This window comes from Melioribacter sp. (genome assembly GCF_049325435.1).
Lineage (GTDB): Bacteria > Bacteroidota > Ignavibacteria > Ignavibacteriales > Melioribacteraceae > Melioribacter > Melioribacter roseus.
Genome location: NZ_JBMOLD010000019.1, coordinates 1 through 57,671, shown reverse-complemented (window position 1 = coordinate 57,671; position 57,671 = coordinate 1). Strand labels below are relative to the sequence as shown.

General features: G+C 41.6%; 48 protein-coding genes, 1 pseudogene and 1 riboswitch (1 of these 50 running past the window's edge). Of the genes and pseudogenes, 13 read left to right on the top strand and 36 right to left on the bottom strand.

Features of this window, described 5'->3' with window-relative positions; genetic code table 11:
- The 3 genes in view from ACOYVE_RS14090 to ACOYVE_RS14080 are tightly spaced (at most 25 nt apart) and all read right to left on the bottom strand, a layout consistent with a single transcriptional unit that may run on beyond the window.
- A protein-coding gene (locus ACOYVE_RS14090; protein ID WP_014855137.1) for a succinate dehydrogenase/fumarate reductase iron-sulfur subunit crosses the window boundary here: on the bottom strand, positions 1 to 241 show its 5' end (the start). The gene continues 530 nt to the left of window position 1, outside the view; the window shows 241 of its 771 coding nt (coding positions 1–241); it begins with the start codon at positions 239 to 241; its stop codon lies off the left edge, out of view.
- 25 nt (positions 242 to 266) lie between these two features.
- Positions 267 to 2,177, bottom strand: a complete 1,911-nt coding sequence (locus tag ACOYVE_RS14085) for a fumarate reductase/succinate dehydrogenase flavoprotein subunit (RefSeq protein WP_041355746.1) — start codon at positions 2,175 to 2,177, stop codon at positions 267 to 269.
- Positions 2,177 to 2,845 carry a succinate dehydrogenase cytochrome b subunit gene (locus ACOYVE_RS14080; RefSeq protein WP_422882474.1) on the bottom strand — a complete coding sequence of 223 codons (669 nt, stop codon included), beginning with the start codon at positions 2,843 to 2,845 and terminating at the stop codon, positions 2,177 to 2,179. Before ACOYVE_RS14080 ends, ACOYVE_RS14085 begins: the two co-directional genes overlap by 1 nt.
- A gap of 193 nt (positions 2,846 to 3,038) precedes the next feature.
- Positions 3,039 to 3,225, top strand: a riboswitch (cobalamin riboswitch).
- 122 nt (positions 3,226 to 3,347) lie between these two features.
- Between ACOYVE_RS14080 and ACOYVE_RS14075 the strand changes: the two genes are divergently transcribed.
- On the top strand, positions 3,348 to 5,258 hold the full coding sequence (locus tag ACOYVE_RS14075) for a TonB-dependent receptor plug domain-containing protein (protein ID WP_014855140.1): 1,911 nt from the start codon (positions 3,348 to 3,350) through the stop codon (positions 5,256 to 5,258).
- A 21-nt stretch (positions 5,259 to 5,279) separates the two neighbouring features.
- On the opposite strand, the gene ACOYVE_RS14070 is transcribed toward ACOYVE_RS14075, so the two are convergent.
- From ACOYVE_RS14070 to ACOYVE_RS14055, 4 genes are all read right to left on the bottom strand, one after another.
- Positions 5,280 to 5,885 (bottom strand): pseudouridine synthase, encoded by a 606-nt coding sequence (locus tag ACOYVE_RS14070; RefSeq protein WP_422882472.1) that lies wholly within the window; start codon positions 5,883 to 5,885, stop codon positions 5,280 to 5,282.
- Entirely contained in the window at positions 5,872 to 6,804 is a 933-nt protein-coding gene (locus tag ACOYVE_RS14065) for a sensor histidine kinase (RefSeq protein ID WP_014855142.1), read from the bottom strand. Before ACOYVE_RS14065 ends, ACOYVE_RS14070 begins: the two co-directional genes overlap by 14 nt.
- Positions 6,805 to 6,912: 108 nt before the next feature.
- Positions 6,913 to 7,563 (bottom strand): peroxiredoxin, encoded by a 651-nt coding sequence (locus ACOYVE_RS14060; RefSeq protein WP_014855143.1) that lies wholly within the window; start codon positions 7,561 to 7,563, stop codon positions 6,913 to 6,915.
- Between the two features lie 12 nt (positions 7,564 to 7,575).
- Positions 7,576 to 8,046: a Dps family protein gene (locus tag ACOYVE_RS14055; RefSeq protein WP_014855144.1), complete on the bottom strand. Its 471-nt coding sequence runs from the start codon at positions 8,044 to 8,046 to the stop codon at positions 7,576 to 7,578.
- Positions 8,047 to 8,241: 195 nt separating this feature from the next.
- Between ACOYVE_RS14055 and ACOYVE_RS14050 the strand changes: the two genes are divergently transcribed.
- Positions 8,242 to 9,726 (top strand): sigma-54-dependent Fis family transcriptional regulator, encoded by a 1,485-nt coding sequence (locus ACOYVE_RS14050; RefSeq protein ID WP_014855145.1) that lies wholly within the window; start codon positions 8,242 to 8,244, stop codon positions 9,724 to 9,726.
- Here ACOYVE_RS14050 and ACOYVE_RS14045 read toward each other — a convergent pair.
- The 9 genes from ACOYVE_RS14045 to ACOYVE_RS14005 form a co-directional block, all read right to left on the bottom strand.
- On the bottom strand, positions 9,723 to 10,193 hold the full coding sequence (locus ACOYVE_RS14045; RefSeq protein WP_014855146.1) for a YciI family protein: 471 nt from the start codon (positions 10,191 to 10,193) through the stop codon (positions 9,723 to 9,725). The genes ACOYVE_RS14050 and ACOYVE_RS14045 overlap by 4 nt on opposite strands.
- A complete protein-coding gene (locus tag ACOYVE_RS14040) occupies positions 10,190 to 11,239 on the bottom strand; it encodes a UDP-glucose--hexose-1-phosphate uridylyltransferase (protein ID WP_014855147.1) in 1,050 nt (349 codons plus the stop codon). Before ACOYVE_RS14040 ends, ACOYVE_RS14045 begins: the two co-directional genes overlap by 4 nt.
- Positions 11,236 to 12,387 carry a galactokinase gene (locus tag ACOYVE_RS14035; protein ID WP_014855148.1) on the bottom strand — a complete coding sequence of 384 codons (1,152 nt, stop codon included), beginning with the start codon at positions 12,385 to 12,387 and terminating at the stop codon, positions 11,236 to 11,238. The genes ACOYVE_RS14040 and ACOYVE_RS14035 overlap by 4 nt, the downstream gene beginning before the upstream one ends.
- A 2-nt stretch (positions 12,388 to 12,389) precedes the next feature.
- Positions 12,390 to 12,590: a hypothetical protein gene (locus ACOYVE_RS14030; RefSeq protein WP_014855149.1), complete on the bottom strand. Its 201-nt coding sequence runs from the start codon at positions 12,588 to 12,590 to the stop codon at positions 12,390 to 12,392.
- Positions 12,591 to 12,608: 18 nt separating this feature from the next.
- Positions 12,609 to 14,270, bottom strand: a complete 1,662-nt coding sequence (locus tag ACOYVE_RS14025; RefSeq protein ID WP_014855150.1) for a sodium:solute symporter family protein — start codon at positions 14,268 to 14,270, stop codon at positions 12,609 to 12,611.
- 135 nt (positions 14,271 to 14,405) lie between these two features.
- On the bottom strand, positions 14,406 to 15,413 hold the full coding sequence (locus ACOYVE_RS14020; RefSeq protein ID WP_014855151.1) for a LacI family DNA-binding transcriptional regulator: 1,008 nt from the start codon (positions 15,411 to 15,413) through the stop codon (positions 14,406 to 14,408).
- 111 nt (positions 15,414 to 15,524) lie between these two features.
- Complete coding sequence (locus tag ACOYVE_RS14015) at positions 15,525 to 16,646, bottom strand: C-GCAxxG-C-C family (seleno)protein (RefSeq protein ID WP_422882468.1); 1,122 nt, start codon at positions 16,644 to 16,646, stop codon at positions 15,525 to 15,527.
- A 12-nt stretch (positions 16,647 to 16,658) separates the two neighbouring features.
- Positions 16,659 to 17,090: a tetratricopeptide repeat protein gene (locus tag ACOYVE_RS14010; RefSeq protein ID WP_041355748.1), complete on the bottom strand. Its 432-nt coding sequence runs from the start codon at positions 17,088 to 17,090 to the stop codon at positions 16,659 to 16,661.
- A 171-nt stretch (positions 17,091 to 17,261) separates the two neighbouring features.
- Entirely contained in the window at positions 17,262 to 18,560 is a 1,299-nt protein-coding gene (locus ACOYVE_RS14005; RefSeq protein ID WP_422882467.1) for a sigma-54 interaction domain-containing protein, read from the bottom strand.
- Between the two features lie 192 nt (positions 18,561 to 18,752).
- On the opposite strand from ACOYVE_RS14005, the gene ACOYVE_RS14000 reads away from it, so the two are divergent.
- Positions 18,753 to 21,155, top strand: coding sequence for a TonB-dependent receptor domain-containing protein (locus tag ACOYVE_RS14000; protein ID WP_422882466.1), 2,403 nt, complete (start codon positions 18,753 to 18,755; stop codon positions 21,153 to 21,155).
- Between the two features lie 37 nt (positions 21,156 to 21,192).
- Here the strand turns inward: ACOYVE_RS14000 and ACOYVE_RS13995 are convergent, their stop codons facing one another.
- Both ACOYVE_RS13995 and ppc read right to left on the bottom strand, forming a co-directional pair.
- Positions 21,193 to 22,728 carry a bifunctional GNAT family N-acetyltransferase/carbon-nitrogen hydrolase family protein gene (locus ACOYVE_RS13995; RefSeq protein ID WP_014855156.1) on the bottom strand — a complete coding sequence of 512 codons (1,536 nt, stop codon included), beginning with the start codon at positions 22,726 to 22,728 and terminating at the stop codon, positions 21,193 to 21,195.
- Positions 22,729 to 22,738: 10 nt separating this feature from the next.
- Positions 22,739 to 25,486 carry a phosphoenolpyruvate carboxylase gene (ppc, locus tag ACOYVE_RS13990; protein WP_157867289.1) on the bottom strand — a complete coding sequence of 916 codons (2,748 nt, stop codon included), beginning with the start codon at positions 25,484 to 25,486 and terminating at the stop codon, positions 22,739 to 22,741.
- Between the two features lie 72 nt (positions 25,487 to 25,558).
- Between ppc and ACOYVE_RS13985 the strand changes: the two genes are divergently transcribed.
- The 3 genes from ACOYVE_RS13985 (at position 25,559) to ACOYVE_RS13975 (ending at position 30,411) form a co-directional block, all read left to right on the top strand.
- On the top strand, positions 25,559 to 26,254 hold the full coding sequence (locus ACOYVE_RS13985; RefSeq protein WP_014855158.1) for a rhomboid family intramembrane serine protease: 696 nt from the start codon (positions 25,559 to 25,561) through the stop codon (positions 26,252 to 26,254).
- A 14-nt stretch (positions 26,255 to 26,268) separates the two neighbouring features.
- The gene (locus ACOYVE_RS13980; protein WP_014855159.1) at positions 26,269 to 27,096 is read left to right on the top strand and encodes an SDH family Clp fold serine proteinase; all 828 of its coding nucleotides are present in this window, start codon (positions 26,269 to 26,271) and stop codon (positions 27,094 to 27,096) included.
- A gap of 63 nt (positions 27,097 to 27,159) precedes the next feature.
- Entirely contained in the window at positions 27,160 to 30,411 is a 3,252-nt protein-coding gene (locus tag ACOYVE_RS13975) for a S41 family peptidase (RefSeq protein WP_422882463.1), read from the top strand.
- A gap of 15 nt (positions 30,412 to 30,426) precedes the next feature.
- On the opposite strand, the gene ACOYVE_RS13970 is transcribed toward ACOYVE_RS13975, so the two are convergent.
- From ACOYVE_RS13970 to ACOYVE_RS13950, 5 genes and pseudogenes are all read right to left on the bottom strand, one after another.
- Positions 30,427 to 33,528 carry an efflux RND transporter permease subunit gene (locus ACOYVE_RS13970; RefSeq protein ID WP_422882462.1) on the bottom strand — a complete coding sequence of 1,034 codons (3,102 nt, stop codon included), beginning with the start codon at positions 33,526 to 33,528 and terminating at the stop codon, positions 30,427 to 30,429.
- Positions 33,529 to 33,537: 9 nt separating this feature from the next.
- On the bottom strand, positions 33,538 to 34,644 hold the full coding sequence (locus ACOYVE_RS13965) for an efflux RND transporter periplasmic adaptor subunit (protein ID WP_422882460.1): 1,107 nt from the start codon (positions 34,642 to 34,644) through the stop codon (positions 33,538 to 33,540).
- Positions 34,645 to 34,661: 17 nt separating this feature from the next.
- A pseudogene (locus ACOYVE_RS13960) lies at positions 34,662 to 35,975 on the bottom strand (TolC family protein).
- 165 nt (positions 35,976 to 36,140) lie between these two features.
- Positions 36,141 to 38,432, bottom strand: coding sequence for a TonB-dependent receptor (locus tag ACOYVE_RS13955; protein WP_422882458.1), 2,292 nt, complete (start codon positions 38,430 to 38,432; stop codon positions 36,141 to 36,143).
- A gap of 13 nt (positions 38,433 to 38,445) precedes the next feature.
- Complete coding sequence (locus ACOYVE_RS13950; protein WP_422882456.1) at positions 38,446 to 39,030, bottom strand: TetR/AcrR family transcriptional regulator; 585 nt, start codon at positions 39,028 to 39,030, stop codon at positions 38,446 to 38,448.
- Between the two features lie 145 nt (positions 39,031 to 39,175).
- On the opposite strand from ACOYVE_RS13950, the gene ACOYVE_RS13945 reads away from it, so the two are divergent.
- The gene (locus tag ACOYVE_RS13945) at positions 39,176 to 39,778 is read left to right on the top strand and encodes a TetR/AcrR family transcriptional regulator (RefSeq protein WP_422882455.1); all 603 of its coding nucleotides are present in this window, start codon (positions 39,176 to 39,178) and stop codon (positions 39,776 to 39,778) included.
- Here ACOYVE_RS13945 and ACOYVE_RS13940 read toward each other — a convergent pair.
- Genes ACOYVE_RS13940 through ACOYVE_RS13920 form a run of 5 tightly spaced genes read right to left on the bottom strand, consistent with a single transcriptional unit; the run spans position 39,775 to position 44,242 of the window.
- Positions 39,775 to 40,080, bottom strand: coding sequence for a thioredoxin family protein (locus ACOYVE_RS13940; protein WP_422882454.1), 306 nt, complete (start codon positions 40,078 to 40,080; stop codon positions 39,775 to 39,777). The genes ACOYVE_RS13945 and ACOYVE_RS13940 overlap by 4 nt on opposite strands.
- An 18-nt stretch (positions 40,081 to 40,098) precedes the next feature.
- Complete coding sequence (locus ACOYVE_RS13935) at positions 40,099 to 40,608, bottom strand: hypothetical protein (protein WP_422882452.1); 510 nt, start codon at positions 40,606 to 40,608, stop codon at positions 40,099 to 40,101.
- Between the two features lie 5 nt (positions 40,609 to 40,613).
- Complete coding sequence (locus ACOYVE_RS13930; protein ID WP_422882553.1) at positions 40,614 to 41,027, bottom strand: hypothetical protein; 414 nt, start codon at positions 41,025 to 41,027, stop codon at positions 40,614 to 40,616.
- 51 nt (positions 41,028 to 41,078) lie between these two features.
- Positions 41,079 to 43,244: a S9 family peptidase gene (locus ACOYVE_RS13925; protein WP_422882451.1), complete on the bottom strand. Its 2,166-nt coding sequence runs from the start codon at positions 43,242 to 43,244 to the stop codon at positions 41,079 to 41,081.
- A gap of 26 nt (positions 43,245 to 43,270) precedes the next feature.
- Positions 43,271 to 44,242 carry an aldo/keto reductase gene (locus tag ACOYVE_RS13920; RefSeq protein ID WP_422882449.1) on the bottom strand — a complete coding sequence of 324 codons (972 nt, stop codon included), beginning with the start codon at positions 44,240 to 44,242 and terminating at the stop codon, positions 43,271 to 43,273.
- Positions 44,243 to 44,345: 103 nt separating this feature from the next.
- Here ACOYVE_RS13920 and ACOYVE_RS13915 point away from each other — a divergent pair, with 103 nt between their 5' ends.
- The 6 genes from ACOYVE_RS13915 to ACOYVE_RS13890 are packed head-to-tail and all read left to right on the top strand — an operon-like array spanning position 44,346 to position 48,827.
- On the top strand, positions 44,346 to 44,534 hold the full coding sequence (locus tag ACOYVE_RS13915; RefSeq protein WP_422882448.1) for a hypothetical protein: 189 nt from the start codon (positions 44,346 to 44,348) through the stop codon (positions 44,532 to 44,534).
- Positions 44,506 to 44,985 carry a hypothetical protein gene (locus ACOYVE_RS13910; protein ID WP_422882446.1) on the top strand — a complete coding sequence of 160 codons (480 nt, stop codon included), beginning with the start codon at positions 44,506 to 44,508 and terminating at the stop codon, positions 44,983 to 44,985. The genes ACOYVE_RS13915 and ACOYVE_RS13910 overlap by 29 nt, the downstream gene beginning before the upstream one ends.
- A gap of 10 nt (positions 44,986 to 44,995) precedes the next feature.
- Positions 44,996 to 45,427: a DUF5362 domain-containing protein gene (locus tag ACOYVE_RS13905; protein WP_422882445.1), complete on the top strand. Its 432-nt coding sequence runs from the start codon at positions 44,996 to 44,998 to the stop codon at positions 45,425 to 45,427.
- A gap of 53 nt (positions 45,428 to 45,480) precedes the next feature.
- A complete protein-coding gene (locus ACOYVE_RS13900) occupies positions 45,481 to 46,104 on the top strand; it encodes a cation transporter (RefSeq protein WP_014855175.1) in 624 nt (207 codons plus the stop codon).
- Between the two features lie 34 nt (positions 46,105 to 46,138).
- Positions 46,139 to 46,651 carry a hypothetical protein gene (locus ACOYVE_RS13895; RefSeq protein ID WP_422882443.1) on the top strand — a complete coding sequence of 171 codons (513 nt, stop codon included), beginning with the start codon at positions 46,139 to 46,141 and terminating at the stop codon, positions 46,649 to 46,651.
- A gap of 10 nt (positions 46,652 to 46,661) precedes the next feature.
- Entirely contained in the window at positions 46,662 to 48,827 is a 2,166-nt protein-coding gene (locus ACOYVE_RS13890; RefSeq protein WP_422882442.1) for a TonB-dependent receptor, read from the top strand.
- 3 nt (positions 48,828 to 48,830) lie between these two features.
- On the opposite strand, the gene ACOYVE_RS13885 is transcribed toward ACOYVE_RS13890, so the two are convergent.
- The 8 genes from ACOYVE_RS13885 to ACOYVE_RS13850 form a co-directional block, all read right to left on the bottom strand.
- Positions 48,831 to 49,223: a NifB/NifX family molybdenum-iron cluster-binding protein gene (locus tag ACOYVE_RS13885; RefSeq protein ID WP_014855178.1), complete on the bottom strand. Its 393-nt coding sequence runs from the start codon at positions 49,221 to 49,223 to the stop codon at positions 48,831 to 48,833.
- Between the two features lies 1 nt (position 49,224).
- Positions 49,225 to 49,527: a DUF134 domain-containing protein gene (locus ACOYVE_RS13880; protein ID WP_422882440.1), complete on the bottom strand. Its 303-nt coding sequence runs from the start codon at positions 49,525 to 49,527 to the stop codon at positions 49,225 to 49,227.
- 114 nt (positions 49,528 to 49,641) lie between these two features.
- Positions 49,642 to 49,896 (bottom strand): DUF4342 domain-containing protein, encoded by a 255-nt coding sequence (locus ACOYVE_RS13875; protein WP_041355750.1) that lies wholly within the window; start codon positions 49,894 to 49,896, stop codon positions 49,642 to 49,644.
- Positions 49,897 to 49,950: 54 nt separating this feature from the next.
- The gene (locus ACOYVE_RS13870; protein WP_014855181.1) at positions 49,951 to 51,405 is read right to left on the bottom strand and encodes a sigma-54-dependent transcriptional regulator; all 1,455 of its coding nucleotides are present in this window, start codon (positions 51,403 to 51,405) and stop codon (positions 49,951 to 49,953) included.
- 12 nt (positions 51,406 to 51,417) lie between these two features.
- Positions 51,418 to 52,899, bottom strand: a complete 1,482-nt coding sequence (locus ACOYVE_RS13865; protein WP_014855182.1) for an ATP-binding protein — start codon at positions 52,897 to 52,899, stop codon at positions 51,418 to 51,420.
- A gap of 9 nt (positions 52,900 to 52,908) precedes the next feature.
- Positions 52,909 to 54,216, bottom strand: coding sequence for an extracellular solute-binding protein (locus ACOYVE_RS13860; RefSeq protein WP_014855183.1), 1,308 nt, complete (start codon positions 54,214 to 54,216; stop codon positions 52,909 to 52,911).
- A gap of 59 nt (positions 54,217 to 54,275) precedes the next feature.
- The gene (locus ACOYVE_RS13855) at positions 54,276 to 55,334 is read right to left on the bottom strand and encodes a glycoside hydrolase family 5 protein (RefSeq protein ID WP_014855184.1); all 1,059 of its coding nucleotides are present in this window, start codon (positions 55,332 to 55,334) and stop codon (positions 54,276 to 54,278) included.
- A 14-nt stretch (positions 55,335 to 55,348) separates the two neighbouring features.
- Positions 55,349 to 57,358, bottom strand: a complete 2,010-nt coding sequence (locus tag ACOYVE_RS13850) for a sialate O-acetylesterase (protein ID WP_422882437.1) — start codon at positions 57,356 to 57,358, stop codon at positions 55,349 to 55,351.
- Positions 57,359 to 57,671: the final 313 nt, after the last annotated feature.

Sequence of the window (57,671 nt, the reverse complement as noted above, 5' to 3'; positions counted from 1 at the left end):
GTCCGTGAGGGTGACCGTTAATTACCAATCCGCATGTGCCGCAAATACCTTCGCGACAGTCGCTTTCGAAAGCGATCGGGTCGAGATTCTTGCTTTCAAGCTCATTGTTCAATTCGTCGAGCATTTCGAGAAAAGAAGTATCCGGCGAAACGGATATTTTATACTCCTGAAAGCTTCCGGCGGCATCGGGCGCCGGTTGTCTCCAGATTTTCAAAGTAAGATTTAATTTTTTTTCTTCCATTTTAATACCCTTAAACTTTTCAGTATTATTTATAACTTCTTGTAGCTAACTGAATATTTTCGAATTCGAGCGGTTCTTTTACAAGTTCCCAATCTCCCAATTCCTTGAAAACCCAGGCAGCTACATAAGCATATTCCTCGTCGTTTCTGAGCGCTTCGCCTTCTTCGGTTTGATATTCTTCCCTGAAGTGAGCTCCGCAAGATTCATTTCGATTCAATGCGTCGCGAGCCATCAATTCGCCGAGTTCGAGATAATCTGCCACTCTGCCCGCTCTTTCCAGGCATTGATTGACATCTTCGTTTTTACCGACAACATTGACATTTTTCCAGAATTCTTCTCTCAGCGTTTTGATTTCTTCGATTGCTTCTTTTAGACCTTTTTCGTTTCTCGACATTCCAACTTTATTCCACATAATTCTGCCGAGTTCTTTATGAATACTGTCGACAGTTCTCTTGCCTTTTATCGAAAGCAGCTGATTGATCATATTCTTAATGTTTTCTTCCGTTTTGTCGAATTCCGGATGAGAAGTTTTTACCAATTCGGGTTTTTCGGAAGCGAGATAATTTCCGATAGTATACGGCAGAACGAAATAGCCGTCGGCGAGTCCCTGCATCAATGCGCTTGCACCGAGCCGGTTGGCGCCGTGGTCTGAAAAATTGGCTTCGCCCGCAACAAACAATCCCGGAATCGTGCTCATCAGATTGTAATCGACCCAGAGTCCTCCCATTGTATAGTGAGGCGCAGGATAAATCTTCATCGGAACTTCGTACGGGTTTTCGCCCGTTATGGTTTGATAGATTTCGAACAGATTGCCGTAACGTTCTTCGATTACTTTTTTACCGAGTCGTTTAATAGCGTCCCTGAAATCGAGATAAACCGCTTCCTGACCCTGAGCGCCTCTTCCTTCGTCGACTACTTCTTTTGCGGAACGCGACGAAATATCGCGCGGACTGAGATTTCCGTATGAAGGATATTTTCGTTCGAGGTAGTAATCGCGTTCTTCTTCGGGAATGTCGTTCGGATGTCTTTTATCTCCTTTTATTTTGGAGACCCATATCCTGCCGTCGTTACGCAAGCTTTCGCTCATCAGCGTCAGTTTCGACTGACCTTCGCCGTGAACGGGCAGACATGTGGGGTGAATCTGAGTGAAACACGGATTTGCAAACGCGGCGCCTTTTTTATGAGCGCGCCAGATTGCCGTCGCATTGCTGTTCATTGCGTTTGTGGACAAAAAGAATACATTAGAATAGCCGCCGGTAGCCAAAACAACCGCATGAGCCGAGTACTTTTCGATTTCGCCGGTAATCAAATTTCTTACAACTATGCCTCTCGCCACTCCATCGACTACGACCAGATCGAGCATTTCTCTGCGCGAATAGAGTTTAACTTTACCCAGGTTGATTTGGCGGTTCATTGCGGAATAAGCGCCGAGCAGCAATTGCTGTCCGGTTTGTCCTTTGGCGTAAAAAGTTCTTGAAACCAGAGCGCCGCCGAATGACCTGTTTGCGAGAGCGCCTCCGTATTCGCGCGCAAACGGAACTCCCTGCGCAACGCATTGGTCGATAATGTTGCCGCTGACTTCCGCAAGCCGGTATACATTCGCTTCCCGAGAACGAAAGTCGCCGCCTTTGATCGTATCGTAAAAGAGGCGGAATACCGAGTCGCCGTCGTTTTGATAATTCTTTGCGGCGTTAATTCCGCCTTGAGCGGCAATACTGTGCGCTCTTCTGGCGCTGTCGTGAAATGTAAACGCTTTAACATTGTATCCCAATTCGCCCAGAGTAGCGGCAGCCGACGCGCCTGCCAATCCTGTTCCAACAACAATAATGTCAAATTTACGTTTATTGGCAGGGCTTACCAATTTCATGTTGAATATATGATTAGTCCATTTTTCTTCGATAGGACCAGCCGGAACTTTTGAATCTAATTTTACCATCAGTTACCTCCGTAAAAAAATAAAAAGTAGATAGGAATCGAGGCAAAGCCGATAACCATTATATAAGTATAAATATCTCCCAGTTTTTTGATCAACGGGAAATATTTATTGTTATTCCAGCCGAATGTCTGAAACGCGCTCTGGAAACCGTGCTTTAAATGAAAGCCGAGTAAAATAATGGCCGCTACGTAAAGCAAGGAATAAACCGGGTCGCTAAACGCCTGCACAACAATTTCATAATAATTATGAGATTGCGCCAGCGGGTGTCCCAAATTAAACGAGACCCAGAAAGTTCGCAAATGAATTACCAGGAAAATAAAAATAACGCTTCCGCTCCAGATCATTGTTCTGGAAAACAGAGTGCTGTTTTCCGAAGAAGCATTGACTTTATAATTAACCGGTCGCGCCTTTTTGTTTCCGTACCATACGCGAATCGCGTCATAGATGTGAAAGACAAATATTAGAGCGAGTATCAATTCGATTACTCGTACCAGAGGCTTGATATTTTCCAGGTTTTTAACAACCGTGTTAAACAACTCGGGTCCGCCGTAAAGCGTCAGATTATTAATCAAGTGAATAATCAGGAAGAGTAAAAGGCAGACTCCGGTTAGAGCCATTATAAATTTTTTGCCGATAGAGGAATTGAGTGCGTTAGCGATCCAACCCATTAATTATCTCCCGTATTTAGATTGTGGTTGAATATAATTATTAGATGTGCCTTTGAGAAATGTGAAGTTAAACGCGTAATCACGATTAATACCGAATTTTAATTATTCGTTAATTAAGATAAGTTTATTAAATATCTTTTTCAAAGGAAAATTTGTTATTGAATCAGTCGAAATTTTTTTATATTAGCTCAGAGTTCTTATAAAAGTTTGCGGTGTCTTTAAAGACTTAATAGGGAAACCGGTGAGTAGATACAAATCCGGTGCTGCCCCGCAACTGTGAGGAACAATTAAATCCTTCAGCAAAATGCCACTGGAAACATTCCGGGAAGGCGCTGAAAGGAGTTCCGAGCCAGGAGACCTGCCGCAAATTAAGAATAATCAACCTTCGCGGGTGAGGTTTTGATTAACGAATCTTCCGATTATAATTCGTTCCGATCTCCTAACCCACGAAGTTACAACTTTTTAATCAACCGATTTGTCATTTTAAAAAGGAGTAACTTCCATGAAAACTTTTATTGCATCACTACTTATTATTTCCTTTACTTTTTTAAAAGCCCAGACTGACACGTTAAAATCATCATTGTCGGAAATCGTTGTTACAGCCACCAAGACCGAAACGCCCTACTATGCGGTAGCCAGTTCAGTTACGGTATTTACACGTGAAGATATCGAGAAAGCCAACGTCAACGACGTAATCGAACTATTAAGAAGAGCTCCCGGAATTTCGATTACTCAACAGGGCGGTCCCGGTAAGATATCATATTCTTTTATCAGAGGAGCCAACTCCAGCCACACTCTGGTTTACATCGACGGCGTTAAAATGAACGACCCGACTTCTCCTAACAACGCTTTCGATTTCGCCAATTTGACTACCGGCGATATTGAACGCATTGAAATCGTCAGGGGACCTCAAAGCACTTTATACGGCGCGGACGCCGCGGCGGGAGTTATAAACATTATCACCAGAAAAGCCGGACTGAACAATTATTCGCTAAATTTAGAAGCAGGTTCTCATTCGACATATAAGGGCAGCCTTAATCTGAATAGCGTTCTCGGAAGACTGAATTACTTCATCAATTTGAGCCGGTTCGCGACGGATGGGATATCGGCGAGCAATTCCAAATACGGCAATACCGAAACCGACGGCTACAACAATAACGGCATTACGCTTAAGCTCAATTATCCGCTGCTGAGCAATCTAAAAGCGGAAATCTTATATAAATATATAAAAACAAAAACCGATTTGGACCAAAACGAAAAATTCGGAGACGATCCGAATTACGCCTATAAAAATGAAGACCAGATATTCAAAGCTTCTCTGAATTATAAAGGTTTTGAAAATAAACTGGAACAATCGCTGGTTTTTACCGCAACCAAACGTTTTGCAAATACACTCGATTTGCCTGACGAGTTAAGACCTTCCATTTCGTCAGACAATTACAATAGAGGCACGCGCCTTTCCGCCGATTTTACAAACACGCTGCATTTAAGCTCCAATACAATTACTGCGGGAATTACATACGAGCAAGAAACAGCATATACTAACTACATTAGCAATTCGGAATGGGGCGAGTATACGAGCACGTTTCCGGAATCGTCTCTGGACAATGTTGGATTTTATTTGCAGGATCAAATTAATATTACGGGAAAGATTTTTGTAACCGCCGGAATAAGGTACGACAAACACAGCAAATACGGCGGTAAAACCACATTCAGAATAGCTCCGGCTTATTTTATTCCTCAAACAGGCACGAAAATTAAATTCTCTTACGGCACAGGATTCAAAGCCCCCTCTTTATATTATTTGCTTGACCCGCTATACGGCAATCCGGATTTAAAACCGGAAGAAACCGAAGGGATGGATTTCGGTATCGAACAATATCTCTTCGACAATGCTCTAATTGCAGGACTTACATATTTCCGGCTAGATATGAATAACATGTTCGGTTATGACGCCAATTTTAAGACAATAAACATTGCCGAAGCCGAATCGTACGGGTTGGAAGCTTATGTTAATCTGAGAAATTATCGCGGCATCGACTTCAACATTAGTTATACATACAACAATACTAAAGACAAATACGCCGGCAGCGGGGATTACGGCAAAGAACTTTTAAGAAGACCGGTTCATCAGGCATTTATTTCCGCAGGTTATCAGTTTGACCGATTTTATTTTTCGGGAGAACTAAAATATAAAGGCGTCAGATACGACAAAGATTTTTCCGTTTATCCGGCCCAAAGAGTGGAATTGGATCCTTACACACTGGTTCATCTTACCGTTTCATATAAACTAACCGACAACATAAAATTATACGGAAGAATAGAAAACCTCTTTAATACGGATTATGAAGAAATTCTTTATTACGGCGCTCTCGGCAGGTCAATTTACGGAGGGATTAACTTAAGCTTGTAACGCTCAAGACCGCCCCGCATTTTATATTAAATGCGGGGCGGCTTTTTCTTTAATTATTTTTAAAAATTCCGAAAGAGCAACGCCTTTCAATTCCATTACTTCGCCCGGGTTCATTTTTGCAATACGAAGATTTTCAATGCGCACTCTCACAAGCCTTAAAGTAGGATACCCCACAGCAGCCGTCATTCTTCTTACCTGTCTGTTTTTACCTTCAATGAGCGTTATACTCAACCAAGAAGTAGGAATGTTCAACCTTTTTCTGATTGGAGGAATTCTATCGGGAAGACCGGGCGTTTCAATCAATCTGACTTTAGCCGGCAAGGTCTGATTTCCTTTTATCATCACTCCTTTTCTCAATTTTTCGAGCGCCGATTCGTCGGGAATTCCTTCAACCTGCGCATAATATTCTCTTTCGTGACGATACTCGGGACTTAGCAACAATGAATTTATTCTCTTATCGTTTGTTAAGAGCAATAGACCTTCGCTGTCCATGTCGAGTCTGCCGACAGGGTAGACATCTTTCGGAAAAGGGAAAAGCGATTTCAAGGTACGCCTTCCCTGCTCATCCGAAAATTGAGACAGTACCCCATAGGGTTTATAAGCCAGATAGTATTTATACTTTCTCATTATCCCAGGGTAAAATAATTGAAAAGCGGGCGCCTTCTCCTACTCTGCTTTCCACCGTAATTTTTCCGCCGAGCCGTTCTATCATTTCTTTGCATATCAGTAATCCCAGCCCGGTGCCGTTTTCGTTATGAGTGCCGGCAGTCGAACGGTTGCCTCCGGGTTTGAACAAAGTTTTCAATCTGTCTACGGGAATACCCACCCCGGTATCCTGTATCGATATTTCCAGATTCTCCTTGTTGAACTCACACCTCGCAATTACCTTGTCTCCTTCGTTAGAATACTTAATTGCGTTCCCAATCAAATTATTAAGAACGGAATTGAGCATATATTCGTCGCCTTCGATAACTGCGTTTTCGTCTATTTCATTCAATAACTCGATGTTTTTCTTTTTTGCATTAGCCGAATGAACGCTAAACACTTCGCATACTTTGTCGTACAGGTTAATTTCTTTAATATTAATATCCATTCTGTTGGTTTGAAGTCTCGACCATTCGAGTAAGTTTATTAAAAGATTATAAATATTCTTCGAAGCCAAGCGAATGCCTTTTACGAGATCCAGTTTAATACTGTTGTCGAGTTCGTTAAATTCTTCATACAGCATATCGGCATATCCGAGTAGTCCCTGGAATGGATTTTTTAAGTCGTGTGAAATAACGGAAAACATCCTGTCTTTGTCTAGATTGGATTGTTGGAGTTCCTCGGCTTTTTCGAGTAATTTTTTTTCGGTTTCTTTTCGGAGTTTAATTTCTTCCATCAAAGTACTATTGAGAATTTCGAGCTGTTGCAGTTTAAGATGCAACTGATTCTCGAGTTCCCTGCTTTTTTCTTTTATCCTTTTTACCAGAAAGTAAACCGTAATACCGGCAGCCAGAGAAAGCAGCAGCGCAACGATTAATATTAGTTCGACGTTTATATTCATTATATCGACATAAATTATAGATATCCGACCGATTAAAATAGAAAAAGAGGGATTTAATTGTAAAGTGGCGAGGGAAATAAAAAGGCTGCAGGGCTGCAGCCTTACTAATCAAAGCGATTTATAAGTAAACCACCAGTCGTATCCTTCGGCAGAGGATTTTCTTTTTTCGGCTTCGTCAATATCTTTCGGAGGTGGAATGATTACTTTATCCTGAATCAATTCGTTGTTGGGCCAGTTCTCAGGCATTGCAACCTTATTGACGTCCGAAATTTGAAGAGCTCTGAGAGCTCTCAACACTTCGTCGATCTGTCTGCCAATTTCCTGCGGGTAGTAAATCATAAGGCGTATAACTCCGTTCGGGTCGATCAGGAATACCGCTCTTACAGTGTTGGTTCCTTTGCCCGGGTGCACCATGCCAAAAGCTTCCGCTACTCTGCCCATATCGTCTGCAATTATCGGGAAAGGAATTTTAACGCCGATTTTTTCTTCGATCCATTCGACCCATTTAATATGCGAGAACACCTGGTCGATTGAAAGTCCGATCAGTTCGGCGTTTAGTTTTTTGAATTCGTCGTTCCTCTTTGCAAAAGCAACGAATTCGGTAGTGCACACCGGCGTAAAATCCGCAGGGTGACTGAAGAGCACAATCCATTTCCCTTTGTAATCGCCTGGAATATTTTTCACGCCGTGAGTTGTCTGCACCGTCAGTTCCGGCATTTTGTCGCCTATCAAAGGGATCCCGTTTTTTACCTGTTCCATTTTTCTTACTCCTTAATTATTAATTAATGATTTTAGCATCCAAATATTTTTCTGGTATTTCTGAGCAAGACCGTATAAAAGTCCCGCAGTCACTTCGTCTTTGTATTCGTCCTGAATTCTTGCAGCGTTTTCGAGTATACGATTGGTTACCAGCTCATAGTCGTTAGTAAATGTATTGACCATTTCATCCGCTTCGGGATAATAATTTTCTGTTTCGGTAATATTAGAAAGCTTTAAAAACTCGCTCATAGCGCCGGGCGCATAGGCGCCCAAAGCTCGTATTCTTTCGGCAACTTCATCAATATCGTCGGCTAATTCGTCGTACAATTTTTCGAACAGTTCATGAAGTCTGAAAAAGTGTCCGCCGGTTACATTCCAGTGATAATTTCGTGCTTTAGTGTAAAGCACAAACTGATCTGCCAAAACAGACTTGAGAGCTTCCGCTATTTCTACAGTTACATTATTGGCTACTTGCGTTGTCATTTTTTCCTCCGTTTATTTGTTTATAATTAAAATCACTACTTTTATTGCAAGATGAGTGCCAGAATTTTTCACATTCATAACTCATTTAATTTCAATAAGTTACTATCTCTTTACTTTCACTTGTTGAAGAAATAACTATATTTAGTTATTTTAACAAACGATATTTCGTTATCCAACTATTAATCGGTGTATAATATGAACGAACTGAAATTAAATACAATCAGCTATTTAACGCCTGCGGTTACAATGGATATACTGTTGGAAGCCATACAGGAGATTGTGCCGTATGAACTTGCGGTTATATCGAGCCGGGAAGGGGACGACAAATTGAAAGTTCGTTACGCAAAAGGGCCTCTGATAACCGACGAAATCTACAATTTCGAAATTGACCTTAAAAAAAGGACGGACATAAGGGACGTTCTCATATCCGGAAACGTAAAATTGGTGGAAGAATCGAAAGATCCCCATCACGACGACACATACAAAGGCGTTATCGACCTCCCTTTGGGCCATTCGTGTATGCTGGCTCCGCTGAAGATTAACGGAGAAATACTCGGTTTGATGACTCTTGATCATCGACAGTGCGATATGTTCACACCGATGAGAGTCAATCTTACTAATACATTGTCAAAATTGATATCTCTGGCTCTTGCCCAATCGATAATGAACGATTCCCTGCTGAATGAAAAACAAACTTTGATATACGAAAGAAATTCTCTGTTGGGAGATGTATCATCCGTTCTCGAGGGTCTGGTAGGCAAATCGCAAAAATGGATTCAGATAATCGAAAAAATCAAATTGGTTGCCCCGACGGAATCACACGTAATGATACTCGGCGAGACCGGCACCGGTAAAGAGCAGGTTGCAAAGTCAATTCACGCTCTTTCAAACCGCTCCGATAAACCGTTCATAACGCTTAATTGTTCAGCGCTAAATTACAATCTGGCTGAGAGCGAATTATTCGGACACGAAAAGGGAGCTTTTACGGGCGCGGTGTCGCAAAGACGGGGACGTTTTGAACTTGCCGACGGCGGCACTCTTTTTCTGGACGAAATTGCCGACCTGCCCTTCGAAATACAACCGAAATTACTGCGCGCAATTCAGGAAGGAACATTCGAAAGATTGGGCGGCGAAAAAACCATCAAATCCGACGTAAGGATTATTTGCGCCACAAACGCAGATTTGCTTGAAAAAGTTAAAGAAGGAAAATTCCGCGAAGATTTGTATTACCGCCTGAATGTATTTCCGATAAAACTTCCTCCGCTCAGAGAACGAAAAGAAGATATATTCTTACTGTCCAATCATTTCATAGAAAAATTAGGAAAAAAGCTCAACAAACCGAACATAACTCTTTCCGAAGAAGCATTGAGCAAACTGAAGAACTACAGTTGGCACGGCAACGTACGCGAGCTTCAGAACACACTAGAAAGGGCAATTATTTTGTGCAATTACGGAGTAATAAAACCCGAACATATAATTTTCGAATACGAAGAAATCAACCATGATACGGCGGAAAGCGACGACACAATAGCTGCGTTCGACGAAGAAGTAAAAAAGATTATACTCAGGGCGCTCAGAAAATCGAAAGGTAAAATTTACGGCGCAGACGGCGCGGCAGCGCTCTTGAAATTAAAGCCGACAACTTTGCAAAGTAAAATGAAAAAGCTCGGTATCGCCTAATCGGCAATATTTAACCTGCTTAATTTTGAGTGTATTTCGGGTATCATCATAACCGCCGCGGAGCCGTACCACGACTTTATTTCCATTTTAAGAACGCCGGCTTTCACGGCGGGATCTGATTCGGTAAGCCTCCTGGCTTCATCCAAAGACTCAACGTCAAAAATAAAAATCCCTCTCATATCGCTGTCATCCAGAAACGGTCCGGCTAAAATCAATTTTTTCTCTTCCGCTAGTTTAGTAATATTTTTAAGATGCGCTTTTTGAATTTCGCTCCGTTTAGATTCGTCTTCGATTTTAACGTCGCCGCGGTAGAGAAATACCGTCACGTACTTTTTCATGCCGTATTGATCTGCGCCGAGCCGCTTTGCCAAAGTGGAATCGTATCCGTTGTTTTGCGCCGTAGTTTTGACCGAAACAACCGATAAAACAAGAGCGATTATTACCGGCATAAGATTCGAATTTTTCATTGCATATCCTTGTAATGTTTAGCCGGCAATTTACGCAGAATTTCCGAACTATACTCCGGCGTAATGTCCCTCTGGGGTTCGGCGAGCATTTCGTAGCCGACCATAAATTTCTTAACCGTAGCCGACCTCAAAAGAGGCGGATAGAAATGCATGTGAAAATGCCATTCTTTGTGTTCCCTTCCGTCCGTTGGCGCCTGATGTAGCCCTGCGGAATACGGAAAAGATACTTTGAATAAGTTATCGTATTTGGTTGTTATTGTTTTGAGTATATCGGCGAAATCTCTTTTTTCCTTTTTTTTGAACTGTAAAATATTCGATATCGGTCTGCGGGATACAATCAAAGTTTCGTATGGCCAAACCGCCCAGAACGGCACCACGGCAACAAACGAATCGTTGCTATAAACCAAGCGTTCCTTTTTGCGCAGTTCAAGCTTCAGATAATCCTGCAGCAAAGTTCTTTCATTCTTATTAAAGTATTTCCTGAATTGCTTTAATTCTTTGAGAGGTTCGTTGGGAATCTCTTCCTGCGCCCAAATCTGGCAATGAGGATGGGGATTGCTGTTCCCCATAATTTTCCCTTTGTTCTCGAATATCTGGACATATTTTATAAAAGGTTTGCTTCCGAGGAATTCAAATTCATTCTGCCAGACGGAAATTACGTTTTCGATATCTTCCGTGTTCATCTCGGCCAATGTTAAATCGTGCCTGGGCGAGAAATTTACAACCCGGCAAATTCCTTTCTGACTTTTAGCTACGAGCAGATTTTTTTCGTTCAGGTCGAATTTCGGAGCTTCTTCCAACAAAGCGGAAAAATCATTTGTAAAAACAAAAGTCGATGTATAATCCGGATTCCGTTCGCCGTTGGCTCTCACATTACCCGGACATAAATAACATTGCGGGTCGTACTGAGGTCTTTTGTCTTCCTGCGTTTCCGATTGTTCTCCCTGCCAGGGTCTTTTTGTTCTATGCGGAGAGCAAAGCGTCCACTCGCCCGTCAAAATATTCAATCTTCTGTGAGGGTAATCGGTCAAATTTGAATTCTTCATAACTCGATAATTTCCGTTCCGTTGTTTATTGAAGTGATATAAACTTCGGCTTCGATACCGAATTTCTTTTTATAATTTTCTTTTACAAATTGCGACACGGAATCGACATATTTATTTTCAATCAGATTTATCGTACAGCCTCCGAATCCGCCGCCCATCATTCTGGCTCCGTATACTCCTTCCCGATCGGCGACCAATTCAACAAGATAATCCAGTTCAGGGCAACTTACTTCGTATTCCTTACTCAGACCCTGATGCGAACCGTACATAAATTGCCCGAATTCGCGCAGATCATTTTTGTTCAACGCTTCGCATGCGCTCAGGAGCCGTTCGTTTTCTTCAATCACATACTTACATCTTTTATAGATTACGCCGTCAAGTTGATCCTTGTTTTCTTCAAGCATATCGAGAGTAACGTCTCTGAGCGATTCGATATGCGGATATTTTTGTTTAATAATATCCACGCCGGCAGAGCATTCCTTCCTTCTTTGATTATATTCGGAGGACGCCAATGAATGAGAAACATTCGTGTTAAAGAGCACAACCGAAACACCGTCGAATTCAAACGGGAAATATTCATAATCGAGACTTCGGCAGTCGATTCTCAATACATTGCCCTTTTTGCCGAAGATATTAATATACTGGTCCATAATTCCGCATTGAACTCCGACAAATTGATTTTCCGCTCTTTGAGCCAACTTAACCAATTCGATTTTATCGAAACCCAGATCGAACAAATTGTTCAATGCGTAAGCCAGCCCCGCTTCAATTGCTGCGGAAGAAGAGAGTCCCGCGCCGATCGGTATATTCCCCCCGAACACACAATCGAATCCCATTATTTCTCTGCCGGATTGATTAATCTGGTCGACAACGCCAATTAAATAGTTTGCCCAACTTTTTTCCGATTTTCTTACTTCGTCCACTTCAAATTGCCATTCTTCGTTAAGATCAAACGCAAACAGGTTTACTTGTTTGTCTTTTCTCGGTTTAATTGCGTAATAAACCGCCTTATCGATTGCAGCCGGCAGAACAAATCCCATATTATAATCGGTATGCTCGCCAATAAGATTGACTCTCCCGGGCGATCTGACTATTACAGGTTCGCCCTCGAAGAGTTCGTAGAATTTTTCTTTAATGGAATCAATCATTTTCAGACACTCTGATTTTTAGTTTTGAAAAACATGACCGCGCCGAATAGAACCATCACAGCTCCCCACCAGAGAGAAGGGTGAGTTTCTTTAAGAACCGTATTTACCGTTTCGGGATAAAGCGCCTGATAGATACCGTTCAGAAAAATTATCCCGCCCATTATTAAAAGTATTAATCCTACAAAATACCATATCGGTTTCATGATTTATCTCCTTGGTTTTTACCAAAAGATTACATTTAGAATAATTAAAACAATTAACGAAATAACCGCATAGAACTCGGGCTTTTTGGTAAGAGGAATGTTTTTGTCAATTTTCTCCTCGGTTAATCCCTTGACCAAACCGACAAGTTCCTCTTTCGGCTTCTTCTTGGTAAACAAACTGATAACAACCGTCAGCACAGCGCAAATTAGCCAAGCCCACCATGCTCTCCAGAAGTTAGCCGCCATATCGCTCTGTACGCTCGACATTGTTATAATACTCTCATTGAACCAGTCGAATTTTACGCCCAGGTACATAAAGAAAGAAGAAAGCATACCGATTACCAATCCCCAGAAAGCGCCGTTTGGGGTAATCCACCAGACAAACATGCCGAGCAGCATAGTGGCAAAGAGAGGAGCGTTTACCCACGAAAAGATTGCCTGCATATAGTCCATGATACTCGGAAAACTTTTTGCCCAATAAGCGGTTCCCAACGAAAGAATAACTCCAACTACCGTAGATACTCTTCCCATCCAGAGCAGGTGTTTGTCGGAGGCGTTTTTATTCAGTACCGATTTATAAATATCGTACGTCCAGACCGTATTGAAAGCGCTGATATTGCCCGCCTGTCCCGCCATAAAGCCCGCAAGCAAAGCGGTTACGCCGAGACCTACCAAACCGCTCGGATAATATCGTGCAATCAGGAGCGGCAAGGCCGAATCGTAATTTACCTGTCCCCCGTCTTCCAATAATTTAAAACCGCTCGAAGGATCATTCGAAAGAGCTATAGCGACCAAACCGGCTAAAATAACAATAAAGGGAAGAGCCATCTTAAAGAATGAGGCTAAAATCGGAGTCATACGAGCGGCTCTTAAATCTTTGGCGGAGAACGCTCTTTGCACTACAAGGAAATCCGTCGTCCAGTAGCCGAACGACAAAACAAATCCGAGCCCCAGCACAATGCCCGCCCAGTGAACCAACATGCCGTTTTGAGTCGGATCGCCGGAAGTAGACCAGAGCGTATTCATCGATTCCGGCAGTCTGCTCAAAATATCGTTCACGCTGCCGATTTCAATTATACCCATAACTGAAACAAGGAACAGACCGAACCAGATTAAGAAAAACTGAATAATTTCCGTAAAAATTGCCGACATTAATCCGCTCAGCGTAACATAAGCCGCAACAGTAGCAGCCGAGGCCCACATACTAACATCCCAGTTCCATCCCAGAAATGTATGGAGTACAAGAGCCATTGCATAAAGATTAATACCGGAGACGAGCAGTGTCATTACGGCAAAAGAAATTCCGTTAATAACCCTGGTTTTTTCGTCAAAACGGAGTTTCAAATATCCGGGAATCGACTTTATTTTACTGCTGTAGTAAAAAGGCATCATATAGATTCCGAGAAACAGCATAGCCGGGACTGCGCCTATCCAATAAAAATGAGCTACATACATCCCGTATTTGAAAGTGTTGCCCGTCATGCCGAGCAATTCGAGGGCGCCGAGATTAGCCGAAAGGAATGCGAGTCCAGCAACCCACGAAGAATTTTTTCGTCCGGCAAGAAAGAAATCTTCCTCGCTCGTCGTAAATTTTTTCAAGTAGAAACCGATTCCGATAACAAAGACGAAATAGATAAGGATTATAATCCAGTCGATAAAGGAGAGCCCGATTGCTTCCATATTTTTACCTTTTTTATTTATTAGAATTAAAATGCCAGGTATCAGCTACAGATGGAGAAAGAACAAATTCAAGAGTCAAAATAAAGTAATAAAAACGAATTATGCAAACGTTTGCAGAAAATGTTAAAAATTTTTTTATGTCGATTTTCTTACGATTAATTCCGTATCCAATACAACCACCGAAGGCTTTATACTTTCCTGGGGATTTTCTATAAGATCTATCAGTATTTCAGCCGCTTTTTTGCCCATTTCAAAAGACGGCTGATCGACGGTTGTCAACGGCGGATCCACCAAAGTTGTTATTTTGTTGTTCGAAAACCCCACTATTCCGATATCATCCGGTATTTTCAAACCTTCTTCTTTTATTCTTTGAAAGGCTCCTACCGCCACAGGATCGTTTACGGCAAAAACCGCGTCGGGAACCGTTCTTTTTTTGATTAATTCGTCCATAGAGCTATAACCGTCGTTTTCGTGCATGCCGCCGTATATTATATATTCTTCCTTTAACGGAACGCCCGCATATAAAAGAGCTTCTTTATACCCTTCCAGGCGCTCTTTACAAATTTCGAGCGTTTTAGGACCGGCCAGATGAGCTATATTTCTGTAGCCTCTTTCAATTAAGTGCATGACTGCTTTGAAGGCGCTCTGTTTATCGTCGATTATGACTTTGAATACGTCGAGTTCGTCGATTACACGGTCGAAGAAGACAAGCGGTATGCCCCTGTCAATCAGCGCCTGAAAATGTTCTCCCGACTTTGTACTCTGAGATATCGACACAATCAAACCCGCAACACGCTGCTGAACCAGGGCTGTAGTATTGACGACTTCTCTTTCAAAACTCTCGTTCGACTGCGATACAATTATGGTATATCCTGCGTGATATGCAACTTCTTCAATACCGCTGATTGCCGAAGAGAAAAAGTCGTGTTTGATTTCAGGCACTATTACTCCGATTGCATTTGTGCGTTTGGTCTTCAGGCTCTGTGCAATCTGATTGGGAGTATAATTTAGCTCTTTGGCTGCTTTTCTGACTTTTTTCTTCGTCTCCTCTTTAACATCGGGATGGTCGCTTAAGGCTCTCGAAACTGTCGAAGGCGAGATTCCTAATTTCCGGGCAATATCGTTTATCGTAGTATGTTTCATTGAAAATTTATTCAATCAATACTACAATAATATGCGTTATCGACTTTATTATCAAACGGGAAAATAAAAAGTGCGGCTGCGGACACAATTATCCGCAGCCCAATGAAATGATTATTTCGCAAGGTTCATTTTGCGTGTGAACTGATATTGTCCGGCGGTCATTCTTGCAAAATAGATACCGCTTGTAACTTTCTTACCGAAGTTATCCGTGCCGTTCCATTCAACGGTGTAATTGCCGGGGTTCAACAATTCATGGTCGATAAGCCTTTTAACTTCCTGCCCCATGATATCGTAAACCACTACTGACACTTTTTCATTTTTAGGTATGGCGAATTGAATTTTTGTAGACGGATTAAAGGGATTAGGATAATTTTGCGACAACTGATAATCCGAAGGAATTGAGCCGTCGGACTCGATTAGTCCCGTAACACTGTGCGGATCGCCATGGCACGGTTCGCAATCCATCTGAGTCATAACCGTATTGAAAGCAGCCGGACCGTGACATGTCTGACATTGAGCGGCGTATTCATTGGTAACGTATGTAGATGTAAAAGTACCTGCAAAATATGCGTTCAGAATTTCAGCGGTTTTTGCCGCAACATCGCCGGTAAGACGAGCGCATCTTTCCTTTCTTTCGATATCGCTCACTTTTTTCTTAGCAATCATACACCATTGAGAAACAGATGCATGACACAAAACACTGCCTCCTACCGATTGCGGTAAAACATCGTTATACTTTTTATCGATATATTTACCGTCGACAGCAGCTTGATTGGCAGCGTCGCTCGGAAGTTTTTCCGTGCAGTACCAGCCCCATAACTCGTTAATTAATTTTCCGGAGTCGGCTTTTGGTACTACGAGACTGATAAGAGCGGCTCCGCCGTTTGTGGCTCCGCACAATGTTCCCCAGCCGACGCCTCCGCCTCGACCGAAAAGCATAACCTCGATCGGCATATTAGTCCATGGATCGCCGATTTTCTCTCTCAGCGCTTCAACCAGACCTCCGTATGCGCCAGAACAGCAATCCATATCGTTCCAGTAAAGATGATGGGCGCGGATACGAACGTCTTCAGGGTCCAATGCTTCGTACGGCCAGGGCCAGGTTGCGTCTTTTGGACTAGCTAAAATTTTTCCTCCGGACAATGCGTTCAAACCTGCGACACCGGCTATCGCGCCGATTGCATATTTGGAGGTGTTCGATAGAAATTCTTTTCTAGTTAATTCTTTCGGCATAACGTTTCTCCTTTAATTATTTAGTTTGACGTACGGTTCTATTAGTTTTATTATGTGAAACAGTCTTTCATCCGAACTATATTTTGAAGCTTTTTTGAAATTTTTTATTGATTCTTTCGCGTCGCAGTAGAGCCAGAGCATACCGAGCTGCAAATATTTTTCATATTTATTTTTCGTGGGTATTTCGTCTTTTTCGATTTTATTTACTAGATGAGGGCAGGGACAATCCTCCCAATCGGGTCTTGTGTTTATTATTATTTCAATGTCCTCTTCAATAAGGGAACAAAATTGACTGAAGGCATCTTCAACTTTACCCACCTGCGTCAGGCATATTATCAGCTTTTTCCTGATTAATTTGTTTCCGGGGTCTTTATCGAGAGCTTTTTCCAGCTCGTTCAGAGCCGAATAGTAATCCCGGATCATAAAATGATAATTTCCAAGCATCTCACTCATGTCTGGAATCGATACAAAATGCTTGCCAAAAAAAAGTTAGTTAAATAGACAAAAAGATGCTTTTATAACTTGCATGAGTGTTGCATTTGCAACGTTTTTTGGTAACTCTTTAGTGTAGAAAGAATTACGAAATTGCAACGCAATGTTGCACTTGCAACGTTTTTAGGTAAGATTGCTCTCTTTCATCCAGCGCCAGAGAGTTGTACGATTGATTCCCAGTAGACGAGCTACTTTCGACTTGTTCCAGTGGTTTTCTTCAAGAAGCTGAAGCAGGCGTGCAGGGCTTACACTCTGGCTTTGCTTTTTACCGCATGTAGTTTTACCGTCGAATATAAATTCCGGAAGAGAACAGAGTGTAATCGATTCCTCGCTTTTCGTTCGAATGACGGCATACTCAATTACGTTTTCGAGTTCGCGGATGTTTCCCGGCCAATGATATGCTATTAAAATATCGAGCGCGTCTTTATCGATTTTTACAATCTCTTTTTTGTAGACGAAGTCATATTTCTTAAGAAAATGAGTAACCAGAAAAGGAATATCTTCCTTGCGTTCTCTCAATGGCGGCACTTCAATCGGAATTACGTTCAATCTGTAATAGAGGTCTTCTCTGAATTTTCCGGCTTCTATTGCTTCTTTAATATCGACATTCGTAGCGGCAATAATTCGCACGTCCACCTTACGCGTTATCGACTCGCCGAGCCGTTCGAAAGTGCCTTCCTGTATTACCCTCAGCAGCTGAGCCTGCATTTGAATCGGCATTTCCGCAATTTCATCGAGAAAAATCGTTCCGCCGTCGGCTAATTCGAATCTGCCGATCCTGTCTTTAACCGCATCGGTAAAAGCTCCTTTGGCATGCCCGAATAATTCGCTTGCAAGTAAGGACGGAGGTAATACGGCGCAGTTCACTTTAATATATTTTTCGTTTTTTCTTTTGCTCGTAGCCTGGATAGCGTTGGCAATCATCTCCTTGCCCGTACCCGTCTCTCCCGTAATCAATACGCTGGCGTCGGTATATGCTATCTCCTGAATTAAATTAAAAATATTAGTCATAACGCGACTATTTCCAACTATCCCGTAGAAATGCTCGCAGTTGTCGTATTTATTATCGAGCAAATACGACAAATCCCTGAATGTTACTACTCCGCCAACGGGGTTCTGGTCTTCGTCTTTCAATATTCCGACATTCAACTTAACATTTACAAACGTGCCGTCTTTCTTTTTAATTCTCGATTTTAAGTCAAACAGATTTCTGCCGCTTGAAAGAGCTTCCGCAATAGGACATTTGCCTGTGCAAAGGTCGGACTGAAAAACCTGCTTGCACATCCTCCCTTTTACTTCATCCGGATCGAATCCGGTTATTCTTTCGGAAGCCTTATTGAAATAATTAATAACAAAGTTTTTGTCGACTGTAAAAACACCCTCGGCAAGAAAATCCAATATTTCTTCTTTTCTTCGCTGCATTGAATCACCCGTTCACACTTATAGATAAAAAGTGTCTTTTGTCTTTTTTTTAACAAAAATATAAAATTCCCCCCATGAAGTAAATAAAAATCGGTAATGGGTGTGTAAATTTTTAAACTCATTGGCAAGACGCTCTGTCAAATGAACGATAATTTTCTTACCGCTGTTTATTTTTCTCGAAAGGAGCATAAAATGAAAAAATTATTATTCCTACTATTGCTGGGCATTTCTCAAGTTATAGCGCAGAGCGGAGGTAAATTAACCGGGCGCGTACTCGATGCATCGACAAGAAATCCCCTGGAATTTGCTAATTTGGTTTTATTCAACGCCGCGGATTCAACTCAGTATTCAGGCACAGTCACCGACAAAAACGGAAATTTTCTTATCGAAAAGATCAGACCCGGAAAATATTATTTGCGCATCAGTTTTATCGGATACGATAATCGTTTCATAAACGACCTCACAATTAAACCGAATACCACGCTCGATTTGGGAATTATCGAAATTTCGCCGCGCACTGTCGGCATCAACGACGTTGTAGTGAGCGGCGAACGAGCGCCGATTTCTTACGAAATAGACAAAAAAGTTATTAATGTGGGACAAAACATAGTCGCCGCTTCCGGAACCGCGGTCGATATTCTTGAAAACGTACCTTCAATTACAGTAGACGTCGAAGGCAATGTCAGCTTGCGCGGAAGCACTAACTTTCGGGTTCTTATCGACGGCAGACCGTCCATATTAGACCCGAATGAAATTCTTCAGCAAATTCCCGCCAGCGAAATCGAAAACATCGAGATAATTACAAATCCTTCTGCCAAATACGACCCGGAAGGCACAGCGGGCATTATTAATATTGTGATGAAAAAAAATAAGAATATCGGACTGAGCGGATTGGTAGAACTTAACGGCGGACTGAAAGACAAATACGGCGGCGAAATAATAACCGACCTCAAAAGCGACAAACTCGACATTAATCTCGGCTTAAACTACAATAAAAGAAATTTCGGAATAGACCAGAATCAAAACAACTGGACTAACCGAAACGATATTTTTACATACTATAACTCAATCGGCACGTCTAACAGAAACAGAGAATATTACGGAATAAGAGGTTCGATTTCTTACGATTTCGGCAATAAAAAGATTCTGACTTTCGGAGGCAGAGCGGGCAGCCGTTCGTTCGGAGGCAATTCAAATCTTTATTATACTCAATGGAACTCTTTGAATACGCTTCCCGAAAGCTACATAAACAGTTCGAACCGAAAGAGGAGCGGCGATTATTATTCCCTCTTTTTAAATTATATACATAATTTTGAAGAAAAAGGTCATCAGCTTACCGCCGACATCAGTTTTGACCGAGACAATTCCGACGAAGAATCGAGAAACAATCTTCTACTCGACAACAAAATAGTAGACGGTAAAATAAATACAGAATCCGGTCCCGGCAAAGAATTCACCGCTAAAATCGATTATACGCTTCCCCTCGGCGGCGAAAGAAAATTCGAAGCGGGATATCAGGGACAAATCGACATTTCGGACGAATCGATCGGACTGTTGAATTATAATCCGGTAACTTCAAATTATGATTTCATTGAGGAGTACAGCCATACCACCAAATATAACCGGAACGAATCGGCTATCTATTCGTTGTTCCAGGATAAAATCGGAACATTCGGATACCAATTCGGATTGAGAGCCGAATATACCGGCAGGTCCGTCGAAATTCCCGACAGCAGTCTTGAATTCACTCTTTACAGATGGGACTTTTTCCCATCGCTTCATATTTCGTACGAAATTTTCGAAGGCAACGAAATAATGACAAGTTACACACGGCGAATTAATCGTCCCAGAGGATGGGAATTCGAACCGTTCTATACATGGATGGACGCATATAACGTTAGAATCGGGAACCCTTCCCTTCTGCCCGAGTATATCGATTCATACGAACTCGGCTATCAAACTTTGATCGGCAACACTGTATTTTCGGTTGAAACTTATTACCGCGTAGTAAAAAACAAAAAAGAACGCGTACGCTCTGCTTTTTCGGATAACGTTACTTTGATGAGCGTGCAAAATGTCGGCACCGATTATTCGCTTGGAACCGAACTCTTTTTGAATTTCGATTTGATAAAGAACTGGAATATAAACCTGATGGGCAATCTCTACAACTACCGTATAAAAGGGCGATTAAACGACATACCTTTCGAAAGAAGCAGTTTCAACTGGAACGTTCGATTCAACAACTCGATAAAATTGACAACGAGCACCACGCTTCAATTTAACTTAATTTACAACAGTCCGAGCGTATCCTCGCAAGGCAGGCGCGAATCCTTCATGTTTACAAATCTTGCACTGAAACAGGAATTTCTCAATAAAATGCTGAGCGTAACGCTTCAGGTAAGAGACCTGTTCGGCACCGCTGAATTCGAGATGCAGGAAGAATCTCACGACTTTTACAATTACAGTCATTTCAAACGGGAAGCTCCGATTGTAATGCTCAATCTCCGTTTTAACATAAACAACTATAAAAACAACCGTCGCGAAAATCAGGGCGAAGACATGCCTCCGAACGGAGGAGTATCTGATGATTTTTAGAACTCAGGCTGTCCTGTTTTGACAGGACAGCCTTATTCTATTCTTTCCAGTCGATTTTATAGAGGTCGAGTCTTCTGTCGTTCCAATTCCTGGTTGTTCCTTGCAGTCTTGCTTTTCTGAGTAATTCAATATCCACATCATGGATAACAACTGTTTCCACATTTGGCGTACATTCCGCTGCGATACCGTCGCGCGCAAAAACGAAATCCGAAGGAGTGAGAATTGCCGACTGAGCGTACTGAATATCCATATTTTCAACTTCCGGCAGATTTCCCACGGTTCCCGCCATAGCCACGAACACCTGATTCTCGACGCAACGAGCCTGAGCGCAATATCTTACCCGCAAATATCCTTTCCTTTCGTCCGTACAGAAAGGAACGAATATTATATCGGCTCCTTTTTCGGTGGCTATTCTAGCAAGCTCCGGAAACTCAACGTCGTAACAAATTTGAATCGAGATTTTTCCTGCGTCGGTCTCAAAGACCTCCACTTTGTCGCCGGGTTCGACTCCCCACCATTTCCTTTCATTAGGCGTAATATGAATTTTATATTGTTTGCCTATTTCTCCGTTTCTCTTGAAGAGGAAAGATACGTTATAAAGGTGGTCGTTTTCGTTTACAAAATGCGACCCGCCGATAATATTCACGTTGTATTTGATTGCCAGATTGGTAAAAAGCTCGAGATATTGCGGAGTAAAATTGCTCAGTTCGCGGGCTGCAAGTCCCGGTCTTTTATTATCGATGAACGACAGGAGTTGAGTAGTAAGCAATTCGGGGAACAAAACAAAATCACTTTTATAACCGGACGCCACATCGACAAAGTATTCGCATTGTCGCGCAAACTCGTCGAAGTTATCTATCTTTCGCATTCTGTATTGAACCACGCAAATTCTGACAGGCTGCGAACTGTAATATTTCTTTTTTGACGTCGGCGAATAATTGAGATTCGTCCATTCCAGAAGCGTCGCATAACCCGCCGATTCTTTATCCGTATTCAGGTATTTAGGTATCAGTCTTTTAAGTACAAAACCGTTGGATAATTGGGTGGTCAACACCGGGTCATAAATTATTTTTCTCGAGACCCTGTCCACGTATTCCTCGATAGAAATTTTATCCTTGAAGTCGTTGTAACCGGGCACTCTGCCGCCTATAACGATTCTTTTAAGATTTTTTTGGCGAGCCAATTCCTTGCGAGCTTCGTACAAACGACGCGCTAATTTCATGCCTCTGTACGCCGGGTCTACCATAATTTCGATGCCGTAGAGCGTATCGCCCTGAGGATTATGGTTTGTAATATATCCTTTGCTGCTGATATCGAACCAGCTATGCTCTTCGTCGTAGATATCTATATCGACAATCAAACTTGAAGAAGAAGCGATTATTTTTTTCTTATACTCAATAACAATCTGGCCTTCCGGGAATATTCGCAACTGGCTTTCTATTTGTTCCTTTGTCCACGGGTTCATCCCGGGGAAGCATTTTTTTTGCAGTTCTACCAGATCGTCGTAATCCTCCGGCCGTAAATTCCGGATTGTTATTTTTTTCTGAAATTGGTCCAGATTTTTTATTGTCATTTTTCCTCCATTATCCTGTATTTCTCAAACCCGAAGATATTCCGTTGACAGTAGCCCGGAGCAGGTTCAGTATTTTTTTCTTTTTGTCGCCGGGCAATTTTTTATTTCTGTACAACTTTAAAAATCTTATTTGAATAAAACTTACCGGATCAATATAAGGATTGCGCAGCAGAATTGATTGCTGTAATATTTTGTTTGAACCGAGAAGTTCTTTTTCCCGCGTGATTTTCAATACGGCTTCCACGGACCTCCTATATTCTTCCTCGAAAGAATTAAAAATCTTTTTGTTGGCTTTGTTTTTAACGCACAACTCGCTGTAATATTCACGCGCTATCATTACATCGGTCTTGAGCAAAACCATTTCAATATTTTGAATCAACGTTTTGAAAAAATTCCACGAATTAAATATTTCCGACAATTCTTTCCATGTGGTTAGTCCTTCCCTGACCGCTCGGTTTATTGCATAGCCGAATCCGTACCATCCTGACAAAGTTTGACGGTTTTGCGTCCATGCAAAAACCCACGGTATGGCTCGTAGATTTTTAATGTCGTTTCCTTTTTTACGCGAAGCCGGTCTTGAACCGATTTCGATATTTTCTATTACGTCTATCGGCGTAGCCGTTCTGAAATATTCAATGAAGTTTTCCGACTCAATCAGAGAACGGTAGTGTTCAAACGCATAACCGGAAATTTTGTCGAACAGATTATTGTACCTGAATAAATACTCCGGCTGTTTCTTTAATTCAGTATAAATAGTGGCAATCAAAACCGCCGACGAAAAATATTCGAGACTTCTGATAGCCAATTGAGGAACCAGGTACTTAAATGAAATCATTTCGCCCTGTTCGGTAATTTTCAGTTTACCGTTGACAGTGCCTCTCGGCTGGGAAAGAATCGATTGAAAAACCGGTCCTCCTCCGCGCGAAATGCTCCCGCCTCTTCCGTGAAATAATATTAATTCGATATTGTTCCTGTCGCACAGAGCTTTCAGATTGACCTGCGATTTGAACAATTCATAATTCGACGTCAATATACCGCCGTCTTTGTTGCTGTCGGAATACCCGAGCATTACATATTGAATTTTATTTCTGCATTCGAGGTGATTCCTGTAAGCTCTGTTATCGAACAATTCTTTCATTATATTTTGCGACTCTCTCAAATCTTCGATTGTTTCGAATAGCGGCAATATATCGAGCTGCGAATTCAGTATTTTGTTTTTCCTTACTTTAATAACGCCGGCTTCTTTTGCCAGCAGCAATGCAGAAAGGACGTCGCTTACGCTGCTGCAATTGCTTATTATGTAGTCCTTACTGCTGTTTGACGAAATATTTTCGCGCGACCATTTAATCAAGCCGATTTCCCCGAGCACCTGTTTCGTCGGTTGTTTCAGCTCTGTATTTATCCCTATTAACGGTCTGTCGTTCAAAATTTCCGCGGTAAGAATTTCCGTTTTTTCTTTATCATTGAGACGCAGGTATTTATTCGTAACTCCGCTCTTTTTTAAAATGTCGTCGATAGCGTTTCTTATCAACGACGAGTTTTGTCTTATATCGAGCGTTGCAAGCTGAAATCCGAAGGTTTCAATTCGTCGAATAACCGGCAGCAGAAAGTTTTCGGCAATTTCTTTACCCTTGTTCTTTTGAAGACTTATATACATTAAATAGAGGTCTTCGAGAAGTTGTTTTTCGTTTTTGTACGAATATGCTTCCATCTTCAACGTGCGCGTCAATCTTTCTTCGATTATCAGAAAATACGCTCTGTATATTTCGCTGGGATTTCGATCTATCGATTCACGAATTTCTTTTCCAAGTTTATTCTTAAATTTTAGCACGTTGCTGATAAGAGCGGGTTCTGCGCCGGTAATCTTGTAAGAAGCGCTAATTTGTTCGTACAGTTTTTTAATATCGTCTATGTACAGATTCAGGATTACCGATTTCTGGTAATTGAATGTATATTTAGTAACTTCTTCGGTAACGAAGGGGTGCCCGTCGCGGTCGCTTCCGACCCAGCTGCCGAATCTCAAAAAAGGCTTGCCCGATAGCTTTTCGCCGTAGTTTTCTTTTAATTTATAATCGAGGCGCGCGTAGAATTCCGGCAACACCTGATATATTATATTTTTAAGGAAAAAGATTATTCTTTCTATCTCATCATAAACCGTAATTTTGGAAGACCTGATTTCCTCCGTTTGCCAGAGTAAAGTTATTGTAGTGTAGATTTGTTTTTCAATTTTTCTGTATTCGAAACCGGCTCGGTTGACCTTCTCTCTCATCAAAAGAAGTTTCGTTATTTCGAGAATTTTCCGAAGTATTGTCTCGCGCGTCGCTTCAGTCGGATGAGCGGTAAATACCGGGGATATCTCGGTCTTTTCAATCACTTTTTTCAGGAGCTCGGCTTCGACGTTTTCCTCTTCTATGACTTCAATCAATTTATTCCACGTATCGCCGTTGTTTTCTTTTTCTCTCTTTAATATTTGGAACACCTCGTCGGCTGCATTTACTATAAGGAAATAGATATAGAAAGCTTTTACGACTTTGCGAGCTTTGTTTTCATCGAGAGCAGCCACAATCCTCTTAATTTTTTTCTTTGCTTCCACTGTATTTCCCGATCTGAATTCTTTCGACAAAACCCGAAGGTTTTCAACGGCATTAAATATTTCTCTGCCCTCTTGCTCTATTAAAATATTGCCGAGAATTGTTCCCAGCTCTTTAATATTGCGACGCAGATTGTCGTCGATAATAATTTCTTCTTTCCGCAGCATGCAACTCCTTTTTTCCAATTTTGTTTTATAATTTAAAATAATTATTATGCAAATAAAATCGAGAGCTGCCAAATGATTCCGATATCGGACAATATTCCTTCAAGGCATTTTCCCGTAATTAACTGGACGTTAATAGCTCTAAACATAATAATTTTCTTCTTTACGTTGAGCTTAGGAAAAGACGCCGAAATATTTGTAAAACTCTTCGGGGTTGTACCGTATCGCTTTATTAATGATTTTGATATATACGAAATTTCCACGATATATACATCTATGTTTTTACACGGGGGCTGGGCGCATATTTTCAGCAATATGCTGGCGCTTTACATTTTCGGAGATAATGTAGAAGACCGACTCGGTTCTTTTCGTTATTTAATTTTTTATTTGTTGACGGGTACGGCGGCGGCTCTTCTTCATATATATTTAAATCAGGATTCCGTCATACCGACGGTAGGCGCAAGCGGCGCCATAAGCGGCGTAATGGCGGCATATATATTTCTTTATCCCCGCGCCAAAGTTATTACCCTATTCCCGATTTTATTTATACCATTTTTTATTGACATACCCGCGCTCGTCTATACAGGCGTCTGGTTCATAACTCAATTCTTCAGCGGATTGCTGTCGATCGTTTCGAACACCGCCGCTTTCGGCGGCGTGGCTTACTGGGCGCATGTGGGAGGATTTGTAGCCGGAGCCGTACTGTTGCCCTTTATGCTAAGAAACAGGAAAAAAAGAAGAACTTATATTGACGAATTTTATCCATGGTAAGAAAGGAGGAGTAAATGGATTTCCTTGCTCTCTTTTGGTTATTTATAATAATATCTTCAATTCAGCCCTTGATAAGAAAAAAGATGCTCGACTCGGCGCGCATTAAGCTGCTCGAATTAATTGAGAAGAAACGTGGGAGTCGCGTTATTGCGCTCATACATCGCCAGGAAACATTGAGCATGCTCGGTTTCCCTCTTATGAAATATATCGACATCAACGATTCCGAACAAATACTGCGCGCAATAAAATTAACCGACAAAGACGTTCCGATCGACATAATACTTCATACTCCGGGAGGACTTGTGCTTGCCACAGAACAGATTGCAAACGCCCTCAAAAAGCACCACGCAAAAGTGACTGTATTCATACCCCACTACGCCATGTCCGGCGGAACAATGATTGCTCTTGCCGCCGACGAAATTGTAATGGATGAAAATGCGGTGCTCGGTCCGCTCGATCCTCAAATCGGAACCAAACCGGCAGCGTCGATTTTGAGCATATTGAATAAAAAGCCGATCGATAAAATCGACGACGAAACCTTAATACTGGCGGACGTTTCCCAGAAAGCGATTAATCAGGTCAAAAATGTTATTCTCCGATTGATCGAAGGCAAAATTAATAACGCCGAAGAAGTCGCAGAAAAATTATCCTCGGGAATTTGGACTCACGACTATCCGATTACCGTGGACGAAGCCATTAACCTGGGTCTGCCCGTATCTACCGAAATGCCAAACGAAGTTTATCAACTAATGGCTCTCTATCCCCAGACAGCTCAGAGACGCCCGTCGGTGGAATACATTCCTCTGCCCAGGACAAAGGGCGAAAGGACTTCGGAAGAATAAATCCCCGGAGACATTTTCAATTTGACACGTCTAATGTGTCACACTCAATAATAAAGAGGCAATATGAAAAAGATCACTTTAACATTATTTTTAATGTGCGTTTTCTCAATGGCTGCTCAAGCTCAGGTGGACGCGCGCATGTTTCAAAATCCCGACGTATCGGAGACGCAAATCGTCTTTTCTTACGGCGATGATTTATGGGTTGTCGATAAGAACGGCGGCATAGCCCACAAATTAACTTCCCCGAAAGGAATGGAAATGTTCCCGAGATTTTCACCCGACGGCAAATCAATCGCTTTTATTGCCAATTATTTCGGCAACATCGACATTTTTATAATTCCCGCAACGGGAGGCACGCCGGAGAGAATTACAAATCACGGGTATACCGACCGTTTGATCGATTGGTATCCCGACGGTAAAAATTTGATTTTTGCCTCGATGATGAACAGCGGAAGGGAACGATTTAATCAATTTTTCAAAGTAAGTAAAGAAGGCGGCTTGCCCGAGCAACTTCCGATACCCTACGGCGAAATGGCGTCGGTTTCTCCCGACGGTAAAAAAATCGCTTATACTCCCCGTACTCGAGCATTCCGTACATGGAAAAGATACCGGGGAGGAATGAACGCCGACATCTGGATATTCGACCTCGAAAAGAAAACCGCGGAATTGATTATAGAAGGAGACTCGAACGATGAATTCCCTATGTGGCGAGGCGACAAAATTTATTTCCTTTCCGACAGAGGCAGCGAAAAGAGATTCAACATTTGGCAATACGACATTCCTACAAAGGCGCTAAAACAAATCACCAAATTCAAGGATTTCGACATTCATTTTCCCGCGCTCGGCAAAGACGAAATCGTATTTGAAGCCGGCGGCGCAATCTACCTGTTAAACCTGAATGACGAATCAACAAGAGAAATAAAAATCAAAGTCGTCACCGACAATATTACTCTTTTACCCAAAGAAGAAAACGTATCGAAATATCTGAGCAACGGCGACATTTCGCCTGACGGGAACAGAGTTCTTCTGGAAGCGCGGGGCGAAATCTTTTCGGCGCCTGTAAAAGAAGGCGTTACTTATAATCTTTCCAATTCTTCCGCCTCGGCCGAAAGATATCCCGCTTGGTCCCCAAACGGCAAATACGCAGCATACTGGAGCGATATAAACGGAGAGTATAACCTTACGATCTATGATTTTGAGAATCCGGGGAAAACCAAAATTCTGACTGACTTCGAAGACGGCTATCGTTATAATATTTATTGGTCGCCCGACAGCAAAAAAATGGCTTTTATCGACAAAGCCATGCAGATTCATATCTATGACATGGAAAAAAACAAAACCGTCATAGTTGACAAATGCAATTACCTCTATCAGGGAGGACTCGATAATTTCAAAGTAAATTGGTCGCCCGACAGCAAATGGCTGGCGTATGCAAAAGATATGACCAATCGCAGCAGCGCTCTGTTTTTATTTAATCTGGACAATGAGAAATCGCAACAATTAACTTCGGGTTTCTATTCGGATTTCAATCCCGTATTCGATCCGGAGGGGAAATACCTTTTCTTTATGACCAACAGGGAACTGAACCCGATATACTCCGACCTCGACAACACATGGATTTATTCCAACACTACAAAACTGGCAGTAGCGACTCTTTCGAAGAATACAAAATCTTTAATGGCAGCAAAGAACGATACGACCGCAATTAAAAAAGAAGAAACGGATAAAAAAGACAAAGAAAAGGACGACAAGAAGAAAGACGATAAAAAAGATGAAAAGTCGAAAGACGTAAAAATAGACCTTGCCGATTTCGAAAACAGAGTTGAGCTTTTGCCCGTCGAAGCAGGCAATTTTGCCGAGATAGCCGCCGTTAAAGGGAAACTGATATTCCATCGTTTTCCCAATACGGGCTCCTCTTCAAAGAACAAACCTCTGAAATATCTCGATCTGGAATCGATGAAAGAAAAAGATATAGTCGACGATGCGGACGGTTTCAAAGTGAGCGCCGACGGAAATAAAATACTGGTTGTTAAAGACAGAGCCGTCTACGTAATCGACTCAAAAGAAAACCAGAAACTAAGCGATCGCGTTTCCACGGACAACCTCGTTATGAATATTGCGCCTAAAGAAGAATGGAAGCAAATATTCAACGACGTTTGGAGATTCGAACGCGACTTCTTCTACGATCCCAATATGCACGGCGTCGACTGGAAAAAGATGAAGGAGCGTTACGGTAAATTAATCGACAATTGCATTACCAGAGGAGACGTAAATTATGTTATCGGCGAATTGATCTCCGAATTGAACGCCTCGCACACATACCGCGGCGGCGGCGATATCGACTATCCCGAATCGAAAGACGTCGGCTATCTGGGCATCGATTGGACGGTGGATAACGGCAGATTTAAGATAAAGAAAATAATCGAAGGCGCCCCCTGGGATGCTGAGACGCGTTCGCCCCTGAGCCAACCAGCTTTGAATGTAAAAGCGGGAGATTATATCCTTGCCGTTAACGGCGTTGAACTCGACACAAAAAAAGCGCCCTGGGAAGCCTTTACAGGACTAGCAAATAAAACCGTAGAACTCACCGTTAACGACAAGCCGACATTTGAAGGCGCCAGGAAAATTTATGTAAAAACCCTTTCCGCCGAAAATCGACTCCGGCATCTCGCATGGATTGAATCGAATCGCAAATACGTCGATCAAAAAACAAACGGCAAAGTCGGTTATATCTACGTTCCGAATACAGGCATCGAAGGTCAAACCGAACTTGTCCGCCAATTCATGGCGCAATTCGATAAAGACGGACTGATAATCGACGAACGCTTTAACAGCGGCGGACAAATACCCGACAGGTTTATAGAATTACTCAACAGAAAGCCGTTGGCATTTTGGGCGGTGCGCGACGGGAAAAATTGGAAGTGGCCTCCCATAGCGCACTTCGGTCCGAAAGTTATGTTAATCAACGGCTGGAGCGGTTCGGGCGGCGACGCATTCCCCGATTATTTCCGCAAAGCTGGCTTGGGTCCTTTGGTCGGAACTCGCACCTGGGGCGGATTGATCGGAATTACAGGCGCGCCCAGACTGATTGACGGCGGAATTGTAACCGTTCCTACTTTCAGGATGTACGACCCGGACGGCAAATGGTTCAGAGAAGGTCACGGCGTCGACCCGGACTACGAAGTTATTGACGATCCGGCATTACTGTCGAAAGGGATCGACCCTCAACTCGATAAAGCTATCGAAGTGATTACGGATTTAATAAAGAAAAATCCCGCGCAATTCCCTAAACAACCGCCGTACGAAAAAAGATAATTTTAAAAGGGCTGCTTAACCGGCAGCCCTTTTTCTTAGTTTATTCTTTATTTTTTCGCCCATTCTTTCGAACACAATATAAAGCACCGGTATTACAATCAAAGTAAGAAGCGTTGTCGTTAACAGTCCTCCGATTACCGCTCTTGCCAACGGAGACCAGGTCTCGGCGCCGGAACCAAGTTCGATTGCGAGAGGAACCATTCCCAATATGGTTGTCATAGCAGTCATCAATACGGGACGCATTCTTGTTTTACCCGCTTCTTCAACCGCTTCAAATAATTCCAACCCCTCCTTTCGCAACTGATTTATGTAATCCACCAATACAATTCCGTTATTGACCGCAATACCTACAAGCATAACAATTCCCACCAATGCCATAACGCTTAATGTCGTCCCTGTAATTGCCAGAAAAAGTATGACTCCTATAATCGACAACGGCACGGTAAACATAATAATTAACGGATCCACGAAAGATTCGAATAAAGACGCCATAATCATATATACGAGTAAAATTGCCGCAATAAATGCGAGTCCCAAATAAAAGAACGCTTCCTGCTGGTCTTCGGCCGTACCGCCGATAATAACCTGATATTCCGACGGGATAGGAGTGCGCTGAATAATATCGTTAATTTTAGCTACTGCCGTAGAAAGATCGATGCCGGAGAGAGCGCATCCCACAGAGACGAATCTGCTTTGATTTTCCCTGAATATTGTAGGAGTCGATTCTTCTTCGGTAATTTCCGCCACGTCTTTTAATTTGATTCTGCCGCCGGTCGGTAGGACTATTTCCATATTCTCAAGAGCGTCCTTCTTTTTGCGATATTTCTTGTCGTATTGAACGTAGATATCGTATTCGTCGCCTTTTTCGCGGTATATTGCAGCTACTCTTCCTTGAATAGCCGTCGATATATTGCCTGCGACCATCAGATTTGTCAATCCGAAATCATTCAGAATTTCTTTGTTCAAATGAACCTGCAGTTCGGGCGTGGTCTCTTTTGTATTCAAAGCGATATCTACAAGTCCTTCAATTTTTTCCATTTCAGATTTTATCTGATTTGCAATTGCTTTTGCGCCGTCAATATCGAACCCGATTATTTTCACTTCGATGTCTTTTTCGGTAGTAAAAGATCCGCCTTGTTGGAAAGCATAAGTTATGCCCGGAATTTCGTCGAATTTTTCTCTCAATTTGTCCTCGATTTCGAATTGGGATATCTTTCTTTCTTCGACGGGTTTTAATCTCACAAAGAGCTCAATCGTACTGGCGGTAGTGCCGAAAGCCCCGATGCCTTCGCGGGTTCCGAAAAAGAGCGATACTGATTCCAGATCTTCCGGGGCAACGGTTTCTTTAATTATTTGTTCAATATTGTGCGCATATCTCCTAGTAATTTCTATTGGGGTTCCGGACGGAGATTCAATCAAAACATTAATCAAAGCTTCATCGCTTCTGGGCAGAAATTCTCCGCCCAACAATCCGGAAATGGAAAGCGATAAAACAAATAAAAAGGTTACCGCAGCCAAAACGGTTTTCCTATGACTAATCGACCAATGAAGCCACCCTTTATATTTCGCCGACAATTTTTCCAGCATTACGCCTACTTTATCTTTCCAGCGGCTCCATTTACCTTTTGGAGAGGAATCAATCTTTACCTTTAATAATTGAGAGGACATTAACGGAACCAGCGTTAATGCCACAAGCAGAGAGACCACCAAACTGAACGTAATTGTCAGAACCATATCCTTAAACAGTTGCCCGGTAATATTCGGAACGAACAGGACGGGAAGAAAGACGCTTATGGTAGTAAGAGTTGAGGCTGTGATTGCAATGCCTACTTCTTTAGCGCCGAGTTCCGCGGAGGTTTCGGCGTCTTTGCCCAATTCTCTGTGACGGTAAATATTCTCCAGCACCACAATTGAATTATCCACGAGCATTCCCACAGCCAGAGCCAGTCCCGCCATCGAAATGATATTCAATGTCAGGTCGGCTGCATACATAACGGCAAATGTGGTTATAATCGACATGGGTATCGATATTCCCATTATTATGCTGCCGCGCAAGTTTCTCAGAAAGAAATAGATTACAATAAACGCCATTATGAAGGCAATAAAAGCTGTATTTCTGAGATTGTTGACCGCCCTCAAAATAAAATCCGACTGGTCCCACAAGACCGTAAATTTTGTTTCCTGAGGGAGGCGTTTCGTAATTTCGGGCAATGCTTCCGCAATTCGTCGGCTTGTGAGAACCGTATTTGCGTCGGATTGTTTATAAATCATAACCATAACGCCTTCGGTATAGTCCGAACGCACTTCCGTGGCGTTTTCTTTATAGCCGTCAATAACGTTCGCAACGTCTTTTACATAAACCGGCGTTCCGTTTTTGTACGTTATTATTGTATTTTTTATCTGATCGATCGAAGTGTATTCGCTGAATACTCTCAAGTTATAACTTTTATTTTCCGTTTCAATATTTCCCGCAGGCTGCAAACCGCTGCTCGTTTGAATCGCCATTAAAACTTCATTCGGCGATAAATTGTATGCCGATAAATTAACCGGATTCATATTGACATTAATCTGCCTGCGCAGACCTCCCTGAGTAACGACGGACGCCACGCCTTCCACTCTTTCGAGCAACGGCTCTATTACATCTTCAGAAAGTCTTCGGAGTTCTGCCGGACCGAGATAAGGCGAACTGATATTTATAAAACTTACCGGCATCATCGAAGGATCGAAAACAAAAACGAGAGGTTCTTCCGCATCGTCGGGCAAATATTCTCTTATATAATCGAGATTCTTCCTGATGTCGTTTTCCGCTTTATCCATATCCGTACCGTACTTGAACTCGAGAGTTACTATGGAAGAGCCCTTGAAGGATTGCGAGCTGACTTTCTCTATATTTTTAACGGAAGAAACAGTCTCTTCGATAGGACGGGTAATTAAATTTTCTATATCTTCCGGACCCACGCCCGGATAGTTGGTAATTACGCCTGCTATCGGGAAAGTAATATTGGGAAAGAAATCGATTTTCAACTGAGAAAACGAGAAAAAACTGAAACCGATAATTACGCTGTAGATCATTACGAGCGTAACTTTCCTTTTAAGTGAAAATTTTGTCAACGTCATTTGAAGTCCTTATTTAATTACATTAACTTTTTGACCGTCTTTAACAATATTCTGCCCTACAACAATTATCGTATCCCCTACGGACAATCCTTCCGTTATTTCGGCTCTGCCCGATTCTTCAATTCCTTTCGTAACTTCTTTTAATTTTGCCATTCCGTTTTCCACAATAAAGACAAAATACTTCTTAACAGTATTTTGCAAACCCGTTTCAAGGTTGGTTTGAACGATTGTCTGAGGCAACAAAGCGGACTGCGGTACGGTTATAGCATTCTCTTTCTTTTCGACCTCGATATTGATTTCGGCAAACATTCCCGATTTTATTTCTCCTGAGCCGTTGTTCAGTTCCACCTCCGCTTCGATATTTTTGGACAATTTATCCAGCGCATAGTCGATACTCGTAACTTTCCCCTGGTATACTTTATCGGCAAGGACGGGGACGGAGATCAATACAGGTTGACCTAATTTAACCCGATATATATCGCTGCCCGTTACGAATACTTTCGATTTCATTTTATCTGGACCTATAACTCTTGCCAGTAGTTGTCCTGCGCCTACCATCTGGTTTCTTTCTACATATACTGAAGCGACTATGCCGTCGACAGGCGATTTTATATAACAAAATTGCAATTGTTCTTCGGCAAGTTTTGCTTGCGCTTCGGCTTGTTCCAGCATTAGTTTGGAGTTCTTATAGGTCGTTTTAATCTGGTCGTATTGTTGAGACGAAATTGCGTTTTCTTCATAGAGTTTATTTTGTCGTTCAAATTCCTTCTCGGTTAATTCAAGTTGGGCTTTTGCCGAATTCAGTGCGGCCATTGCGGCATTATAATTTTGTTTATGAATATTGTCGTTCAGTCTAATCAGCAAGTCGCCCTTTCTAACCTTCTGTCCGGGTTTTACTATAATCTCCTCGACGGTTTCGTTCACTTTACTTATCAAAACGGCGTCGTCTTTTGATTCGAGAGTGCCGGTAACTTTTATATAACTCGATATCGATGACGGCTTTGCAATATAGACTTTCACCGGAACGGTTTTTTCTTCTGCAATTTGTTCATCCTGAGTGCAACTTACTCCGGCGAACAATATAATTGCAGCAAATAATAATGATAGATATTTCATTTCATCTCCGAACTAATTTAGTTTAATATCTTGGTAAGAATTCCAGTCGATTTCAAAATCGACATTTGACTCATATTGTACTTGTAAATGCCTTCGAGATATTCAGTTTTACTCTTGCTGTAGAGCAATTGAGCGTTCAATACGTCGAGCTGGTTGGACATTCCTTGTGAATAAAGCAGCCTGGCAATACGCAGCGATTCACGGGCGTGTTCCAATGCGTCTTGAAGATTTTTCAGATTTTTTTCCGATTCTAAAAAATTTTAATAGCTTTGCTCCACGTCCAATTCTACGGCGTACTCGGTCTGCTTTTTCATAATTTCAATTTTATCGGAATTTATCTTTGCAATCTGCCAGTCGATTATTCGCCTGCCCCCTTCGAAAAGCGGAACGTCTACAGTCAGCACAATCGACTTGGAACGGATATAATCTCTCCATTGAACTTTCGAGTTTTCCATTGGCGCGGCGTGATCGACGCTGGCTGCAAGAGATACGACAGGACTGAATTTACTCAAAGCAAGCTTTTCTCCCGTCGAACTCGCATCGGACTGATAATTTACGATTTTCAGTTCGGTACGATTTTCATTAGACAGCGATTTCAAATTTTCGAGCGAAATATCCTCCAATTCACCCAGAACATTTTTAATTTCGAGAGTGTCGCTGATTACCAGTGAATCGTCGAGCGAGATATTCAAAAGACTTTTCAGGCGTTGTTTGGAAAGTTTGTAATTGGTCGTTGCAGATTCCAGCGCGGGCAATGTCGAAGAATACTGGGAACGGGCTCTTTGCAAATCAAGTTCGGTGGCGGCGCCGGCATTATAAAATTTCTTTACCTGTTCCAGATTTTCGTAAGCAACTTTAACCGCCTCTTGCGCGGTATTAATCAGTTCTTTGGCGAGTACAATAGAATAGTATGTAGCCACGGCGTCATAGACAACCGATTCTTCTTTCCCCTTCAGCTCTTCTTTCAAGGACTTCCTAAGTGTTTTTTGCAAGTCGTAATTAAACCATCTGGCTCCCCCCGTAAACAATGGCAGCGAAGCTACAATCGAATGTTGAAAATTGTAAGGCGTGCCTACCGTGAATCTTTGCCCCATAAAGACAAAGACAGGCAATTCGACGTTGCGCTGAAATATTCCCTGATAGTTCAACGAAGGCAGAAAGTTGGATAACGATTTCCATGTTTCCAGTTTCCGGATATTATAGTCGAGTCTTTTGCTACGAAGTTCCAAACTGTTTTCTTTTGTAATTTCGACTACATCTTTCCAGCTCAAATAGACGATATTTTTCTCGCCCTGCGCAAATAAAACGTCAGCCGATAAAAAGCTCACCATTAATCCTACGACAAGGCATATTGCTCTTTTCATTCGTTTCTCCCGTTTAATAGGAAATTTAAATTCGCAAAATTAGACGAATCACAATATGAATAGTTCGCATAAATTGACCAAATGGTCATTCAAAAATATCCACTCACTTAATAAATAGCAAGTATTGTTCAATTAAAATTCATACTCTATGCCGAATATTGGCAGAAGACCCCATTGCTGAACCGGTTTCTGCTTTTTTTCATATTGATGCCAGAAATACGACGCTATATTTTTCCGATTGTAAGCGTTCCATACGCTAACATAAAGCGTCATGTTCGAATTTCGGAAGAAAAATCTTTTATCTATCCTTAAATTCAAGGAATGATAATCCGGAAGTCTCTCCATATTTATTCGCTCCTCGTCCAGTACGCCTCTGTTCAGATTAACTGATTTTTCGATATCAAAGGGAGTATACGGCGTCCCTCCGGCATAAATCCATCTCATACTAAACTGCCAATCGTTACCGAGTTTGTAACCTCCTTCGATATTAAAAATTATCCGGTTATCATACACTCTGTTCCTCCAATTTCCTTTAGAATCTCGATATTGAGACAAGGAATATGAGAAACCGGCAATCCCGTAAAAATCAGAAGACATCTTCTTCTGAAGCGTAATTTCGATTCCTCTTGATCTGGCAACTCCGTTGCTTTTCAGATTTTCATGCCCGTATATATTTCCGTCCCTGTAATAAAATTCATCGATTAAGAACAAATCTTTCTGTGAAGGGTCTAACGGCATATTTTCATATTTCTTAAGATACAACTCCGCGGTTATCTTAGTATCTTCAGTAATAAGATATTCAACTCCAGCCGTATAATGATATGCTTTCGGGTCATCCAGGCTCTTTGTTTGTTCATTTTGAACCAGCAATATCTCCGGCAAATTTTGATAATATATACCCGTAGATAAATTTAATTTTGTTCTATCATTCAAATCATACGAAAGATGGAATCGGGGTGATAAATTACATTTTTGATTGTACTGAAAATAATCGCCTCGCACGCCAAAATTTACCCTCAAATTACGCAGCAAATTAGTTGTATACTTAAAAAACACTCCCAATTTAGTTGTATTCAACTTTCGAGATATATTCATTGCCGGAGTGGCGTTTCCCACGGCGTCAATGTATTCCCCGTAAAAATTCTCATATGTATCAAACAAATACTTTAAGTCGGTTCCAAATTCTATACTCGTATTATCATTAATGTTATAATGATTGACATTTCTCAATTTTACAAACCGATTAAAGGCGTTATTCTTTCTTAACAATTGGTCGGTGCCGGTTTCGAAAAAAATTTCGTCGAATTTTGCGCCCGTAAAGGAAAAAGACGTCAAGGAATATCCGTTTTTACCCCAAATCGAAAGCCATGTTAATCCTGCTGTTCCTTCGTAAACATCCTGATTGCCGTAGGTTAACATATCGTTATCGATGGCAGTCTGTTTGTCCGGAGAATTATGATCGTCGCCGAATATTCCAATAAAGGAGATCTTATTTGATGCGTTCAGGTCATAAACAATTTTTGTTTGTAAGTCGCCGTACCTCGGGACGACGCTTGTACCCATATCAATAGTTTTTATTAAAAAGTCCAAGTAGCTTCTTCTCAGAGAAAAGATCCACGATCCTTTGCCGTCGTTCAATGGACCTTCTATAACGCCGCCAAACCCCGACCAATTCAGATCCAATTGAGCATCATATTCTTCCCTGTTACCTTCCCTGAATTTTATATTCAACACCGAAGAGAGACGATCCCCGTAGGTGACATCGAAACCGCCGGCATAGAATGTGGCGTCTTCTATAAAATCCACATTAAGCAATCCGATCGGGCCGCTAGTAGTGCCGAATGTAGGGAAGTGATTTATATTGGGAATTTCAATATTATCCACATAGAATGCGTTTTCGGCAGGGCTTCCGCCTCTTACTATCAGCCCGTTGGATTGGTCGTTTACTTTAGCTACGCTCGGCAACGACATCATAATCCTGCTTATGTCTCCTGCAGAACCGGGAGCTCTACGAACTTCTTCGTAAGAAAAATTAATTGCGCTTATCGAATGTTCTTCGGTTTCCGTAAAATAGCCTCCGGCAACGACTACTTCTTCGGATTCCAAAGCAGCGCTTTCCAATTCTGCCGTAACCGTAATAATTCTGTTGGATTTAACAATAATATCTGTTTTTATAACGGGCTGATAGCCGATATATGAAAATTTTATCGAATGCGCACCCACCGGCGCATGTTCTATGCGATAGATACCGTTTTCGTCGGTTGCAGCCCCAATATTAGTTCCCATAATAATCACATTAGCTCCGATTAACGGTTCCTTTGAATTCCTGTCCACTACCGAACCCGTAATAATCCCGTATCTCTCTTCCTGCGCGCTGACACTTATAGTTCTCAGGAACAGCAACAATAAAATAATTTTTTTCATACTTTCGCCTCTTCTATTTAAGTCTGTTTTTACTTATAAATTTGCTTACTAGGGAAATCACGAACTCTTTTCTGTTTTCTTCAATGTAGTAATCAACACCCGAATAAGTTTTCATTAGACCGGGAAACAGAATGACGTTAAATAAAGCGCCAAATATCTGGGTAAGCGTGAGTTTAAGCTGTTTGTTCTCTATTCCAGGATAATTGTCAATTATCAATTTGTGAAGTTTTGTAAAAAATAAATTGAGCCTTTTGACAGCCGCCGACTTGTAGTTATTATTTACAAACGGCTCAAAAAAATGAGCTTTGGTAATATTCGGATAATTCAGAGAGCCGTCGAACCATTCAAGTAATATTTTTGTCAGCGCCTCCTCCAAAGTCGATTTGGCATTAAATTCCTCAATTGGATCCTTGAAAGCATTGTCGAGAGTTTTATCTAGCGCCAGTTGTATCAGTTTTTTTTGACTTCCGAAATAATAATTCACCGCCGCCACGTTGACTCCTGCTTTGGCTGCAATTTTCCTTGTCGTTACCTTATTCATGCCCTCCGCTTCAATAACTTCTATTGTTGAATTAATGATGTTCTCTTTTATATCCATGGGCGTTTCCAAACATTTGTTTTAAATAGTTGTTTAAATATAGTCCGGCAGTTAGAAAAAGTCAAATAAGTTGTATCCATTTTCATATTGTATTCGAGCGGGAAATAGAATATATTTTTGGTTGGAATATCGGTCAGTTTAAAAAATGCCCAGAACAAAGGAACAAAACGAACAGATACGAGCCAGGACGAAACAACTGATTATCGACAAAGCTCTGGCTCTCTTTTCCGAGAAAGGTTTTGCCGCCACGACAGTAGACGACATCGCCGGATCAGCCGGCATATCGAAAGGCCTCATTTATAATTATTTTGACAGCAAAGAAGCAATTCTCGACACTATCTGGAGCGAGGTTTATAAAATTGCTGAGACTATCGATGCGGAATTAAAGAATTTAAAAAGCCCGTACGACAAAATCAGATATTTCATAAACTTCACATTCGATTTCCTCGTAAAGAACGAAAACTTCTGGAAATTGTACGTTTCGATTGCCCTTCAGCCCAACATGCTGAAAAAAACCGAACATATTACTTTCGAAATTTCCCGCAAAATGATGCCAAAGGCTTTTGAAATTTTTAAGGAAGCCGGTTTCAAAAATCCGGCGGAAGAAGCTTACTTTTTCAGTACATCACTGGACGGAATCGCCCTCAATTATTTCTTCGACAAAAAGAATTTCCCGCTTGATAAAATGCATAAATTTCTACTCGACTATTATTCCGAAAAGTCGATACGCAAAAGGAACCGGAACTAAAAGTAGAGGTTATATATCCGCCCTATTTTGTCGCCCAATTCGTCGAGCCCGACAAATCTTGACATTCTAAAACTTTCTTTCCCGTCGGCGAATAATATTAACGTAGGAACGGCAAAGACGTTAAATTGAGCAGCCAACTCCCTATCGTTCGAAACATCGACATAGAGAAATTTCACTTCGGGATACCGGGTTCCGAGCAGTTCCTTCACTTTTGGTTTCAATGTCTTGCAAACATTACAATCCGGCGCGCTGAAGTAACCAAGCGTCAAGCCGTTTTTGTCAATCGATTTAATTTCTTCCATTTTCTCGCTCTTCTAAAATCAGGATTTTATATACGTGCCAATATCCGCTTCCCTGTAGTAGAGGGGTTCGCCGTGATAAAGAATTATTTCTCCAAGATTTAAATATCCCGTTTCCCCGCCTAGCCTTTCACATTCCGCCGACGGCTCAATTCTATCATAACGTTTTACGTTTATAATAAAGCAGATATGATTTGTGCGAATATTATTAATATATCTTTCAAGTTTTTTATTGCATTTAAATCTCAGATAGCTTTTTACGCCGTTTTCCGTATTGATCGCGGCATTCAAATATTTGGCATGATTGCTTTGAGAATAACCGATTACAGTAGTGTCGAACAGCACTCTTTTTCCGAGATAATTATCCGGCTCCGCTTCACCGTAGACCAATTCGTGAAACTGAAGAGCTGCAAATTTTGAGATCTGCTTCTCGCCGTTCGTCCGGTTCATTTCCTGTGTGTTGAACAATGAAAGCATAAATAACAGAACGACCAGAAGCGGCAATGAATATTTTCTTATTACAAAACTCATTACAGTTACGCCCCTATTTTAAAACGAATCCGCAGCGCTCCGTCCTGATGACTTGTGGAAACGATTCGAAAACTTTTTATTTCGCTCGTGGAATTTACGTGAACTCCGCTGCAAGGGCAGGCGTCATAATCGCCTATTTTAATAATTCTAATAGTATCGCCTGCCTCCTCGGGCAAACGTTCCAGATTGAATTTGTTCTCGGCTTCTTTCCTCGTCATAAAATCTTCTTTTACGGGCAGATCGTCTCTAATTAACTGATTTATAATTTCTTCTATTTTTCTTATTTCTTCTTCGGTTAAATTTCTGTCGAACTTATAGTCGCACTTTGACTTTTTCTTTTCGATGTGAGCGCTGAAAGCTCTGCCGCAATTATAAATCTTATTCATCGTCCCGTTCAAAAGATGCTCCGCCGTATGCATCGGCGGATAATATTCTTTTGGATTTTCGTTATACAAAACTTTTTCCTCCGTTTAATCTGTAGAGAGTTCTTTATTCAATAAATTTTTAAAGATAAATTCCGCGATTGTTTTTTGAGCGTGGAAATAGTGAGGGAATCGAATGCCATGGCGTTGATTCGGATAAAACATCATTTCAAATTCCTTATTTAATCTCTGTAATTTGTCGATTAGCTGTATTGAATTCTGCATATGAACGTTGTCGTCCATAGTTCCGTGAATAATTAACATTCCGCCTTTGTAATTTTCGGCATAATTTAAGACCGAAGACTTTTTGTAGCCGTCCGGATTTTCATCCGGCGTATCCATATACCTTTCAGTATAAACATTATCGTAGAGCATCCAATCCATAACTCCGAACTCTGCAATGCCATAGTTAAAGTAGCCGGGAGCCGACGTAAGCGCCAGCGCCGTGACGTACCCGCCGTAACTTCCTCCGTTGATTGCTATTTGGGCAGTGTCGACGAAAGGCAATTTTCTCAACCATTTAACGGCTTCGATATAATCGTGCATCTCCCACTTGCCCAAATTTCTGTGCATTAAATCGGTTCCGGCTTTTCCGAAATGCCCGCTTCCCCTGTGATCGACGCTCATATAAATAATTCCGTTCTGAGCCAGAAATTGTGGTTCCAATCTGTAAGGGAAAGAATTTCTAACGGTAGGCGCGTTCGGACCTCCGTAAATACTTATCAAAACAGGATATTTTTTTGTAGAATCAAGATCCGCGGGTAAATACCATAACGCCGGCAAATCATAACCGTCTTCCGTTTTTATTTTGAACAACTGCGCCTTTGGCAAATCATATTCGTCAAAGATATCGGATTTTGAATTTCCGATTTCTCTTATTAATTCTCCACTTGCGTCGTACAATAAGAGCGCAGGCGGGGTATTTATACAACTGAATCTGTCGATAAAGTACTTGCCGTTAGGCGAAAGATTACACGCGTGCGTACCCGACATGTCTGTTAATTTAGTAATTTTATTATTGTTCATATTCACAACAAACAAATGACGCTCCGTCGAATTATTCGACCATCCCTCGAAATAGACCAGGTTGTTCTTTTCGTCCACCAATTCAAGCGACGTAACGTTTATATCCGCCCCGTCCGTAAGCTTTTTCAGCAGTTTGCCTTTTCCGTCATAGAGGTAAAGATGATAATATCCGTCCAATCCGGTACGAATAATAAAGCCCGGATTGTTTTTCATAAAATAGATATCTTCAAACCATTCCACCCATGTTTTCTGATGTTCCGTATGAAGGAGCCGTTTGCTTCCGTCTTTAACGTCAATACGATAAATCTTTATCGTATCCTGTTGACGGTTCATCCATTGTACCGTCAGTTGTGAATCGCTAGTCCATACCGGCCATGCAATGTATTGATCGTTGTCGTCGGGGAAATCCGCCCAGACTATATTATTTTTTTCAAGATCAGCTATTCCGAGTTTTACAAACGGATTCGGGTCGCCCGCTTTCGGATATCTTTGTTTTTCAACCGAGCCGTGCTGTCCGTCGGCTTTAACCAGAATAAATTCGGGCACTGGAGAATCGTCGAATCTGAGGAACGAGATTTTTCTCGAATCAGGCGCCCACCAGAAGGCGGCGTAATTTGTGGAGCGTCCTAAAATTTCTTCCATATAAACCCACGAAGCCCAGCCGCTATAGACCAAATCGCCGCCGTCGTCGGTAAGCCGGCGCTCGATTTCGTTTTCGATATCGTAACAGTAGAGGTTATTTTCTTTAGTATACGCCACTTTCTTTCCATCGGGCGAGAACTTAGGATTTTTTTCTTCGGCTTCGTCGTCCGTCAATTTCTTGAAAAGATTATCTTCTACGGAAAGATAATAGAGGTCGTTATCCCGTTCAAAAATAAACTTAGTGTAGCTGTCGTTATTGATAACAGCCTCGTTAAGATTAAATCCTTCGGGCAAGCCGATTCGGGAATAATCCAAGTATACTTCCCTTTCATTGTTTTCAACGTTTACCTTTTCAATAATACTTTTACCATATCTGACGGACAATTCAAGATAATGTTCGTCGTCAAGCCATCCTTTAATTTGAGGCAACGATTTAGTTAGTCTCGGTTGACCGAAATAAAACGCCTGTTGAAAAGTGAGTTTTTTATTTTGTCCGTAGACAAGAGAAGCGATAATAACAAACAACAATATTTTTCTTGATTTCATTTTCAGCCTCAAAATATTTTAATTAATTACCAGGCATAAGCTTCGGGCGCCTGGTTGCCGGGTCCGGGCCAAATTTCGTCGAGTTTTTTCAGCGTATCTTCGTCGAGTTTGACATTCAGCGCATTGTAATTTTGTTCAAGTTGTTCGACGGTTCTCGGTCCGATAATCGGAGAAGTAACCGCCGGATTCGACAGCGTCCATGCCAGCGCCACATCCGCGGGCTTTTGACCGATTTCCTTGCACAATTTTTCATATGCCTCCAATTGAGGTCGAAGTTTTTCCACCGACTTTTGGAGCGGCTCTCTGGTTCTCCTTCCTTCCTTTGCTTTTTCTAATACGCCGCATAGGATTCCTCCGCCCATCGGACTCCACGGTATTAAACCGATACCGAAAGCTTTGCAAGCGGGAATTACCTCCAGCTCAATATTTCTATTGCGTAAACTGTAAATACTCTGCTCCGAAATTATACCCAAAAAGTTTCTTTCTTTTGCTTTATAAAACGCTTCCGCCAAATTCCAAGCCGCAAAGTTCGAACTTCCCACGTAAATTATTTTACCTTCGCGTACAAGCTGTTCCATCGCCTGATAGATCTCGTCCCAGGGAGTGTTCCTGTCGATATGGTGCATCTGATACAAATCGATGCGGTCTGTTTTCAGCCTCTTCAGACTGTCTTCGCATGCTCTTTTGATATGATAAGCGGACAATCCGGAATCGTTGGGACCGTCGCCCATTTTTCCGTAAACCTTTGTCGCCAGAACAATTTTATCGCGTCTCGAAGGATCTTCGGAGAGCCATTTGCCGATTAATTGCTCGGTATAGCCTGCTCCTTTATCCCAACCGTAAACATTTGCTGTGTCAAAAAAATTTATTCCCAATTCGAGAGCGCGGTTCATAATTCGAAAACTCTCTTCGTCGCTCGTATAAGGTCCGAAGTTCATAGTGCCTAGGCACAATCTGCTGACTTTCAACCCCGACCTTCCAAGATGAACGTATTCCATTATTCCTCCATTCCGATTCGTTAAACTCTTTTCTAATTTAATAAAGATTTTCTTTTTAGTGCAAAAAAATTTATTTTCTTATGAAATTTTGAGGAAAAATGAGATGGGTTCGTTCTCCTGCCAATATATCGACAGCGAAAAAGGCTACTGCCTTAGAATAAAAAAAGAGTGTGTTCCGGGAAGACCGGGCTGCGTATTAAAAGGCAAATATGCATTTGCCATACCTGTCGATGAACGCTTACCCGACATTAAAAGGAAAAAGGATGACAAAGATAAAAATAAAGGTAAATAGTCTTCTATTATTAATTTTATTCTGTGCATGCACAGGCAATCAAAATTTATTGCCCGACGAAATGTTCGGGCTTAAGCTTCAGAAAAAATTAACAGGCAAAGGAGCGCTCGACTACGTAAACAAATTGCATTTGGGCAAAGTGACGGATGAAGAAAATCAAATCGGATTTTATTCCGGTCGAAAAGGAGAGGCTGTAATCTACATTACCGTCTATTCAGACAATAAAAAAGCTACGAATGCACTCCGCAGAATGACAGAAAAAATTTCGCCGCTTAATTCGGCGTTCTACGGCGGCTCTTTGGAAAATATAAACGGCAAAGAAATTTATACGACATACGGCATGGGAGCAAAACATTTTGTATTTGTCGACAATAATAATTTATTCTGGATAACCGCGGAAAGAAAATGGGCGGACGATTTCCTCGCATATTATTTACTAATACTAGAATAAAGAGGCAGCTATGGACGAATTCAACGAACTGAATATTGAAGAAACCCCGCAGCCGGTAAGTTTATTCAAATTGAATTTTGAGAAGATGATTCGCGACATGCGATTCGTCGGCATTTTTGTGATTATTTACGGAGCTCTTACGTGCCTTTCAATTATCGGCGCAATTATCGGCGTGCCGATAATAATCATCGGTCTTAGAATTCGAGAAGCCGCGGAACAATTTGAAATCTATAAAGCGACCAATCAGGCGGCGGCTTTACGAATGGGCTTCGAATTGCAGGGCAAATATTTTCGCCTTGCCAAGATAATAATCATTGTATCTCTGATTATAACCGCTCTCTGGTTCATCTTTATTCTCGGACTTTTGATATCGGGTTTTCATTCTCTCTATCAGCTGGACGGCATGGATTATAATTCGATCGGACTCTTCAGCCTGCTGTAAGAACCTTTAAAATTCTTTATATTTGGATATCCGATCCTGATTTTTGAAAAGAGATGAACAGAAATTATAAAACAGCTTTTTTATTAACTTATATAACAATCGGATATAATATACTCGAAGGTATAATTTCCGTTGCCTGGGGAATAGAAGATGAAACTCTATCTCTTCTGGGATTCGGAATCGATTCGTTCGTAGAAGTAATGTCCGGAATCGGACTTCTGCACATGCTTTTACGTATAAAAAACAATAACGGAGAGACAAGCGATAAGTTCGAAAGGACTGCGCTAAGAATTACAGGCGCGGGATTTTATATTCTGTCGGCAGGCTTGGTTGTAGGCTCTATGATTAATACTTACGCAGGACATAAACCGGAGACTACCGTTGTAGGGATTATTATTTCCGTAATTTCCATAATAACAATGTCTGTTTTGATTTATTATAAAATGAAAATCGGAAAGGCTCTTCAATCGGAAGCAATAATCGCCGATGCAAATTGCACAAAGACGTGTCTCTATCTATCGATTATATTGCTTGCTGCCAGCGCAGGCTACGAATTAACGGGTATAGGCGGCATCGATTCGATTGGAGCGATTGCGATTGCATGGTTCTCTTACAAGGAAGGCAAAGAAGCTTTCGAAAAGGCTAAGGGAAATTTGATTTGTTCATGCGGGCATTAAACAAGAAGTTAATAAAACATTCGTTGATTCTTCTATGAAAAAAGTACTGCTGATAATTTTAATCTCTGCCGTATTTATATTCAGATGCGACGGCGGCATTGAACCCGAGCCCGTTAAACCCGACGGACCCACCGGTTTCAAGGGCGCCGTTACATTCACGGGGAATTGGCCTGCCGGAGTTAAAAGAACTCACCTGGTAGTATTTAAAAAGCCCATACAAAAAACCGGCGACTTTTTTCCGCCGAATCTCAGCTTTGTTTCAGATTCGATTCCTTACGGCAGTTCGGCGTTCAATTACAATTCATTGGAAAATAATTTCTTGCCGATACTTCAGTTGGGAGAAGGAACATATTCTTATGTGGTTGTTGCTCAATCGAAGACCGAAGAAATTTCCTTCGAACGAAAAGACTGGTACGTGGTCGGGGTTTATTGCAACAACGGGGATCAGGCGAGCCCAAAGGAATTAATACTACGCCCAGGCGAAATTACGGAAGGAGTAAACATAAAAGTCGACTTTAATAATCCTCCGCCGCAGCCTCCATATTAAAGAGGGAATTATGCACAGATTTCTATTAATTTTATTTATTTCATACAACATATTAGTGGCTCAGAAAGGCGTAATAACCGGCAGAATAATCGAAGAAGACTCGCAGCCCGTGATAGGCGCAAATATAATTATTACCGGAACGTCCTTCGGCGCGGCATCCGACGATAAAGGAAGATACGAAATACGAGGAGTGCCTTACGGTCAATATACGCTCGAAGTATCGTGCGTAGGCTACGAAAAGGTCAGCAAAAAAATTACAATCGACAAAGAGGTTTCTCAAATTAATTTCATCCTGAGGGAATCCGCAGTAGAGACCGAACAAATTTTGGTAACCGCATCCAAGTTCGAGCAAAGGAAAGAAGATTTGTCCGTAAGCGCGTTTGTAATTAAGCCCGATTTAATATCGCATAAAAATTATATTGCTTTCGACGAAATATTAAGAGACATACCCGGCGTCCAGGTAAACCTCGAGCAGGTTAGCATTCGCGGATCGAGCGGTTACAGCAAAGGAGTGGGCGCAAGAGTATTGGTTGCAATCAACGGCATACCTCTTTACGGCGGAGATAACGGCGATATTGTATGGGAATTGATTCCCATTTCAGATATAGAGCGCGTGGAAGTAATCAAAGGACCTGCTAGCTCGCTCTACGGCACTTCGGCTATCGGAGGCGTAATTAATATAATTACCAAAGAAGCCGCTCAAATTCCCGTTACTTATATAAAATCTTATGCCGGCTTTTATGACAATCCCTCTTACGACATCTGGAAATGGAACGACAACCTGCGCACATTTTACGGTACGGAGATTTCGCACTCTTCCTCGATTGGATCGGTCGGATATACTCTGTCTCTTAAAAAATTCGACAATATGAGTTATCGTCAAAATGATTACAGGAAAAATTACCTCGGATATTTCAAAATCAACAAGACAATCGACGCTAATCGATCGATACTTCTTTTCGGCGACTATTTATATATGGACAGGGGAAACTTTTTGTACTGGAAAGATTCCCGGAATGCGTTGGTCCCGAAAGATGAAGATAACGGCAATACAGTGAAATCGAATCGATTCTTCAGCGGATTCGTATACAACAATCGTTTTTCGGACAATCTGAATTCAACATTCAAACTGAGTTATTATTACACCCGATTCGACGGTTATGGCATAGAAGTGACCACCTCCATCGCCAATCTCTACAGAGCCGAAGCAATTTTTAATTATTCGACAAAAGGTAATTTCAACCATACAGGCGGAATTGAAATTTCCGGTTCGACCGTAAAATCCAATATTTTTTCCAACACTAAATTTGGAGGCGGAGCGCTTTATTTTCAAACTGAGTACAGGGGCGTTAAAAATTTAATAGCCACTTTAGGCCTCCGTTACGACTATATAAAACTCGATACAATACAAGGGAAAAACGCCATAACCCCGCGTTTCGGATTGAATTACAAGATTACCCGCAATCTAATCTTAAGAGCGTCGGCCGGGGCGGGCTTCAGAGCGCCTACTCCGGCAGAAGTCTTTACAACAGCAGGAATTGCAGGCGGAATTGACGTCGAACAAAATCCCGATTTGAAATCCGAAACGAGTTTTTCATTCGAAAGCGGACTGATATACAGTCCGTCTGAGCATCTCAACTTCGATGCGACATTCTATCAGACAGATTATAATAATTTCATAGAACCGAACCTCACAAAAACGGGAGATATAAAATTCATCAATCTCACAAAAGCAAGAATACAGGGAGCGGAAATTTTATGCGCCTGGGCTGCCGTTCCTTCGACGTTTAATTTTACGTTCGCTTACAATTATATGTGGGCGAGAGACGTTGAAAAAAACCGACCGATGAAATATCGCCCGCGCAATACGGTTAATTTACAAATCGGTTTTACCAAACAACCATTCGAATTAAACGCCGATTTCAGATATTCGAGCAAGGTCGAAGAAATAGATTTCGAGCTGACCGAGCCGCCCCTGGCGCTTATAAAAGACGGCTACAAACGCGTTCCCGTATACGTAATCGACTTGGCGGGCGGCGTAAATTTTGTTTTCAGCAATATAGCGGCTAAACTTAAATTGAGCGTTAAAAATCTGCTCAATTATAATTACGTAGAGTTTATCGGGAATCTAGCTCCCATCCGGAATTATTCACTAAGCGCCGAGATTTATTTTTAATTTTCAATGCCTTCCGTGATGACAAACGTTATCTTCTTTTTCGGTCAGTTCTCCCGACAGATATTTTTCAACGGCGCGGTCTGCAATTTCTTCGTCAGTCATAAACGGTTTGATGCCGTTGGCTTCGAGGTCTTCAATCAATCTCCAGCCGCCGGATGTAAAAATCAAAACCTCGGCTCCTTTTAAAGCTTCTATCAGTCGTTCGTGACCGTGTCTGTGACCTTCGCCGTGATGATGTTCTCCCCTGTTGCCGCGACCGTGATTGGTAAAATTATTTTCGAGATATTGTTTGTCGAGAATTTTTCCATCGGAGCATTCATAAATAATAAATCCGTTAACGCGTCCTATATGTCCCGATACGTGAAAATTATCGTCCGAGGCTACCGCTATTTTCATTTTATTCCTCCTTTAGCTTGTTAAAATAATCCTGATTTATACTAAGCGCTTTGCCGTTAATAAGAGCGTCCGCAATTTTACTTCTTGCAGATTTTAGAATACGCCCGAATGTAGGGCGGGATATCTGCATCTTCCGCGCTCCGGCTTCGTGGTCGAAACCTTTTAAGTCCGCCCAATAAACAGCTTCCACTTCGTCTTCTGCGAGAATATTTTCGAGAAGCTCGCACATCGGAATTCCGCGCGGTTTGAAATAATAAGCCGCCGGGCAACATTTTATTCTTCTATGTTTTTTCGGTCTGGGCATAAAATAATTATGAGCATATGTTCATAACAAAATTATAAAATTATCCGTTAATAATCCAGTTAATATTATGCTTGAGGTTAATTATCTTCCGGGAATTAGTATTCAGGAAGGTTATTAAAGCTCGTCGGATTCGTCATTCTGCCTTTTAACCACTTCCACCGTAAAATTTGCAGCCATGCCGGCAAGGGCTCCTACAGCCGCCAGCACCGGCGCAAAGAGAGCTCCGAGCACGGCGACCGTAACCGGTATCTCGATATACGTATTTCCCTTTTCGTCTTTTATAATAATGCGTCTCACGTTGCCTTCTTTGATCAACTCTTCGATTTTACCGAGAAGCTCTTTCCCTTTAACTTTGAACTCATTAATCATAATTCCTCCCAAGCTTTAACACCTGAGACGCATAAGGGAGACAATAAGTTCCGTTTATTTCAAACCGAGTTCTTTACACATCCTATAAAAATTGGAAGGAGCCAATCCGAGTTTTTCGGCGGCAGCCGAATCGGAACTTGAGATGCTTCTAACATATTTGAAATAACGTATTCTGAATTTTCTTTCCACTTCTTTCAACGGCAGCACTTGCCCCTCGTACAAATCTTCGAAACCCGATTCTTCCTTAGAGACGATGCTGTTCCCGAGTATCATCGGATTGCTTACGTCTTTGGCTGTAATGCGATCAGGACAATTCAAAACCAAACGTTGAACTACATTTCTCAGTTCTCTCACATTGCCGGGCCATTTGTAATTCAACAAAATTTCCTTAGCGCTCTCTTCAAGCACCGGCTTTGTAAATCCGAGGTCCTGACTGAAGTAGTCGAGGAAATGTTCGAACAGCAAGAGTATATCGTCGCCGCGCTGCCTGAGGGGCACGATTTCAAGCGGCACAACATTCAAACGATAATACAAATCTTCGCGGAAGCGGTTATTATTAACTTCGTGAGCAAGATTTTTATTAGTTGCCGCTATAATTCTCACGTTAACGGATATTTTACCCGTCCTTCCGATTTTTTCAATTTCACCTTCCTGCAGCACTCTCAATAATTTTACCTGAGCTGTAGGAGGAAGTTCGCCGACTTCGTCGAGGAACAAAGTCCCGTTATTAGCCACTTCGAAAAGACCGGGTTTTTCTCTGTTGGCGCCGGTAAAAGACCCCTTTTCAAAACCGAACAACTCACTTTCGAGCAAATCGCTCGGTATACTTCCGCAGTTAATCGGTACGAAATTTTCGTATTTTCTCTTGCTCCTCAGATGGATATTCCATGCGACCAATTCTTTGCCGGTTCCGGACGGTCCGTTTATCAATATGTTTACATCGCTCTTGGCGTATTTTTCTATATTTTCTTTCAATTGAATCATCGGTTTCGATTCGCCTATTATCTTTTTTGCTTCCAGCAGATTTTCAATATTTTTCTTAAGCCGCTTGTCGGATTTCAACTTTTGCTTTTCGAGTTTCTTTTTTTCATACGCATTGAATATACTGAGTATGAAGTCGGTCGGTTGATAAATGTATTCTTCAATATTGCCGGGATATTTCGTACAGTACCAGAAAGCGCCCGCCTGAAGTAAATTATTGGCGAAATCGTAATTTGTAATATTTATGGTCATCTTCGTTACGACAATGATTTGAATAAACGGGTCGTAACTTTTCATTTTGGAAATCAGTTCCTCGCCTTTAAGCCCGCCGGAGATCTGATAGTCCATTATAACCACGTCATACTTATCGGGATTTTCCCTGATCAACGAGAGCGCCGCCATTCCGTTTGAAACAGTGTCGAGTAGTTTGATTCTCGAATTGTAATAGTCGAGCGTGTTTTTTACTCTTCTTACGTCGAATTCTTCGTCTTCCACAAGTAAAATATTAATCATTTCTTGTTTCTGCATACTGCTTCTTCCTTAATTTTTTATTTTAATTGTAAAGCGGCAGCCGCCTTCTTTTAAATTTTCCACGTCGAGTTCCCACCCGCATTTTTCGACCGCCATTTGATAGGCTATATAGCAGCCGTAACCGGAATTTGTCGCTTCGAGCTTCTTGGTGGATATATTTTCCAGAAATATTTTTTTAACGCCTTTCGAGTCGACTTCCAGCAACTCGCTTTTAATTCCCACGCCGTCGTCCTCGATCGTTAAAACAGTCAGATTGTTATTCTTATCGTATTTGGTAGTTATTTTTATTTTAACGGAATCTTTCTGACTGTGATCGATGCTGTTTTGAATCAACGGCTCGAGTATTTCCCACACTACAAACTCATTGACGTTAACCGGAGGAATATCGTCGTCGAGCAATAACTCAAAACTAAACATATCGTTTCGGCTCGATATCCTGAGAAAAATGTTTTCCACTATAAATTTGATAACTTCATTAATGTTTGTATGGAACATCGGGTTAATTATAGTATTGATTTCCTGGTCGTACCATTTCATATCGTAAATAATTCTCGAAATAAAGTTGGAATAAGTCAGCACTCTTTTTTTCAGCTCGTCGATTCCTTCGCTGTTCATTTTGCGGACGTCTTCTTTTATAAAGCCGATAATTTTTTCGGCTTTGTGATGCGTATGATAAATTCTTTTTGTAAAAAGCGATTCCTTTTCGAGCCTGATTTGTTTTTTTATGTTTTCTTCGTGTTCCTGGAAAAACTTTCTCTGCGCTTCGTTTCTCTCTTTAACTGCCTGAGACGAGATGTAAAATATAATAACGAGTCCTAGAAAAATTAAAGACGTATAAATAACCGCCACTTTATCGAAATTAGCCGTCACTTCTTTTGTAAGGAACGTAAAGTCGGGCGTAATTTTCATATACATCGCGCCGAGATATTCGCCGTCCGGCACAAATGGAACGAGGATTTTGAAAGTCTTGTTGTTTTCGAGGATCGAATAGATTGTTTCCGAGGCTCTAATTTCGTCTCTGTAACCGAGAAAGAGTTTAACAGCCTCCGAATGTCCGTTGGGGCCGGTCTCGTAGGGTTCGAGTTTGTTCGTGAGAAACGCATAAAGTTTTTGACCGCTGTCGATAACATAAACGCGATGATTTTTAAGAAGAATTAGACTGATATCCTCCACGCTCTTTTGTATTAATTGCTGTTTAAAGATAACGTTAAACGAGTATGTTATTTTCCTCTGATCGTATTCGGACATCGGTTTTTCCATAAAAAGATTTTCGTAGAGTAGTTCCATACTCGTCGTCGTAATGATAGCCAGCCGTTCGGCAGAATATTTTTGATACCAATCCTGAGTCTCGTTCAAAAAATCGCTCAACGAAGATTTTTGAACAAAAGCCATTACAAGTTGAAAAATAATAAGCACAAACAGGAAGGCCGAAAGGTGCCTTATTTCGAATCTGTATTTGGAAAATTTATTTTTTAATTTTTGCCGTACCATAAACTTTACTCATCGCTCCTGCAAAATATTTTTTTCAAGTTGAATAGCGTTCGTGGCTTTGTTCAACGCTTCTTTTACGGACAAACGTCTTTTCAAAGCCTCGTCGATATAGTACGACATTATTTTGGAAAATCTCGTATAGTCGGGATGCGCAGGTCTGTGCTTAGCAGTTTTCAGATATTCTTTTATTTTGGGAATTTCAGGGTACTTGTTCAAATAGACGGAATCTTCGTAAAATCTTTTAACTACCGGGTAATGTCCGCTCAATTTATAGAAAATTTCCTGGGCTTCGTCGCTCAATAGAAATTTCAGGAAATCGATTGTTTCTTTCTTCTTGGTAGAAAATTTGGATACCATCAAATCCCAGCCGCCTACTACCGAGGTAGGGACGCCGTCTTTGAAATACGGTATCCACATTTTCTTCAATCTCGATTGTTTCTCTTTGTCGAAAGGTTCATTAATAAAATCCATGTCGTATGTAGGCCAGCCGTGTATTACCAAGCCGTCATTGTTAATGAAATATTCGTAGCTCGATATCTCCGTAAATTTTGTTACAACGGGCGGAGTCGCTTTATACTTATAAATAAGGTCGACCATAAATTGCAAAGCTTTTTCGGCTTCCGGTCTGTCCAGATTAAAGCCGTATTGTTGAAAATAATTCGGATTGAGGCTCAAAAGGAATTCCATAAAGTTACATATCATACCTTCGTAATCGGCGGCGGGAAAGATGTAAAACGGTTTGTCGCCTTTGTAGAGTTTTCTGTAGCTTAAAAAATCTTCCCAGGTAATATTGGCGCTGTCGAGCTTTTCAATCAACTCTTTGCCTTTTGGGAGCGTTTCGACCAAATCTTCTCTGTAATAACAAATACTGTTTACCAGTACAAGCGGCGCCGCGACCAATTCGCCGTTGAAATAACACGACTCCACCGCTAGAGGCAGAAGTCGTTTTTTTTCTTCTTCCGTAAGATACTTATCGAGCGACTCGCCCCATTTGGCAAATCTTTGCACCCATATAATATCAACCGCAAAAAGATCAATCCCGTCGCCAGTGCCCCGGAGCGAACGCGCCAGCACTTCCTTTCTTTCATTCGTGCTAAAATCGAAATTGGGAAAGTCTATCGGTATTACGCGCACTTTCCCTTTATTTCTGTCGTTATAGATTTCAATCAATTTTTTGTGGGCTGCGGTAATTCTGTCGGCAAAATAAATTTCAACGACTTTGTCGCCTTCGCTCCGGTAAAAGAAAAAGTTAATCGCATAATAAGCGAAGAAGGCGACAATTAGAATGCCGAGCGCCCATTTGAATTTAGAATTCATATATAATCTGTTCAATTCGGTTTGTCAAAATAACAAACGCAATTTTATTATTCATTGCATTATTTTTTCCCTTCCATTACCGCTTTATAAAATTTACCGCTGTCGGTAAGTTTATAAGTATCCCACGATTCGAACATCTTCGGATGCCATTCCGGATCGAACACCCACCAGACCCAGCTTATGCCTTTTGATTCGAGATAGTTTACAATCGCCTCTCCGTATTCGCCGTTAGAATCGACAGATTCGTCGCCCATAGTAAATCCGATCTCAGTTGCAATTATCGGATACTTCTGAGCGGCGAAACCGAAATTTTCTTCCCATTTCGGTTCCCACGGTTTTGTTCGTTTATGAGGATAAGGATGCGTAACGTAAGCGATATTTTCAGCTTTTACGGGTTCAATTAGCAATGGCGTGAGATCATAAGCCCAGTCGAATCCTGCTACGAGCGGAATCGTTTCGTTATCGTAGGCTCTTATTAGAGTTATCATTTTTTCATTCAGCTCTCTCCATTCCGTCCACGACATTGAACCAAGTTGATTAAAATAGAGCGTCGGCTCGTTGAAGAGTTCATAAAAAGCCACAGTATTATTTCCGGCGTATCTTTTTGCTATTGTGCGCCAGAATTCGAACGTTTCTTTTTTGGTAGTTTCATACATCGGATCCTGGAACAATTCCATGCCGAGATTACCTATTGTATGCCAATCGATTATAATATACATGCCGAGTTCCGTACACCATTCTACAGCCTGATCGAGCAGCTTCAAATAATTTTCCGCGCCTCTTTCGCGCCATGCAATCGGATGCACCGGTACGCGCACGATCATCGTACCGAGTTCTTTCACTTTTTCAAAGTGCTTCTTATTCCAATGACCTTGATTTTCAATCTTATCTGGGTCGGAAATCGAAACGCCTCTAAACAATACCGTATCTCCGTTCTCATCCACAAATCGATTCCCCATTACTTTAATAAGAGGAAGTTTCTTCTCATTAGGCGACTCGAACGTTTCTCTCAAATAGGAATCGTGCCACCATGCGTGATATTTTGTCTCCTGAGCGTTTGTAAAATTGATTCGACTTGCAAACAGAAACAAAACGATTAACTTAATTATGTTTTTCATTTTTATATCCTTCTTTAATCCCAGTTGTCTGTTCTGAATGAAGAAGCAGGAAGTCCCGCCTTATTAAAAAGCGTGCCTTCCGAGATGTTATCCCAGCAATAACGAACGGCTGCCGGGTTCTCTACGCTATCGGAAAAGACAATTAATTTATCGTCTTTAATTTCCACTTTTGCTTTTTTAAATACTTTGTCGTTTCCCGCAATAAGGAAATTGTTGTCTCCGTCGATTTCTTTGACTACCAAACCGCCGTCTGTATAATCGAAAGTAAGGATTATTTTATTGCCTTCGATTTTCATCGATTTATAGATGGGACCCGAAAAATCGATTTTCTTGCCGTAATCTTTAGCCAATGCCCATCTTGCAAGGCGTTCGCCCACGTCTTTTTTGTTTGCCGGATGAATATTATTCGGATTGCCGATGTCGAGAGTAACCGACATACCTGTATTCGGAACCGAAAGCGTCATAAGCTGAGCTTCTCTCAATTTTTGCGATTCCACATTGGGACCGTAGTTATAAGGCGCAATTTGAACATAATAAAACGCGAAATCGCCCAGCCCCCATTCTTCTCTCCAATTTTTAATCATTAGCGGAAAGAGCTTTTTATACAATTCCGGATTTCCCGTATTCGATTCGCCTTGATACCAGATGGCTCCTTTTATATTGTATGGAATCAGCGGAGCAATCATGCCGTTAAAAAGGAGCGTCGGAGTGAAAGCAGAATATTCAACCGACAATTTCGGACGTTTATAATATTCGGCATTCTTAACGTCGAACAGATACAACTTGCCTCCGTAATATTCGGCGACGGGCAAATACTTCCATTCGCCTGCCAGAGAAACCGACTCGTTCGAATCAGTCGGGCGGAGTTTCATCTTTTCGGATGAACCCCATATTCCACCGCCGCCCTGTGTATCGACGACGCGGACGGCAACGGTGAGATTTTGATCCTTCGCCAGTTCAGCGGGTATTTTATAAATCCGGTCTGTTTGCCAGTAACCTCCTTCTTCGTAGCCGCCTATTCTCACTCCGTTAACGTAAGTTACGTCCATATCGTCTATCGGTCCGAGTTCCAGCGTCAGTTCTTTATTAATCCACTCGTTTTTGATTTTTATGTTTTTCCTGAACCAGACAACGCCGTCGAAGTTGCCCATTTCCGTCGATTCCCATTTAACCGGCAGTTCCATAGTTTTCCAAGCCGAATCGTCGAAGCCGGGTTTAGCGCATTGAGAGTCGTTCAAATCGAGCCCTTTCCACGGAGTCGGCGATTTGATCGAATTGATATCGATAGTCGGTTTTTCGGCAAGCCAGGCTTTAAGCCGGTCGATTTCTTTACGGGCATTCTTCAGTTTTTCTACAATATCTTTATATTCTTCGACCGTGGAAATATATTTGGCGCCCGTCCAGGCTTCAATAGGCGTGCCGCCCCAGCTCGAATGAATTAATCCTACCGGGATATTCAATTCTTCATATAATTTTTTTCCGAAGAAATAAGCCGTGGCGCTAAACTTTGCCGCTGTTTCAGGATTCGATTCTTCCCAACGCCCCACGCAATCGAATTCCGGTTTTTCGGATATTGCTCTTGTAACAGTAAAGAATCTTATATTTTTATTCGTTGCATTCGCAATAACTTCCTTGCTGTTGGCAACCGTATCTGTAGGAGGCCAGCCTTCGAGCGGCATTTCCATATTCGATTGTCCCGAGCAGAGCCACACCTCGCCGATTAATACATTCTTAAATTCGATTTCGGACTTACTGTCGGTAACTTTAAGCAAATAAGGACCTCCGGCAGAAGGCGTGATTAAATGCGCCATCCACTTTCCGTTTTGATCGGCTGTCGCTTTTGCCGATTCATTCCACGAAGCTTTAATAGTAATTTCGTCTCCCGGATTGCTCAAACCCCAAACGGCAACTTTCGAATTTTGCTGCAATACCATATTGTCCGAAAAAATCGAAGGCATTTTTAATCCTTTTCCATTTTCTGCAAATAACAGAGACGCTGCCAAAAAGAAGATTAAAATTCTCATAAATTTCCCCCTTATTAAAGAAAATAGTTGAAATACACCGTTTATTTCTATCTATTTATAGCAAAAACTACGCCTAAAGAATCAATTTTTTTATCGTCAAATTTAAGCGATCATTTACTCCCTTTTTATCATTTTGATAAAAATATATCATTATTGTAAAAACAAATATAATTTTTGCGCCAATAACGGCAAAAAGTCAAATTTAGTTGAAATTATTTCAGAGAGACTCCGCATAAATTAAGCAACCTTTGTTTGATTTAATCCTAATTCTGTTTTTAATGCATCTCTAAGTAAGTATAATTTTTTATAATTG

What these genes read in the sequence shown, in the direction of transcription:
- ACOYVE_RS14085 (WP_041355746.1), bottom strand. Translation starts at nt 2,177, where the DNA reads ATGGTAAAATTAGATTCAAAAGTTCCGGCTGGTCCTATCGAAGAAAAA.
- ACOYVE_RS14080 (WP_422882474.1), bottom strand. Translation starts at nt 2,845, where the DNA reads ATGGGTTGGATCGCTAACGCACTCAATTCCTCTATCGGCAAAAAATTT.
- ACOYVE_RS14075 (WP_014855140.1), top strand. Translation starts at nt 3,348, where the DNA reads ATGAAAACTTTTATTGCATCACTACTTATTATTTCCTTTACTTTTTTA.
- ACOYVE_RS14070 (WP_422882472.1), bottom strand. Translation starts at nt 5,885, where the DNA reads ATGAGAAAGTATAAATACTATCTGGCTTATAAACCCTATGGGGTACTG.
- ACOYVE_RS14065 (WP_014855142.1), bottom strand. Translation starts at nt 6,804, where the DNA reads ATGAATATAAACGTCGAACTAATATTAATCGTTGCGCTGCTGCTTTCT.
- ACOYVE_RS14060 (WP_014855143.1), bottom strand. Translation starts at nt 7,563, where the DNA reads ATGGAACAGGTAAAAAACGGGATCCCTTTGATAGGCGACAAAATGCCG.
- ACOYVE_RS14055 (WP_014855144.1), bottom strand. Translation starts at nt 8,046, where the DNA reads ATGACAACGCAAGTAGCCAATAATGTAACTGTAGAAATAGCGGAAGCT.
- ACOYVE_RS14050 (WP_014855145.1), top strand. Translation starts at nt 8,242, where the DNA reads ATGAACGAACTGAAATTAAATACAATCAGCTATTTAACGCCTGCGGTT.
- ACOYVE_RS14045 (WP_014855146.1), bottom strand. Translation starts at nt 10,193, where the DNA reads ATGAAAAATTCGAATCTTATGCCGGTAATAATCGCTCTTGTTTTATCG.
- ACOYVE_RS14040 (WP_014855147.1), bottom strand. Translation starts at nt 11,239, where the DNA reads ATGAAGAATTCAAATTTGACCGATTACCCTCACAGAAGATTGAATATT.
- ACOYVE_RS14035 (WP_014855148.1), bottom strand. Translation starts at nt 12,387, where the DNA reads ATGATTGATTCCATTAAAGAAAAATTCTACGAACTCTTCGAGGGCGAA.
- ACOYVE_RS14030 (WP_014855149.1), bottom strand. Translation starts at nt 12,590, where the DNA reads ATGAAACCGATATGGTATTTTGTAGGATTAATACTTTTAATAATGGGC.
- ACOYVE_RS14025 (WP_014855150.1), bottom strand. Translation starts at nt 14,270, where the DNA reads ATGGAAGCAATCGGGCTCTCCTTTATCGACTGGATTATAATCCTTATC.
- ACOYVE_RS14020 (WP_014855151.1), bottom strand. Translation starts at nt 15,413, where the DNA reads ATGAAACATACTACGATAAACGATATTGCCCGGAAATTAGGAATCTCG.
- ACOYVE_RS14015 (WP_422882468.1), bottom strand. Translation starts at nt 16,646, where the DNA reads ATGCCGAAAGAATTAACTAGAAAAGAATTTCTATCGAACACCTCCAAA.
- ACOYVE_RS14010 (WP_041355748.1), bottom strand. Translation starts at nt 17,090, where the DNA reads ATGCTTGGAAATTATCATTTTATGATCCGGGATTACTATTCGGCTCTG.
- ACOYVE_RS14005 (WP_422882467.1), bottom strand. Translation starts at nt 18,560, where the DNA reads ATGCAGCGAAGAAAAGAAGAAATATTGGATTTTCTTGCCGAGGGTGTT.
- ACOYVE_RS14000 (WP_422882466.1), top strand. Translation starts at nt 18,753, where the DNA reads ATGAAAAAATTATTATTCCTACTATTGCTGGGCATTTCTCAAGTTATA.
- ACOYVE_RS13995 (WP_014855156.1), bottom strand. Translation starts at nt 22,728, where the DNA reads ATGACAATAAAAAATCTGGACCAATTTCAGAAAAAAATAACAATCCGG.
- ppc (WP_157867289.1), bottom strand. Translation starts at nt 25,486, where the DNA reads ATGCTGCGGAAAGAAGAAATTATTATCGACGACAATCTGCGTCGCAAT.
- ACOYVE_RS13985 (WP_014855158.1), top strand. Translation starts at nt 25,559, where the DNA reads ATGATTCCGATATCGGACAATATTCCTTCAAGGCATTTTCCCGTAATT.
- ACOYVE_RS13980 (WP_014855159.1), top strand. Translation starts at nt 26,269, where the DNA reads ATGGATTTCCTTGCTCTCTTTTGGTTATTTATAATAATATCTTCAATT.
- ACOYVE_RS13975 (WP_422882463.1), top strand. Translation starts at nt 27,160, where the DNA reads ATGAAAAAGATCACTTTAACATTATTTTTAATGTGCGTTTTCTCAATG.
- ACOYVE_RS13970 (WP_422882462.1), bottom strand. Translation starts at nt 33,528, where the DNA reads ATGACGTTGACAAAATTTTCACTTAAAAGGAAAGTTACGCTCGTAATG.
- ACOYVE_RS13965 (WP_422882460.1), bottom strand. Translation starts at nt 34,644, where the DNA reads ATGAAATATCTATCATTATTATTTGCTGCAATTATATTGTTCGCCGGA.
- ACOYVE_RS13955 (WP_422882458.1), bottom strand. Translation starts at nt 38,432, where the DNA reads ATGAAAAAAATTATTTTATTGTTGCTGTTCCTGAGAACTATAAGTGTC.
- ACOYVE_RS13950 (WP_422882456.1), bottom strand. Translation starts at nt 39,030, where the DNA reads ATGGATATAAAAGAGAACATCATTAATTCAACAATAGAAGTTATTGAA.
- ACOYVE_RS13945 (WP_422882455.1), top strand. Translation starts at nt 39,176, where the DNA reads ATGCCCAGAACAAAGGAACAAAACGAACAGATACGAGCCAGGACGAAA.
- ACOYVE_RS13940 (WP_422882454.1), bottom strand. Translation starts at nt 40,080, where the DNA reads ATGGAAGAAATTAAATCGATTGACAAAAACGGCTTGACGCTTGGTTAC.
- ACOYVE_RS13935 (WP_422882452.1), bottom strand. Translation starts at nt 40,608, where the DNA reads ATGAGTTTTGTAATAAGAAAATATTCATTGCCGCTTCTGGTCGTTCTG.
- ACOYVE_RS13930 (WP_422882553.1), bottom strand. Translation starts at nt 41,027, where the DNA reads ATGCATACGGCGGAGCATCTTTTGAACGGGACGATGAATAAGATTTAT.
- ACOYVE_RS13925 (WP_422882451.1), bottom strand. Translation starts at nt 43,244, where the DNA reads ATGAAATCAAGAAAAATATTGTTGTTTGTTATTATCGCTTCTCTTGTC.
- ACOYVE_RS13920 (WP_422882449.1), bottom strand. Translation starts at nt 44,242, where the DNA reads ATGGAATACGTTCATCTTGGAAGGTCGGGGTTGAAAGTCAGCAGATTG.
- ACOYVE_RS13915 (WP_422882448.1), top strand. Translation starts at nt 44,346, where the DNA reads ATGGGTTCGTTCTCCTGCCAATATATCGACAGCGAAAAAGGCTACTGC.
- ACOYVE_RS13910 (WP_422882446.1), top strand. Translation starts at nt 44,506, where the DNA reads ATGACAAAGATAAAAATAAAGGTAAATAGTCTTCTATTATTAATTTTA.
- ACOYVE_RS13905 (WP_422882445.1), top strand. Translation starts at nt 44,996, where the DNA reads ATGGACGAATTCAACGAACTGAATATTGAAGAAACCCCGCAGCCGGTA.
- ACOYVE_RS13900 (WP_014855175.1), top strand. Translation starts at nt 45,481, where the DNA reads ATGAACAGAAATTATAAAACAGCTTTTTTATTAACTTATATAACAATC.
- ACOYVE_RS13895 (WP_422882443.1), top strand. Translation starts at nt 46,139, where the DNA reads ATGAAAAAAGTACTGCTGATAATTTTAATCTCTGCCGTATTTATATTC.
- ACOYVE_RS13890 (WP_422882442.1), top strand. Translation starts at nt 46,662, where the DNA reads ATGCACAGATTTCTATTAATTTTATTTATTTCATACAACATATTAGTG.
- ACOYVE_RS13885 (WP_014855178.1), bottom strand. Translation starts at nt 49,223, where the DNA reads ATGAAAATAGCGGTAGCCTCGGACGATAATTTTCACGTATCGGGACAT.
- ACOYVE_RS13880 (WP_422882440.1), bottom strand. Translation starts at nt 49,527, where the DNA reads ATGCCCAGACCGAAAAAACATAGAAGAATAAAATGTTGCCCGGCGGCT.
- ACOYVE_RS13875 (WP_041355750.1), bottom strand. Translation starts at nt 49,896, where the DNA reads ATGATTAATGAGTTCAAAGTTAAAGGGAAAGAGCTTCTCGGTAAAATC.
- ACOYVE_RS13870 (WP_014855181.1), bottom strand. Translation starts at nt 51,405, where the DNA reads ATGCAGAAACAAGAAATGATTAATATTTTACTTGTGGAAGACGAAGAA.
- ACOYVE_RS13865 (WP_014855182.1), bottom strand. Translation starts at nt 52,899, where the DNA reads ATGGTACGGCAAAAATTAAAAAATAAATTTTCCAAATACAGATTCGAA.
- ACOYVE_RS13860 (WP_014855183.1), bottom strand. Translation starts at nt 54,216, where the DNA reads ATGAATTCTAAATTCAAATGGGCGCTCGGCATTCTAATTGTCGCCTTC.
- ACOYVE_RS13855 (WP_014855184.1), bottom strand. Translation starts at nt 55,334, where the DNA reads ATGAAAAACATAATTAAGTTAATCGTTTTGTTTCTGTTTGCAAGTCGA.
- ACOYVE_RS13850 (WP_422882437.1), bottom strand. Translation starts at nt 57,358, where the DNA reads ATGAGAATTTTAATCTTCTTTTTGGCAGCGTCTCTGTTATTTGCAGAA.